This is a genomic window from Streptomyces goshikiensis, from assembly GCF_014650555.1.
Classification (GTDB): domain Bacteria; phylum Actinomycetota; class Actinomycetes; order Streptomycetales; family Streptomycetaceae; genus Streptomyces; species Streptomyces goshikiensis.
In genome coordinates, this window is the sequence record NZ_BMVE01000012.1 from 230687 (window position 1) to 271675 (window position 40989).

The 40989-nt window shown below is 71.6% G+C and carries 38 protein-coding genes and 1 riboswitch (1 of these 39 running past the window's edge); of the genes, 11 read left to right on the forward strand and 27 right to left on the reverse strand.

Features of this window, described 5'->3' with window-relative positions:
* The 3 genes from IE248_RS28875 to IE248_RS28885 form a co-directional block, all read right to left on the reverse strand.
* On the reverse strand, positions 1-539 hold the 5' end (the start) of the coding sequence (locus IE248_RS28875) for an aminotransferase class V-fold PLP-dependent enzyme (protein ID WP_229895591.1). 592 nt of this gene lie to the left of the window's left edge; the window shows 539 of its 1131 coding nt (coding positions 1-539); its start codon is at positions 537-539; its stop codon lies off the left edge, out of view.
* A 171-nt stretch (positions 540-710) separates the two neighbouring features.
* Positions 711-2405: a glycoside hydrolase family 71 protein gene (locus IE248_RS28880; protein ID WP_229895592.1), complete on the reverse strand. Its 1695-nt coding sequence runs from the start codon at positions 2403-2405 to the stop codon at positions 711-713.
* A 120-nt stretch (positions 2406-2525) separates the two neighbouring features.
* Positions 2526-3461 carry a cation diffusion facilitator family transporter gene (locus tag IE248_RS28885; RefSeq protein WP_190032117.1) on the reverse strand — a complete coding sequence of 312 codons (936 nt, stop codon included), beginning with the start codon at positions 3459-3461 and terminating at the stop codon, positions 2526-2528.
* 157 nt (positions 3462-3618) lie between these two features.
* Between IE248_RS28885 and IE248_RS28890 the strand changes: the two genes are divergently transcribed.
* The gene (locus IE248_RS28890; RefSeq protein WP_190032118.1) at positions 3619-4077 is read left to right on the forward strand and encodes a hypothetical protein; all 459 of its coding nucleotides are present in this window, start codon (positions 3619-3621) and stop codon (positions 4075-4077) included.
* Between the two features lie 85 nt (positions 4078-4162).
* On the opposite strand, the gene IE248_RS28895 is transcribed toward IE248_RS28890, so the two are convergent.
* The 3 genes from IE248_RS28895 to IE248_RS28905 all read right to left on the reverse strand — a co-directional run bounded on the left by IE248_RS28895 (position 4163) and on the right by IE248_RS28905 (position 8154).
* Positions 4163-6382, reverse strand: coding sequence for an NADP-dependent isocitrate dehydrogenase (locus tag IE248_RS28895; protein WP_008742879.1), 2220 nt, complete (start codon positions 6380-6382; stop codon positions 4163-4165).
* Positions 6383-6613: 231 nt separating this feature from the next.
* Complete coding sequence (locus IE248_RS28900; RefSeq protein ID WP_073780221.1) at positions 6614-6967, reverse strand: DUF805 domain-containing protein; 354 nt, start codon at positions 6965-6967, stop codon at positions 6614-6616.
* Between the two features lie 338 nt (positions 6968-7305).
* Positions 7306-8154: a chitosanase gene (locus IE248_RS28905; RefSeq protein WP_190032150.1), complete on the reverse strand. Its 849-nt coding sequence runs from the start codon at positions 8152-8154 to the stop codon at positions 7306-7308.
* Between the two features lie 418 nt (positions 8155-8572).
* On the opposite strand from IE248_RS28905, the gene IE248_RS28910 reads away from it, so the two are divergent.
* Positions 8573-9649, forward strand: coding sequence for a class I SAM-dependent methyltransferase (locus IE248_RS28910; RefSeq protein WP_073796281.1), 1077 nt, complete (start codon positions 8573-8575; stop codon positions 9647-9649).
* Here IE248_RS28910 and corA read toward each other — a convergent pair.
* From corA to IE248_RS28930, 4 genes are all read right to left on the reverse strand, one after another.
* On the reverse strand, positions 9612-10694 hold the full coding sequence (gene corA, locus IE248_RS28915) for a magnesium/cobalt transporter CorA (RefSeq protein WP_073796282.1): 1083 nt from the start codon (positions 10692-10694) through the stop codon (positions 9612-9614). The two genes, IE248_RS28910 and corA, sit on opposite strands and share 38 nt — an antisense overlap.
* Before the next feature lie 82 nt (positions 10695-10776).
* A complete protein-coding gene (locus IE248_RS28920; RefSeq protein WP_008742873.1) occupies positions 10777-11319 on the reverse strand; it encodes a DM13 domain-containing protein in 543 nt (180 codons plus the stop codon).
* Positions 11320-11436: 117 nt separating this feature from the next.
* Positions 11437-11832, reverse strand: a complete 396-nt coding sequence (locus IE248_RS28925) for a TOBE domain-containing protein (RefSeq protein ID WP_008742872.1) — start codon at positions 11830-11832, stop codon at positions 11437-11439.
* A gap of 40 nt (positions 11833-11872) precedes the next feature.
* Positions 11873-12772, reverse strand: coding sequence for a LysR family transcriptional regulator (locus tag IE248_RS28930; RefSeq protein ID WP_008742871.1), 900 nt, complete (start codon positions 12770-12772; stop codon positions 11873-11875).
* Positions 12773-12846: 74 nt separating this feature from the next.
* Between IE248_RS28930 and IE248_RS28935 the strand changes: the two genes are divergently transcribed.
* Entirely contained in the window at positions 12847-13830 is a 984-nt protein-coding gene (locus IE248_RS28935; RefSeq protein ID WP_190032119.1) for a DMT family transporter, read from the forward strand.
* 76 nt (positions 13831-13906) lie between these two features.
* On the opposite strand, the gene IE248_RS28940 is transcribed toward IE248_RS28935, so the two are convergent.
* Complete coding sequence (locus IE248_RS28940) at positions 13907-15238, reverse strand: aminotransferase class I/II-fold pyridoxal phosphate-dependent enzyme (RefSeq protein ID WP_190032120.1); 1332 nt, start codon at positions 15236-15238, stop codon at positions 13907-13909.
* 35 nt (positions 15239-15273) lie between these two features.
* On the opposite strand from IE248_RS28940, the gene IE248_RS28945 reads away from it, so the two are divergent.
* Positions 15274-15978: a pyridoxamine 5'-phosphate oxidase family protein gene (locus IE248_RS28945; protein ID WP_190032121.1), complete on the forward strand. Its 705-nt coding sequence runs from the start codon at positions 15274-15276 to the stop codon at positions 15976-15978.
* Here IE248_RS28945 and IE248_RS28950 read toward each other — a convergent pair.
* Together IE248_RS28950 and IE248_RS28955 are read right to left on the reverse strand one after the other, a co-directional pair.
* Positions 15960-16919: a DMT family transporter gene (locus IE248_RS28950; protein ID WP_190032122.1), complete on the reverse strand. Its 960-nt coding sequence runs from the start codon at positions 16917-16919 to the stop codon at positions 15960-15962. The genes IE248_RS28945 and IE248_RS28950 overlap by 19 nt on opposite strands.
* Positions 16920-17280: 361 nt before the next feature.
* Positions 17281-18288 (reverse strand): EamA family transporter, encoded by a 1008-nt coding sequence (locus tag IE248_RS28955; RefSeq protein ID WP_190032123.1) that lies wholly within the window; start codon positions 18286-18288, stop codon positions 17281-17283.
* 181 nt (positions 18289-18469) lie between these two features.
* On the opposite strand from IE248_RS28955, the gene IE248_RS28960 reads away from it, so the two are divergent.
* A complete protein-coding gene (locus tag IE248_RS28960; RefSeq protein ID WP_123076775.1) occupies positions 18470-18898 on the forward strand; it encodes a type II toxin-antitoxin system Rv0910 family toxin in 429 nt (142 codons plus the stop codon).
* A 68-nt stretch (positions 18899-18966) separates the two neighbouring features.
* Here the strand turns inward: IE248_RS28960 and IE248_RS28965 are convergent, their stop codons facing one another.
* Positions 18967-19566, reverse strand: a complete 600-nt coding sequence (locus IE248_RS28965; RefSeq protein ID WP_073780209.1) for a PadR family transcriptional regulator — start codon at positions 19564-19566, stop codon at positions 18967-18969.
* Between the two features lie 263 nt (positions 19567-19829).
* Between IE248_RS28965 and IE248_RS28970 the strand changes: the two genes are divergently transcribed.
* The 3 genes from IE248_RS28970 to IE248_RS28980 all read left to right on the forward strand — a co-directional run bounded on the left by IE248_RS28970 (position 19830) and on the right by IE248_RS28980 (position 22657).
* Complete coding sequence (locus IE248_RS28970; RefSeq protein WP_190032124.1) at positions 19830-20504, forward strand: formylglycine-generating enzyme family protein; 675 nt, start codon at positions 19830-19832, stop codon at positions 20502-20504.
* A gap of 202 nt (positions 20505-20706) precedes the next feature.
* Positions 20707-21507 (forward strand): phosphotransferase, encoded by an 801-nt coding sequence (locus IE248_RS28975; protein ID WP_190032125.1) that lies wholly within the window; start codon positions 20707-20709, stop codon positions 21505-21507.
* 331 nt (positions 21508-21838) lie between these two features.
* Positions 21839-22657, forward strand: coding sequence for a PhzF family phenazine biosynthesis protein (locus tag IE248_RS28980; RefSeq protein WP_190032126.1), 819 nt, complete (start codon positions 21839-21841; stop codon positions 22655-22657).
* Here the strand turns inward: IE248_RS28980 and IE248_RS28985 are convergent, their stop codons facing one another.
* Together IE248_RS28985 and IE248_RS28990 are read right to left on the reverse strand one after the other, a co-directional pair.
* Entirely contained in the window at positions 22658-23461 is an 804-nt protein-coding gene (locus tag IE248_RS28985; RefSeq protein ID WP_047960498.1) for a CPBP family intramembrane glutamic endopeptidase, read from the reverse strand.
* Positions 23462-23655: 194 nt separating this feature from the next.
* Complete coding sequence (locus IE248_RS28990) at positions 23656-25197, reverse strand: glutamate-cysteine ligase family protein (protein ID WP_190032127.1); 1542 nt, start codon at positions 25195-25197, stop codon at positions 23656-23658.
* 494 nt (positions 25198-25691) lie between these two features.
* On the opposite strand from IE248_RS28990, the gene IE248_RS28995 reads away from it, so the two are divergent.
* Both IE248_RS28995 and IE248_RS29000 read left to right on the forward strand, forming a co-directional pair.
* Positions 25692-26303, forward strand: a complete 612-nt coding sequence (locus IE248_RS28995; protein WP_008742861.1) for a hypothetical protein — start codon at positions 25692-25694, stop codon at positions 26301-26303.
* Between the two features lie 268 nt (positions 26304-26571).
* Positions 26572-26778 (forward strand): DUF5999 family protein, encoded by a 207-nt coding sequence (locus tag IE248_RS29000; RefSeq protein ID WP_008742860.1) that lies wholly within the window; start codon positions 26572-26574, stop codon positions 26776-26778.
* A 112-nt stretch (positions 26779-26890) separates the two neighbouring features.
* On the opposite strand, the gene gcvP is transcribed toward IE248_RS29000, so the two are convergent.
* A complete protein-coding gene (gene gcvP, locus IE248_RS29005; protein WP_073796292.1) occupies positions 26891-29776 on the reverse strand; it encodes an aminomethyl-transferring glycine dehydrogenase in 2886 nt (961 codons plus the stop codon).
* 198 nt (positions 29777-29974) lie between these two features.
* Positions 29975-30073, reverse strand: a riboswitch (glycine riboswitch).
* A 146-nt stretch (positions 30074-30219) separates the two neighbouring features.
* Here gcvP and IE248_RS29010 point away from each other — a divergent pair.
* Complete coding sequence (locus tag IE248_RS29010; protein WP_037794486.1) at positions 30220-30615, forward strand: PRC-barrel domain-containing protein; 396 nt, start codon at positions 30220-30222, stop codon at positions 30613-30615.
* 1 nt (position 30616) lies between these two features.
* On the opposite strand, the gene IE248_RS29015 is transcribed toward IE248_RS29010, so the two are convergent.
* The 10 genes from IE248_RS29015 to clsA all read right to left on the reverse strand — a co-directional run bounded on the left by IE248_RS29015 (position 30617) and on the right by clsA (position 40805).
* On the reverse strand, positions 30617-32194 hold the full coding sequence (locus tag IE248_RS29015; protein WP_190032129.1) for a DNA polymerase IV: 1578 nt from the start codon (positions 32192-32194) through the stop codon (positions 30617-30619).
* A 56-nt stretch (positions 32195-32250) separates the two neighbouring features.
* On the reverse strand, positions 32251-32886 hold the full coding sequence (locus IE248_RS29020) for a MerR family transcriptional regulator (protein WP_073796295.1): 636 nt from the start codon (positions 32884-32886) through the stop codon (positions 32251-32253).
* Positions 32887-33077: 191 nt separating this feature from the next.
* Complete coding sequence (locus IE248_RS29025) at positions 33078-33551, reverse strand: bifunctional nuclease family protein (protein WP_007262890.1); 474 nt, start codon at positions 33549-33551, stop codon at positions 33078-33080.
* A 74-nt stretch (positions 33552-33625) separates the two neighbouring features.
* Positions 33626-34399: a transcriptional regulator FtsR gene (ftsR, locus tag IE248_RS29030; protein WP_190032130.1), complete on the reverse strand. Its 774-nt coding sequence runs from the start codon at positions 34397-34399 to the stop codon at positions 33626-33628.
* Positions 34400-34446: 47 nt separating this feature from the next.
* The gene (locus IE248_RS38435; protein ID WP_271243909.1) at positions 34447-34989 is read right to left on the reverse strand and encodes an FHA domain-containing protein; all 543 of its coding nucleotides are present in this window, start codon (positions 34987-34989) and stop codon (positions 34447-34449) included.
* Between the two features lie 480 nt (positions 34990-35469).
* Positions 35470-36279 carry a DUF881 domain-containing protein gene (locus IE248_RS29040; RefSeq protein WP_037794484.1) on the reverse strand — a complete coding sequence of 270 codons (810 nt, stop codon included), beginning with the start codon at positions 36277-36279 and terminating at the stop codon, positions 35470-35472.
* A 5-nt stretch (positions 36280-36284) separates the two neighbouring features.
* Complete coding sequence (locus IE248_RS29045; RefSeq protein WP_008742851.1) at positions 36285-36617, reverse strand: small basic family protein; 333 nt, start codon at positions 36615-36617, stop codon at positions 36285-36287.
* Entirely contained in the window at positions 36614-37522 is a 909-nt protein-coding gene (locus IE248_RS29050) for a DUF881 domain-containing protein (RefSeq protein ID WP_008742850.1), read from the reverse strand. The genes IE248_RS29045 and IE248_RS29050 overlap by 4 nt, the downstream gene beginning before the upstream one ends.
* A 98-nt stretch (positions 37523-37620) precedes the next feature.
* Positions 37621-40116 carry a mannose-1-phosphate guanyltransferase gene (locus tag IE248_RS29055; RefSeq protein WP_073796298.1) on the reverse strand — a complete coding sequence of 832 codons (2496 nt, stop codon included), beginning with the start codon at positions 40114-40116 and terminating at the stop codon, positions 37621-37623.
* A 98-nt stretch (positions 40117-40214) separates the two neighbouring features.
* Complete coding sequence (gene clsA, locus IE248_RS29060; protein WP_008742848.1) at positions 40215-40805, reverse strand: cardiolipin synthase ClsA; 591 nt, start codon at positions 40803-40805, stop codon at positions 40215-40217.
* Positions 40806-40989 lie beyond the last annotated feature (184 nt).

Below are 40989 nucleotides of genomic sequence, written 5' to 3' on the forward strand. Positions count from 1 at the left end.
ACGCCGCGGGCCGCGAGCTCGGCGAGCAGCCGGGGCGTGGCGATGACGCGGGCGGTGGGCGAGCTGATGTGGTCGAGGACCGCGACCTTGGTGCGCGGGGTGACGCCGGCCAGTACCGCCTCGCGCACCGCGTCCTCGTCGGGCAGGCCCGGATCCAGCGGCACGGTGGTGACGGGGGCCCGGCGGGCGGCGGCCGCGACGACGGTGCCGTAGCCGTGGTCGGTGACCAGGATCTCGTCCCCCTCTGCCAGCGGGACGGCGTCGAGGGCCAGGTTGGCGCCCTCGGTGGCGTTGGCGATGAAGGCGATGCCGTCCGGGTCGGCGCCGAGGTGCGCGGCGACGCGGGCGCGGGCGGCCGCGATCCGGTCCGCGACGCCGACGAAGAAGGTGTCGGGGTCCTCGTGGGCCTCGGCCCGCAGCGCCGCCTGGGCCTCCTGGACGGGGACGGGGACCGCGCCGAAGGAGCCGTGGTTCAGGTGGGCGATGCCGGGGTCGAGGCGGAACAGGTCCGGCCCGCCGGGGAACGGGGTGGGGCTCACGGGCACGGGGGCTCCTTCCGCGTGCGCGGGCCTTCGGGGCGGCCCGCCGCGGAGCCTCTCTCCCCGCCGCGCCCCTTCCCGAAACCGAACCCGAGACCGAATCCGGGACCGAATCCGGGAGCGAACCCGGGACCGAATCCGTACCAGCCCCGCACGCGCGGGCGCGGCCGGCTACTCGCGGCCGCTGGTCGCCGCGTAGTACTGGAGGTCCTGGACGGACACCGTGTGGTCCACCGGGTACGGCAGCTCCACGTCCGCCCGGGCCTTCCCGTCCCGTACCAGTACGGCCGAGGCGCTGCCCGCCCGCAGCGGCAGCAGTTCGCTGTGGATCCCGGCCGCGGCCTCGTGGGAGCCCGTGGCGGTGCCGACCGCGGTACGGACGGTCCCCGGCTCCGTGAGGAAGCTGAGCACCTCCACCGTGTCGCGGGGCGCGGCGCTGCCCTTGCGCGGGGCCATCACCAGCGACTGGGTGCCCGTCGGGGCGGCGGACGCGAACTGGGTGCGGGCGGTGAGGTAGAGGGTGTCGCGGACGACCTTCGGCCAGGCGCCGGTCTTGAACCGGGTCAGGTAGTAGGAGGTGAGGTCCAGGTACGCGTACCCGTTGTGCAGGGAGGGCGCGAACTGGCTGCCCTCGGAGTAGTCGTTCCAGGTGGTCAGCTGTACCCAGTCGGCCCCGTCGTCGATGGCGTGCTGCCAGGTGGAGCGCAGGGTGGCGGTGTTGCCGGCCTCGTCGTAGATGCCCTGGTTGGGGCGGGCGTCCTGGACCGATACGGGCTGCATCCAGAGCTTGCCCATGCCGTGCGCCCGCTCGGCGTCGCGCGTGGAGCTCTCCTGGCCCACGTAACTGCGGCTGCCCCATTCGGAGAAGCCGTGGCTGATGGGGGCGAACTCCCCGCTGTGCGCTCCGAAGTCGAGGAAGAGGGGGACGAAGGCGGTGCCGATGCCGTGCTTCGACCTGAGGGCGGCGATGACCTGCGTCCACCACTGCGCGCTCTTCGCCTCCGCCTTGAACGGGGAGACGACGAGCCGTCCGTCGCCGAGGCGGTGCGCCGCGGGGGCCTTGCCGAGGGCGGCGAGGGCGTCGGCGAGGACGCCGGGGTCGTCGGTCTTCAGCGAGGTCATGTCCGGCATCAGCATGATCTTGAAGGCGGGGTCCACCGAACGGGCCGCCTCCATCAGGAGGTTGGACCGCTCCCAGTTCTTGCCGGAGAGGGAGAGCATGTCGAGGGTGAACCCGTCGATGCCGGCGGCCCGGGCGGTGCGGACCTCCTGCTGGAGGTTGGCGTACTCCCAGTCGCCGCCCTTGGGCGGGACGGGCAGCGGGCGGTCGCGCAGCAGCCCGCCGTAGCGCTCGTGCTTGCCGCTCTCGCCGGCGGGTTCGAGGTAGTTGCGGGTGTAGTAGTCCCCGTCGGCGGGGGCGTTGTCGAGGGAGAGCGGGTACGGGGTGAAGTAGTGGGCGAACACCAGCTTCCTGCCCGCCGCACCGGAGCGCAGCGCCGCCGGCTGGGGCATGTCGAAGGGCAGGGCTCCGGCGGGGCGCGGGGCGCCGGAGCCGGCCGGGGCGCCGGTGGCGCGCTTGTCGGGGGTCTTGGGGGCCGGCTCGGGCGCCGCCGTCCCGGAAGGGGCGCCGGTGGTGGGGCCCGCGCCGGGCTCCGTGGGCCCGGGCGTTCCGGGGGCGGGCGCGGAGGCGTTCTGGCCCGCGCCGTCCGCGAAGGGGTCCCAGGCGGCGCCGGTGGCGGCGAAGGCGCCGGCCAGCAGGAAGCCGGATATCAGGAGGGCGAGCAGGGGACCCCGCCCCCGGAAGCCCGGGCGGCGCCAGTGCGACGGGGGGCGCGCCTGCCGTTCGGTCCGCCGCTCTGCTGCCATGGTGAGCCCTCTCCCGTACGTCCGCCCCGTGTTGGGGTCGCACAGCAGTAGAGCCGATTACCGGCCGCCCGACAACCGTCCCCGGCGCGGCCCGCGTACGCCTGGACGCGGCGGCGGCGTTCAGGCGTGCAGGGCGCTCCCGTCTTCCGGGTGCCCTTCCGGTTCGAGCTGGAGGGTGGAGTGGGCGACGTCGAAGTGCCCGCCCACGCAGGCCTGCAACCGGGCCAGCAGCAGCCCGTGGTCCTCCCCGCGCAGGGTCTGCTCGGCGACGACGATGTGCGCGGTGAGCACCGGCATGCCGGAGGTGACGGTCCAGGCGTGCAGATCGTGCACGTCGAGCACGCCGGGCTCTTCGAGGAGGTGGCGGCGCACGTCGGCGAGGTCCATGTCCTGCGGGGTGGCCTCCAGCAGGACGTGGGCCGCGTCGCGCAGCAGTCCGTAGGCGCGCGGGATGATCAGCAGGCCGATGACGATCGAGGCGATCGGGTCGGCTGCCTCCCAGCCGGTGAGGAGGATGACGAGGGCGCCGATGATGACGGCGACGGAGCCGAGGGCGTCGCCGAGCACCTCCAGGTAGGCGCCGCGCAGGTTGAGGCTGTGGTCCTTGGCGTCGCGCAGCAGCCACAGGCCGGCCCCGTTGGCGGCGAGGCCGAGGACGGCGATGCCGAGCATCAGCCCGCCCTTGACCTCGACGGGTTCGCTGAACCGGCCGATCGCCGTGTAGAGGACCCAGCCGAAGATGGCGAGGAGGAGCAGGGCGTTCAGGACGGCGGAGAAGATCTCGACCCGGTAGAAGCCGAAGGTGCGGCGCGGGGTGGGAGCGCGCTGGGCGAGGGTGATCGCGCCGAGGGCGAGGGAGACCCCGATGGCGTCGGTGAGGCTGTGGGCGGCGTCCGCGAGCAGCGCGAGGCTGCCGGACAGCACCGAGCCGAGCACCTGGAGGAGCGTGATCGAGGCGCTGATGCAGATGGTCCACAGCAGCCGTTTGCGGTACGTCCCGCTGAGGGTTCCGGCGGCCGCCGGGGGTGCACCGTGGTCATGGCCCATGATCACCATCCGACCACAGGTACCGGCCCGTGGCCCGGCGGCACGGCGTTTTCCCCGGAGTCCGCCATTCCCCTGGCCTTACGGGGGAACTGACGCATAATCATCGACACGCGGCCCGAATCAACCCTCCGCCGCGGAACTGGTCACGCATGCAATGGGGGGCATCGTGCCGATGAGGGAACCCGGCGGCGCCGGAACACTGCCGACCACGTCCGACGAGCTGTCCCGGCTGCTCACCGCCGTACGGCGGGGCCGGGTCCTGACCGTGACCGGGGGCTTCCGCGCACCCCGGAGCCTGCTGGTCCGGGAGGTCGCGCACCGGATCTCGTCCAACTTCTGCGACGGTACGGCGCTCCTCGCCCTGGAGCGGGACACCGGCGTACGGGAACTCGTGGCCGCGCTGGGTTCCCTGCCCGGGATGCCCTTCCTGCCGTACGGGACGGCGAACGCCGCGTCGTGGCTCGCGGAGCGGGACATGCTGCTCGTCCTCGACGACAGCGGATGGCTGGACGCGGAGGCGCTCGCCTGGCTGCGCTCGCTGCTCACGATCGCGCCCGGGCTGCGGATCCTGGCGGCCGGCCGGCACCCGCTGGCCGTCGGCCAGGGCCGGGTCCACCGGCTCTGACCCCGGGCGGGAGTACGCCGCCGCCCCCGCCGGTGCATACCGGCGGGGGCGGCGGCGTACCGCAGGATCCGTGGGATCCCTGGGATCAGGCCAGGCTCGCGATCGCCTGGTTGAACGTGGCGGACGGGCGCATGATCGCCGCGGCCTTGGCCGCGTCGGGCTGGTAGTAGCCGCCGATCTCGGCCGGGGAGCCCTGGACCGCGATCAGCTCGGCGACGATCTTGTCCTCGGACTCGGCCAGCGTCTTGGCGAGCGGGTCGAAGGCGGCCGCCAGCTTCGGGGCGTCGGTCTGGCGGGCCAGCTCCTGCGCCCAGTACAGGGCGAGGTAGAAGTGGCTGCCGCGGTTGTCGATGCCGCCCAGCTTGCGGCTCGGCGACTTGTCCTCGTTGAGGAAGGTGCCGGTCGCGCGGTCCAGGGTGTCGGCCAGCACCTGGGCGCGGGCGTTGCCGGTGGTGGTCGCGAGGTGCTCGAAGGAGACGGCCAGCGCGAGGAACTCACCGAGGGAGTCCCAGCGCAGGTAGTTCTCCTTGACGAGCTGCTGGACGTGCTTCGGGGCGGAGCCGCCGGCGCCCGTCTCGAAGAGGCCGCCGCCGTTCATCAGCGGGACGACCGACAGCATCTTGGCGCTGGTGCCCAGCTCCAGGATGGGGAAGAGGTCGGTCAGGTAGTCGCGCAGCACGTTGCCGGTCACCGAGATGGTGTCCTCGCCGCGGCGGATCCGCTCCAGCGAGTAGGCGGTGGCCTTGACCGGCGAGAGGATCTCGATGGTCAGACCCTCGGTGTCGTGGTCGGCGAGGTACGTCTTGACCTTGGCGATCAGCTGCGCGTCGTGCGCGCGGCCCTCGTCGAGCCAGAAGACGGCCGGGACGCCGGTGGCGCGGGCGCGGGTGACGGCGAGCTTGACCCAGTCCTGGATCGGCGCGTCCTTGGTCTGGCAGGCGCGGAAGATGTCGCCGGCGGCGACCTCCTGCTCCAGGACCGTGTTGCCCTCGGCGTCGACGAGGCGGACGGTGCCCGCGGCGGCGATCTCGAAGGTCTTGTCGTGGCTGCCGTACTCCTCGGCCTTCTGGGCCATCAGGCCGACGTTCGGAACCGAGCCCATGGTGGCCGGGTCGAACGCGCCGTGCGCGCGGCAGTCGTCGATGACGGCCTGGTAGACGCCCGCGTAGCTGCTGTCCGGGAGGACCGCGAGGGTGTCGGCCTCGTTGCCGTCCGGGCCCCACATGTGGCCGGAGGTGCGGATCATGGCCGGCATCGAGGCGTCGACGATGACGTCGGACGGGACGTGCAGGTTGGTGATGCCCTTGTCGGAGTCCACCATCGCGAGGGCCGGGCCCTCGGCGATCTCGGCGTCGAAGGAGGCCTTGATCGCGTCGGCGTCGGGCAGCGCGCCCAGGCCGTTCAGGATGGTGCCGAGGCCGTCGTTCGGGGACAGGCCGGCGGCGGCCAGGGTCTCGCCGTAGCGGGCGAAGGTCTTCGGGAAGAAGGCGCGGACCACGTGGCCGAAGACGATCGGGTCGGAGACCTTCATCATCGTGGCCTTGAGGTGCACGGAGAACAGGACGTCCTCGGCCTTGGCGCGCTCGATCTGGGCGTTCAGGAAGGTGCGCAGCGCGTCGACGTGCAGGACGGACGCGTCCACGACCTCACCGGCGAGGACCGGTACGGAGTCGCGCAGCACCGTGGTGGCGCCGTCGGCGGCGACGTGCTCGATGCGGAGCGTGCCGGCCTCGGAGATCACGGCGGACTTCTCGGTCGAGCGGAAGTCGTTCTCGCCCATGGTGGCGACGTTCGTCTTCGACTCGGGGGTCCAGGCGCCCATGCGGTGCGGGTGCGCCTTGGCGTAGTTCTTCACCGAGGCCGGGGCGCGGCGGTCGGAGTTGCCCTCGCGCAGGACCGGGTTGACGGCGCTGCCCTTGACCTTGTCGTAGCGGGCGCGGGTCTCGCGCTCCTCGTCGGTCTTCGGGTCGTCCGGGTAGTTCGGGAGGGCGTAGCCCTGGCCCTGGAGCTCGGCGATCGCGGCCTTCAGCTGCGGGATCGAAGCCGAGATGTTCGGAAGCTTGATGATGTTGGCTTCCGGCGTCTTCGCCAGCTCACCGAGCTCGGCGAGGGCGTCCGCGATGCGCTGGCCCTCTTCCAGGTGCTCCGGGAAGCTGGCGATGATCCGACCGGCCAGGGAGATGTCACGGGTCTCGACATTCACACCGGCCGTCGACGCGTACGCCTGGATCACAGGCAGGAACGAATACGTCGCGAGGGCCGGGGCCTCGTCAGTGTGCGTGTAGATGATGGTCGAGTCAGTCACCGGATGCTCCGCTCCACAGTCTGCGTCTCTCGTCTGCAACATTGCTCGACATCAAGATATCTCGTGATCGGGCCGGTCTGGACAGCCCCCTGCCCGAGTCTCGGGGAGACGCGCGTCACCCGGTGCCCCGCGCGGCCCCCCGGAACGGGGCGAGCGCCGCCACCGGCTGTTTCCAGCCAGTGGCGGCGCTCAGGTACTCGGGCGCTCGCGCACCCGGGCGTACGGACCCGATCAGGCGTGGACGGCCTTCGGGCTCGGGCCGTACTCGTTCGGCTGGGCGTGACCCTCGCTCGCCATGAGGACCAGGAGCCAGATGCCACCGATCAGCGGGATGAGGGAGATCAGCAGCCACCAGCCGGACTTGCCGGTGTCGTGCAGGCGACGGACGCCGACGGCCAGACCCGGGAGGAAGACGGCCAGCGCGTAGATCGCGTACAGGAGCGGGTACGTGCCGATCACGCTGTCGATGATGGCGACGATGATCAGCGCGATCAGGTTGAACAGCGTGAACATCCAGTACTCCTGCCGGCGGGCGCGGCCGGAGAAGACGGTGTACTTCTTCAGAACGTCGGTGTAGTAGTGCATGAGTCCCCCCAGAGGACGGTTCGTGGGCCCGTCCTGCTGGAGCAAGCCGGGGCAGAACTTATGCCCCGCTTACGCGGCGGTCAAGCCAGTTCGCAAGCCGCCAGAAGAGCCACTTTCCTTGAGATCATCAACCAAACCCATGGGTACCGGGCGCCACTTGGAACCCACTGATCGCGCCATGTCACACGGGGTGAGGACACAAGGGTGACAACGGGCATTTCCCCCGGCCCAAGTGACGCACAGGCCCCTCGAATAAGGCTCGAACACCCTCTTGCCAACACCGCCGCGGGCCTCTCCGCGCCCACATCGTTACGGCTCCGCGACCTACCCCGGCCGATTCAGCCGATGTGGAAGGAGTCCCCGTAAACCTTCCAGTCGAGCGGGGCATTGAGGTTCAGGTTGCCCTTCTTCAGGAAGACCCGCTGGGCGGTGTCGACCCGGCTGGTGTCGCTGTGCGCCTCCTCCTGCTTCATCGCCCAGACGCGGGCGTCGAGGAAGGCGTTCAGCCAGGTGGTCTCGTTCCCGCCCTGGGCCGGGGGCTTGGCCTTGGACAGCGCCCGCTTGCGGATGTTGCGGAAGCTGGTGGAGTCGGTGCCGTCGCCGTGCATGACGATCGCGTCGTAGTACATGAACTGGCCGAGCGTGCCGACCCCGTCGGACTTGCCCTGCTTGACCGAGGGGTTGAAGTAGACGCGGTCGCGCTCGTGGTCCTGGGCCTTCTTGAACTCGCCGTCCTGCGCGGCCTTCGCCCAGTCCTTGGTGAAGCTGGGGTCGAGACCGGCGTGTGAGTCGCTGCCGTTCACCTTGCGCAGCGCCGGAAGGTACTTGGCGAGCACGTTGCCCGGCTTGACCTGGGTGTAGTACTCGACGAGGTCGAGCATGTCGCCGGTGCCGGAACAGAAGCCGATGATGCCGGCGGTGTAGCCGCGCTCGTCGCCTATGTCCTCGATGTACTTGTACTGCGCCTTCCAGTCCAGCGAGGAGTTCTCGGCGCTGGAGACGATCTGCATGGCGATCTCCTTCTTCGCCGGGTCGTCGAGGCCGGTGGCGGCGGCCGCCTCCGGGGCCGCCGGGGCCGCGTGTGCGGCGGCGGGGACCGTCGCGGGGATCGTCGCGGGGGCGGCCCCCGCGTGAGCGGCGACCGGGGCGGCGAGGAGCGCCGTCCCGAGGAGCGCTCCGAACGCCATCGTCTTGCGCTGGGGAGTGAACACAAGGCCTCCGTAGGGGGGTTGAGGCTTTCCGATTCCGTTAGGAAACTTTCCTACCAGACATGGGGAGCGGGGAACACCCCTCCGGCCGGGGCGGCGGCTTGGGATCATCGACCAGGCCGGGAGTGCGCGACCGGGCGCTTTTCCGTGTCCGGAACCAGTCGCCCCGGCGGTGAGCCGGTTGCTTGACTGGCGACACGCCCCGAAGGCGGTCCGGCACGGCGTTTGCGGCTCTCTCGCCCTGCCGACGGCCCCCGGAGCCGAGGGAGGTGTCCCCGCGCGCCGACAGCGGTGTACGGCGCGCGGGGCCCTGGCATATGCGGTGCCAGATCCGGCATCCTTGCGCATATGCGGCCGCTGGCGGCCGTCTGAGCCCGCAAGCAAGGGTGGAGGCCCGATGGCCGTAGTCGTGATCGGTGAGCCCGCGGCGCAGCCGGGCGCCGCGCTCCCCCCGGCGGTGACCGCCGCCTTCGAGGCCGTCGGGCTGCGGACGCACCTGTGCCGCCCCGGCGACGGCGATCCCCTTCCGGCCACGCTCACCGGCGCCGACGCGCTCGTCCTCGCCTGCGCCGGGCCCGAGGCGTTGCCTCTGCTGCGCGCGGCCCTGGCCGCCGAGGTCCCGGTGCTGGCGCTGGGCGGCGGGGCGCCGTTGCTGGACCGGGCCGCGGCGCAGCCCCCGCCCCTGCCCCCGGCGGCAGGCGCCGATCCGCTGCGCGGGGCCGGGGAGGGCGCGTACGGCCACGGCTTCCGGCGGCTCGGCGGGAGCGCCTGGGCACTGCCGGGCCCGCTCGGGGACCCGGCCGGCGCCGCCCCGCTCCACCGGTTCGCCGCGCTCGCGGCCGCCCGGGCCGAACACACCGCCACCCGCGCCTTCTTCACCCCGCGCGCCGACGCCTGGGAGGAGCGGTTCGCCTACCAGGCCCCGGCCTACGAGGCCGCCGTGGCCCGGATGCGGCTGCGGCCCGGGCAGACGGTCCTGGACCTCGGCTGCGGCAGCGGCCGCGCCCTGCCCGCGCTGCGCGCGGGGGTCGGAGCCGGCGGCACGGTGCTCGGCGTGGACCTGACCCCAGCGATGCTCACGGCCGCCGCCCGCGCGGGCCGGCGGGGCCCGGCCGGTCTGCTCGTGGCGGACTGCGGCCGGCTCCCGCTGCCGGCCGGCGCGGTGCACGGGATCTTCGCCGCCGGGCTGCTCGACCACCTGCCGCAGCCTCGTACCGCGTTGACCGAGTGGGCCCGGGTCTGCGCCCCCGGCGCGGAACTGCTGCTGTTCCACCCCTCGGGCCGTGCCGAGCGCGCCGCCCGGCACGGCCGCCCCGTCAGCCCCGACGACCCGCTCGCCGAGCCGAACCTGCGCCCGGCGCTGGACGCGACGGGCTGGCGGCTGGCCGAGTACGAGGACGCGGTCACCCACTTCGTGGCCCGCGCCCGCCGGAGGGTCAGAGCCAGCCGTTGCGGCGGAAGCCCCGGTGGATGACGTAGCAGATGACGGCCATGACGACGAGGACGGCCGGGTACCCGTAGGTCCAGTGGAGCTCCGGCATGTGGTCGAAGTTCATGCCGTAGACGCCGCAGACCATCGTCGGCACGGCGACGATCGCGGCCCATGCCGTGATCTTGCGCATGTCCTCGTTCTGGGCGACGGTCACCTGCGCGAGGTGCGCCTGAAGGATCGAGTCGAGCAGCGCGTCGTACGCGCCGATCTGCTCCGTGGCACGGGTCAGGTGGTCCGCGACGTCGCGGAAGTACGTACGGATCTCCGGCGGGATGACCGGTATCGGCTGCGTGGCCAGCTGCTGGAGCGGCCGGGCCAGCGGGGCCACCGCCCGGCGCAGTTCCAGGAGTTCGCGCTTGAGCTGGTAGATCCGGCCGGCGTCACCGCGGCCGCCGTACTCGCTGAACACGGCGGTCTCGACGGCGTCTATGTCGTTCTGCACGGCGTCCGTGACGGCCATGTAGTCGTCCACGACGTGGTCGGCCATCGCGTGCAGCACGGCGGCCGGTCCCTTGGTGAGCTGCTCCGGCGAGGCTTCGAGTTCCTCACGGACCGGGCCGAGGGTGCCGCGGCCGCCGTGCCGGATCGTGATGACGAAGTCCTCGCCGATGAAGGCCATCAGCTCGCCGGTCTCCACCACCTCGCTGGTCGCCGTCAGCTCCTCGTGCTCGACGTAGCGGACGGTCTTGAAGACGGAGAACAGGGTGTCGTCGTAGCGCTCCACCTTCGGCCGCTGGTGCGCGTTGACCGCGTCCTCGACGGCGAGCGGGTGCAGCCCGAACAGCGCGGCGAGCCCGGCGATCTCCTCCTGCGAGGGCTCGTGCAGGCCGATCCAGACGAACCCCTCGCCCGTCTTGCGGACCCTGCGCAGCGCTTCCTCGACCTCGGCGCAGCCCTCCTGCCGTACGCCCTCGTGGTAGACCACGCAGTTGACCACCGCACTGCCGAGCGGGGAACGGGCCGGGTGGCTGAGGTCGACGGCCCGCCGGTAGCCGCGGCTCACGGCCCGGCGGAGATTGCTGAACATGGACAACGCGGTATTCCCTTCGGCGGATCACCGGCCAGTCTGCCACCGCCGCCGATCCGCCCCCGCCAGGCGGGCCGGTCCGCTACGCGGGCCTCGCGAGCGGCGCCGCACCGAAGGACACGTCGAAGCGGTCGCACCAGATGGCGACGCTGGTGTACTCGGACACGTCCAGCCCGGCCGGGATCTCGTAGTTCTGGTCGCCCTTGTTGCCCTTGAGCTTGCCCAGGCTGACGTGCTTGCCGTCGTCGAAGACGCGCCAGCCGGCCACGCCCTCCTTGACCGGGGCGTCGGTCAGCCACACCCGCAGGTCGGGGCCGTTGCTGGTGTCGAGGCCCTCCAGGCGCAGGGTGTACGAGCCGTCGCCGAGGCGGATCACCTTCGCGGTGCCGGAGGTGGCGTGCTCATGGCTGATCAGCGATCCCTCGGCCACGGTACGGGGCGCCTCGCCCGCCGGCCCGGCGGCCGCGGGCGCCGAGGCGCCCGGCAGGGCCTCCGTCACGGTCGCGTCCTGCCACAGCTTCCACGGCTGGAACCAGTACGTCCCGACTCCCAGCACGATCACGGCCGTACCCAGCAGCGCCCACCGCCACTTGCCCCGCACCCACACCACGACGACCATCCCCATTTCACACGTGCTCGCACCGGCCGCGCCGGCGTCACCCCATCCAACCCCCTGCGGCCGCCCTCCCCCACCCCCGAACCGATGACGAAACCCTTACGTCGCTCCGGGGGGCGCCGCGCGTCAGGGGCGGTCGACGAACACGCTGGTCGACTTCACCCGCGCCGTGGCCCGCGCGCCCACGGCCAGACCGAGTTCCTCGACCGCCTCCCGCGTCAGCAGCGACACGATGCGGTGCGGCCCCGCCTGGATCTCCACCTGGGCGTCGACCGTGCCGAGCTTCACGGCGGTGACGATCCCGGGGAAGGCGTTGCGCGCCGAGGTGTACGGGGCTTCGTCCTCGCCCTCCGCGCCCTCCTGCGCGGCCTGGACGCAGAACGCCGCGAGGTCGGGCCCGTCGACCATCCGCCGGGTGCCTTCCCGTCGGGTCGGGAACCGCTCCGCGTCGGCCCAGCGCCGGGCCGTGTCAACGCTGACGCCGAGCAGCCGCGCCGCCTGGCCGATCGTGTAGGACTCCATGGCGGAAAGCCTAGCTCCGCACCGGTCCGCGGCAGGCGGCCTACACGTTGAGCGCGGCCACCTGGAGCGCCTCGACGGCCGCCCGGATCGAGGGCCGGCGGTCCGCGTCCGCGCGCCAGACGACGTACACGTGGCGGCGCACCGCGTCGCACACCGGCAGCAGCCGGACCCCCGCCGGGACCGGGCCGCGCCCGAGCCGGGGCGTCACGCACACCCCGAGCCCGGCCTCGACGAAGGCCAGCTGGGTGTGGTGCTCCTCGGCGATGTGCGCGATGCGCGGCTCGATGCCGGTGCCGCGCAGGGTGGAGACGAGCCACTCGTGGCAGAACTGGCCCTCGTTCCAGGAGATCCAGTCGTCCTCGGCGAATTCGGCGAGGCTGATCCGGTCGCGGTCGGCCAGCCGGTGGCCGGCCGGCACCGCGATGTCGCAGGAGTCTTCGAGCAGGTGCGCCCGCGTCAGCTCCGCCGGCACCGGCATCCGCTTGTTGTGCCAGTCGATGGCGAGGGCCAGGTCGAGGTCCCCGCGGACGACGGCCGCCATGCTCTCCCCCGGCTCCTGCTCCCTTGCGAGGGACCGCAGTTCGGGGTGCGCGGCGCGCAGCGCGGTCAGCGCCCCCGGCAGCAGCCCGCGCATGGCGGTCGGGAAGGCCGCGATCCTCAACTCACCTACGGCACAACCCCGTTGGGCCTCCACATCGGCCTGGGCCAGCTCCACCTGGGAGAGGATCCGGGCCGCGTGATCGGCGAGCAGGCGCCCGGCGTCGGTGAGCCGGACGCCGCGCCCGTTCTTGGCGAGCAGCGGCTGGCCGATCTCCCTCTCCAGCTTGGCCATCTGCTGGGACACGGCGGAGGTGGTGACGTGGAGGCCCTCCGCCGCACCGCTGACCGAGCCGTGGCGGGCGAGGGCGTCGAGGGTGCGCAGCCGCTCCAGGTTCAACATGTAAGCGATGCTACGCCGTCCCCACCATGAAGTCTCGCTTGTTCTACGAGGTTGAAGGTCGCAAAGTTAGCTCCATGAGCGCACCCGCCACCCCACGCCCCACCCTCTCCACGCCGGCCCCCGCCGCCCCTGCCGCCCCTGCCGCCACCGCCATCTCCGCCCGGCCCACCGGCCTGGACTGGCGGCTGCGCTTCGCGCTCCTCTCGATCATCTGGGGCTTCAGCTTTCTCCTGATCAAGGTCGGCACCGAGGCGTACGCACCGTTCCAAGTCGCCCTCGGCCGGGTCTTCTTCGGCGCGCTCGCCCTGCTGACCGTGCTCCTGGTCCGCCGCGAGGGCCTCCCGCGCGGCCGCCGCACCTGGGCGCACCTCACGGTGGCGGCGCTGCTCCTGAACACCGCCCCGTTCTCGCTGTTCGCGTACGCGGAGCTCAGCATCCCGTCGAGCCTGGCGGGCATCTGCAACGCGACCTCGCCGCTGTGGGGGATGGCGCTCTCGCTGGTCGCGCTCTCCGAGGACCGGCCGACGCGGCGCCGCTTCGCCGGCCTGGGCCTGGGCTTCATCGGCGTGCTGACGGTGCTCGGCGCCTGGCAGGGCTTCTCCGGCGTGGACGCCAAGGGCACCGCGCTGGCCCTGCTGGCCTCGCTCTGCTACCCGATCGGCTGGATCTACGTCCGCCGCACGCTGGCGTCGACGCCGGGCTCGCCGGTGGCGCTGACCGGCGCCCAGCTGCTGGTCTCGACGCTCCAACTGCTCCTGGTCAGCTCCCTCTTCACCTCGGCCCCGACCTCGTTCCCGCTGTGGCCCACCCTGTCGGTCATCGCCCTGGGCGCACTGGGCACGGGCATGGCCCTGCAGATGCAGTACGGCCTGGTCACCGAGGTCGGCCCGACGACCGCCCAGATGGTCACGTACTTCATCCCGGTGATCGCCACCACGGCGGGCGTCGCGCTCCTCGGCGAACAGCTCCACTGGAACACCCCGGTCGGCGCGGCCATCGTCCTCATCGGCGCCGCCCTCACCCAGGCCCGCCGCGCATCCGGCCCCGCCGACGCCTGAGGCGCGGGGGCGCGGGGCGCGGGGGCCTGGCCCCCGACGACGACGCCGCACCGCCCCCGCACCCACCGCCGCACCCTCAGCCCACCCGCCCCCCGCCCACCGGCCCCACGGCGGAGCCCACCGCCTCCGCGAGCTCCTCGATCTCCCCCGCCCCGACCCCGGACACCGTGATCCGGATCCCGGGCCCGGAGTCCACCCGGAACCTCGCCCCGGCCGCCACCGCCCATCCGGCGGCCAGCAGCCGCGTCACCGCCCCCGTCTCGTCCCCCACCGGCACCCACACGTTCATCCCGCTCCGCCCATACGCCGCGACCCCCCGCCGCGCCAGCGCCGCGACCAGCCCGTCCCGCCGCTCCCCGTACGAGCGCGCCACCGCCGCCCGGTCCACGGCCCCCGACTCCCACAGCTCCACCACCACGTCCTGGAGGAGCCGGCTCACCCAACCCGGGCCCAGCCGCTGCCGCCCCCGTACCCGGTCCATCGTCACGGCATCGCCCGTCAGCACCGCGACCCGCAGGTCCGGCCCGTACGCCTTGGCCACGGAGCGGACCAGCGCCCAGTGCCGGGTCACTCCGCCCAGGGAGCACAGGGGCAGGTCGACGATGCCGTGCCCGTGGTCGTCGTCGACCACCAGCGTCTGCGGGTACCGCTCCAGCAGCGCCCGCAGCTCCCCGGCCCGGCCCGCGCCGACCGCCGCGCCGGTCGGGTTCTGGGCCCGCGCCGTCACCACCAGGGCCCGCGCCCCCTCGGCCAGCGCCCGCGCCACCGCCTCGACGACCGGCCCGTCGTCGTCCACGGCGACCGGCAGCACCCGTAGCCCCAGCGCCGCCGCCAGGTCCAGCACGCTCCCCCAGCCCGGGTCCTCGACCGCCACCGCGTCCCCCGGCCTCAGGTGCGCGACCAGCACCCGCTCGATCCCGTCGAGAGCGCCCGAGGTCACGCCCACCGGCCCGGCCGGCACCCCGTCCGCGTCGAAGTCGGCCCGGGCCCGGCGCGCCAGCTCCGGGGCCACCGGGTCGGCCCCGTACAGCACAGGCTCCCGCGCGCAGCGCCGCGCGGCCGCGGCCATGGCCCCGTCCAGCGAGGGCAGCAGCGACACGTCGGGATTGCCCGCCGCGAGGTCCCGTACGCCCTCCGGCACCGGCATGCGCAGCGCGTCGCGCGGAGCGCTGGCCGGCCGCGCCCGGACCCGGCTGCCGCGCCGCCCGTCCGTCTCGATGACCCCGCGCTCCCGCAGGGTCCGGTACGCGGCGGCGACGGTGTTCGGGTTCACCCCGAGCTCCACGGCCAGCTCCCGCATGGGCGGCAGCAGCGCTCCGGGCGCGAGCGCGCCCGATCCCACGCCCGCTTCGACACTGGCCGCGATATCCGATGCGCGGCGCCCAACGATCCGATAGTCTCCTAGCACAAAGACAAGTATGCACTAGTACAACGGAGTCCGCCATGGCCGCGACGACCGAGACGACGACGAACGCGCGACGGGCGACAACCCCCGGCGCCGCCTACGAGCCCACCGACCGCACCGTCCCCAGCCGCTCCCGCGAGCGGGCGCGCTACGACCGCGAGACGGTGCACTCGATACTCGACCAGGCCTACCTCTGCCACCTCGGTTTCATCCGCGACGGCGCGCCCGTGGTCCTCCCGACCCTCTTCGGCCGGGTCGGCGAGCGCCTCTACCTCCACGGCTCCACCGGCTCCCGCCCCCTCCTCGCCACCGCCAAGGCCGATCCGGGCCTGCCCGTGTGCGTGACGGTGACGCACGTCGACGGCCTGGTGCTGGCCCGCTCGGCCTTCCACCACTCGCTCAACTACCGCTCGGTCGTCGTGCACGGCACCGCCCACCAGGTCACGGACGAGGCCGAGCGCCGGCTGGCCCTGAACGCCCTGGTCGACCAGGTCGTGCCGGGCCGCTCGGCCGACTCCCGGCCCGCCGACGCCAAGGAGCTCGCGGCCACCGCCGTGATCCGGCTGGACCTCACCGAGGTGTCCGCGAAGATCCGTACCGGCGGGCCGAACGACGACCCCGAGGACCTGGACCTGCCGTTCTGGTCGGGCGTGGTCCCGGTCGCCCCGGCGTACGGAACCCCGGTCCCGGCCGCCGACCTGGCCCCCGGCATCGCCGCCCCGGACTACCTCGCGGCGCTCTGAACCGCCCGGGCGGGCCGCACCCGCGGCCCGTCCGCCGGGCGCCGCGCCTCGGCGGCGATCAGCGCGCCCACCGCGGTCAGCAGCAGTACGGTGCCCAGCACCACGGCACCGGTCAGCCGCTCCCCCAGCAGCAGAACGGCGATCACGGCCGCGCTCACCGGCTCGATCAGCATGATCACGGACACCGTGGCGGCCCGCACCGAGGCGGCTCCGGTGAAGTAGAGCGCGTACGCGAGGGCCGTCGGCACAGTGGCGACGTACACCAGCAGCCAGACCACCCGCCCGAGCTCGGCGGTGTGCGGCAGCAGCCCCTCCACCACCGCGAACGGCAGCAGGCACACCGCGCCCACCGCGGTCGACCACACGGTGGTCACCAGCGGATCCCCGCCCGCCCCGCGCTGCCCGAGCCAGCGCGCCCGCAGGGTCATCCCCGCGTATCCGGCGGCCGACAGCAACGCCCACCCCACGCCGAGGGGCCGCACCTCGCCGCCCCCGCTGCCCAGCACCAGCACGGCCAGCCCGGCGAGGGCCCCGCCGACGGCGACGGCCCCGCCCGCACCGAGCCGCTCACCCATCCAGCGCCGCGCCCCGAGCGCGATCAGCACCGGCCCGGCGCCCAGGGTCACCACTGTCCCGACCGCGAGGCCGGTCTCCTGCACGGCGGCGAAATAGGCGGCCTGGAACAGGGTGAACATCAACCCCGTGGTGACCAGCGAACCCACCGAAGGCCGCACCGCCCGCCGCGGCCGACGGCGCACGGCGAGCACCCCGAGCAGCACCACCAGCCCGCCGGCGCAGCGCCAGAAGGTGAGGGAGAGCGGCCCGAGGTCACTGGCCAGGAAGAGCAGGGAAGCCGCCGCTCCGGCGGTGCCCCAGGCGGTACCGGCGATGACGAGGTACAGCAGACTGCGCCCGGAAGAAGCGGGCGATTGGTTCAACACGTGTGTCTCCGCGCATGCGTGAAGGAAAGAGGAGTCATCGCATCGCGGGCAGCGCGAACCCGCCCGGGAACACCCGGGCCCGGGTCTCGTACGAGGGGGCCTGCCGCCCGCGCTAGGCGGCGGGAGGCGGAAGCACGGTCAAACGCATGTCCGCCACCCTACGGCCTCCCCGCCACCCAAACCACCCCAAGCCCCACCGACCCCTCCCCGCAGGTCAGCCGGTACGCCAGCCCCCACCAACCCGCCGCCCGGCAACGGACCGACGCCCCACCGGGCCCCTCCCCGCAGGTCACGCTTGTACGCCAACCCCCACACACCCGACACGAGCCAACGGACCGGACGCCCCCCCCGACCCCCAGGCCTAAGCCCTCACCCGATCCGCCTCCGCCGACTCACCCGGCTCCACCACACCCACCACATCCACCACACCCACCAGCTCCACCGGACCCCCCGGTCCCCCCGCACCACCGGACCGCGAGGACTGGGCGATGAACGCCCCGCCCAGCACCAGCCCACCGCCCACGATCTGCCAGGTCGAGAGGTGCTCGCCCAGCAGCACCCACGCCAGCACCGTCGCGATGACCGCCTCAAGGCAGGCCACCACCCCGGCCACCTGCGGCGAAAGCCTGCGCACCGAGACCACCCCGGTCAGGTACGCGAAGACGGTGGCGATCAGCACCACCCAGGCCAGCAGCACCCCCGCGGGCACCGAAAGGCCACCCATCGCGGCCTGCCCGCCCAGCACCTGCCAGTCGATCTCCCAGGGCCGGGCGATCACGGTCATCACCAGCGTGCCGACGATCATTCCGTACGCGATCACGCCGAGCGGGTCGGGGACGTCGTCCCCGTCGGTGCCCTGGTCGGCGAAGACGAAGTAGCAGGCCTGGCAGCAGGCGGCGGCGAGGCCGAGCAGCACGCCGAGCGGGTCCAGGCTCAGCCCGGCCCAGATCTCCACCACGCACGCCAGACCCACGACGGCCACCGCCGCCCCGGCCGCGGCCGCCCGCGTGACGGGCTTGCGCTGGACGAACCGGATGTAGCCGAGCAGCAGGGCCGGGCCCAGGTACTCCAGCAGCAGGGCCACGCCCACGGGGATCCGGGACAGGGAGGCGAAGTAGAAGGCCTGCACACCGGCTACGGCGACGAGCCCGAAGCCGGCCAGCAGCAGCGGTTTGCGGCGGACCAGATCGCGGTGGCGCCAGGCCAGCGGGGACAGCACGAGAGCCGCCCCGGCCACCCTGAGCCACACCATGTGCAGCGGGTCCAGCCCCGCCTCGATCAGCGGCTTCGCCGCGACTCCCGAACCACCGAACGCACACGCCGAGACGAGGGCGAGGCCCAGTCCGGCGTTCTTCCCTGACGCTTGCATCCGGCCATCATGACAGGGCCGGTCAGTACCGTCACGGGTGTGACACCTGTTGAGACGGACTCGATACCGCCCTGACCGGCGCACACGGACCCCGCGCACTTCTGACAGGTCGTCAGTATTGAATGTTCCGGCCCCCGGGGCTACGTTCCGCCGCACGTACCCGACGAGAAGGGGTGGCCGCATGGCCGAAGTCACCGCGGAATCACGCATCGAGGCGCCCGCCGCGAAGCTCTGGGCCCAGCTGACGGACTGGTCGGCGTACGGCCAGTGGAGCATGACCCACACCAATTTCCCCAAGGGCGGCCCCGAGACCCTCGCGGTGGGAGCCACCTTCGAGGAGAACATGAAGATGATGGGCTTCCCGGCCGAGGTCGCCTGGACCGTCTCGGAGCTGGAGAGCGAGCGCCGCTTCGCCATCACGGGCAAGGGCCCGATGGGCGTCGCCATCCTCACCCGGTACACCCTGATCCCCGACGGCGAGGCCACGACGGTCCGCATCGACGGGGAGTTCAACGGGGCCGCCGTCTCCCTGATGGCGGGCAAGCTCAAGGACTCGGCCACCGCGGCACTCAACGAATCACTCCGCAAACTAGCCGGCCTGGTCACCTAACGCGCGCACACCAACGCGCCCCGCGAGGGTCCTCGCGGGGCGCGCCGCCCGTGCCACCGACGACAGTCTCAGTGCTCGTCGGCCAGGATCAGATAGAGCTTCTTACGGGCGTCGTTGATGACGGCGACGGCCTTGTCGCGCTGCTCGGGCGAGCCGGTCTTCCAGACCTGCCCGAAGGCCTCCATCAGGCCGATGCCGGCCGTCCGGATCTCGCTCATCGCCTCGCGGTCGAAGCCGCGGCCGGCGTCGTCCCAGGGCGCGGCCGAGCCCGACTCGGCCTCGGTGCGGCCGGCGTCGGTGAGCGTGAACAGCTTCTTGCCGCCCTCGCTCTCGCTGGTGATCAGCCCCTCGTCCTCCAGCAGCTGGAGGGTCGGATAGACCGAGCCCGGGCTGGGCTTCCAGGCCCCGCCGCTGCGCTCGCCGATCTCCTGGATCATCTCGTAGCCGTGCATCGGCCGGTCGGCGAGCAGCGCCAGGATCGAGGCGCGCACGTCACCGCGCCGCGCCCGGCCCCGCGGTCCGCCGCGGCCACCGCGACCACCCCAGGGCCCGCCACCGAATCCGGGCCCGAACGGCCCGAAGGCTGCGCGCCGCCCCTGGAACTCCTCCCGACGGTCCGGCCCGCAGTGGCCGTGACCCCGTCCATGTTCATGTCCGTGTGAACGCATGGCTGCGCTCCTCTCGTCATTCGTCTCGCTCATCGCGTGTTTCAAGACTTCCGCCGGCGTTCCCTCACCCCGACATCTCCACTATCACTGACCGATCGCGATGCGTCAACGATATATCGAAAACTCTTCACCGATAGAGCCGCCAGCGCAGAGCAACATGCGCATGTCTGTCCTGTGCCAGTGGATGTTGATCGATTGCCGCTGAGAGATGATCGATGGCTCTGCCGTCTCGCACCCACAGGTCTCGTTACGATCTCCTGATCATGGACGTGATGACGGGGAACGAGATGATCGCCATCCCGCCGGGGCAGGTGACGCTGTCGGACCGGCGGACACAGCGCAGTTGGTCGGTCGAGCTTGCGCCCTACCAGCTCGCGGCGACCCCGGTCACCCAGGCGTTGTACGCACAGATCACGGGCCGGCGGCCGAGTACCACCCCTGGGGACCAGTTGCCTGTCGAGTGCGTCTCCTGGTGGGACGCGGCGCGGTTCTGCAATGCCCTGTCCCAGTACGCCGGCCTCACGCCCACATACCACTTCCATGCCGAGGCCGAAGACATCGAGTGGGACGCGTCCGCCGACGGGTATCGACTGCCGACCGAAGCCGAGTGGGAGCACGCCTGCCGCGCCGGGACGACCGGGCCGCGCTACGGGGATCTCGACGAGATCGGCTGGTACCGCGGTAACTCGCACGAGCACATCCACGAGGTAGGCGGCAAACGCCCCAACTCGTGGGGGCTTTACGACATGCTCGGCAACGTCTGGGACTGGTGCTGGGACGTCTACGACGCCGAGGTCTACGGCGCCTACCGGGTGCTCCGCGGCGGTGGCTGGTTCGATGAGCACTGGAGTTGCCGGGCCTCCGCGCGGCGCCGCAGCCACCCGACTTTCCAGGTCGACGACGTGGGATTCCGCGTCGCGCGTTCCATCGTGCGCTGATCCACGTCGTGTGCGAGGGCCCTCTGCCGGCGACCCGGATCATTTGAGTGTTTTCGACCGGGGACCGCTCGGGTGTCCCCGAGCCGTGTCCCTGACAGGCATGGCTTGGGCGTCCCGGTCTTGCGCGTCAGCCTCGATCGCTTGTTGTACCGAGTTCGCGGTCCGGCCCGCGCGGGGTCGATCCGGCGATAGCGTGATCTTCATGACGGCTGAAGAAGAGGCGCTGGTCGGCGGGATGGTGAACGCGGGGGCGGTCTTCCGCCGGGGGGAGTTGCTGGAGCGACCGGCACCGCGCAACGCGCGCGCCCTGCATGTCCATCTCCTTGCGCTGAAGGAGCATGGCTTCGACGCGGCGCCGGCCCCTGTCGGTCTCACCGCGGATGGCCGTGAGCAGCTGACCTTCATCCCTGGCGACGTGGCTCTGCCGCCGTTCCCGGACTGGACGATGACGAGTTCTGCCCTCGAATCGGTGGGGAATTTGCTGCGGCGTCTGCATGAGGCCAGCGCGGCCGTCGCGGTCGACACCCGTGCCGAGTGGCCCCCGGACCTCGCCGACCCGGAGGGGGGAACGATGCTGTGCCACAACGATGTGTGCCCGGAAAACGTCGTCTTCCGTGACGGTCGTGCCGCGGCCGTGATCGATTTCGACTTGGCGGCCCCAGGCCGTGCCCTCTGGGACGTCGCCATGACTGCCCGCTACTGGGTGCCCATGCTCGATCCCGGGTCTGCGGCCGCTCTCTGTCCCCCCGGGCTGGATGCGGCTGCACGGCTGCGGATTCTTGCCGACGGCTATGGCCTCTCGGCTGGAGACCGCGCGGAGTTGCCCGGCGTCATCGAGCAGGCCACGGCGGTCTGCCGGGCCTTCGTCGCCCGCCGCGTGGCCGGCGGAGACCCTGTCTATCTCCAGGCGTTGGCCGAGCGTGGTGGATGGGAACGCTGGGACGGCGTGCAGACCTGGCTGGTGGACCACCGCAAGACGTTCACGGCTGCCCTGCTGAACTGACCGGCCCGGACGCCCGACAGACACCACGTCCCCCTGCCCTACACCGACTGATCAACCTTCGGTGGCCCAAGAAGACGTTGATCAGCCTCTGGTGGCAATCGGTCAACGTTCACCGGCACAGGTCAGCGTCCGCCCCCTCGGCGCCTCAGCCGTCCGGTCGCCGCAGGTCATTCCCTCGAAACCGACCAGATCTCAGCTGAGGTCGGGCGTGTGGAGGTGCGCCACGCCGTTCGGCCAGGCGAAGTCGAGCAGCCCGTCCCGCCCGGGCGCAGGGTCGCCGCGGGACCACTGGCCTTTGTCGAGGAGCGGGCAATCGCCCTACCGTCGGGGGATGCGCCTTCGAATCGTCGATGCCTTCACCGACCGCCCGTTCGCCGGGAACCCCGCCGGGGTTCTGCTCCTCGACGACGGGTTTCCCCCGGACCCCTGGATGCGGCGGGTCGCCGCCGAGGTGAACCTCTCCGAGACGGCCTTCGCGCACCCGCTGCCACCCGGCGGCGACGCCGACTGGGCGCTGCGCTGGTTCACCCCCACCGCCGAGGTGGACATGTGCGGCCACGCCACCCTCGCCACCGCCCACGTACTGGCCTCGGCCGGCCTCGCGACCGGCCCGGTCCGCTTCGGGGCACGCTGCGGGATCCTCACGGCGGACGCCGCCGAGGACGGCGCGATCACCCTGGACTTCCCGACGTCCGCCCTCACGCAGGTCGAGCCGGCTCCGGAGGTGAGCGGCGCGCTCGGCGCGGCGATCCGCTCGGTCCACGACACGTCCGAGCACGTCGGCGACCTGGTGGTCGAGCTGGCGGACGAGCGGACCGTACGGGAGCTCGCCCCGGACCTGCACGCCCTGCGCGGCTACGCCCGGCGCGGGATCATCGTCACCGCGCCCGCCGAGGACCGCTCGCGCGGGTACGACTTCGTCTCGCGCGGCTTCTTCCCGGCCGTCGGCATCGACGAGGACCCCGTCACCGGCAGCGCCCACACCGCCCTGGCACCGTTCTGGGCCGCGCGCCTGGGCCGTACGGAGCTCGTCGGCCTCCAGGGCGGCATCCGTCAGGGCCTCGTCACCGTCCGCCTCCGCGGCGACCGCACCCTGCTGACGGGCCACGCGGTCACCGTCATCGACGGCGAACTCCTCGCCCGCCCCTGATCAGGGCGTCGGCAGCCAGCCCACCTTGCCCGCGAGCAGGGCGTACCCGCCAAAGGCGACGATGTCGAGCAGCGCGTGCGCGACGACCAGCGGCGCCACCCGGCCCCAGCGGCGGTAGGCGAGGACGAAGACCACGCCCATCACCATGTTGCCGATGAAGCCGCCGATGCCCTGGTACAGGTGGTACGAGCCGCGCAGCGCCGAGCTGGCCAGCAGCGCGGCCATCGGGGACCAGCCCAGCTGCCCCAGCCTGCGCAGCAGGTAGGCCAGCACGATGACCTCCTCCACCACGGCGTTCTGCAGCGCGGAGAGGATCAGCACCGGGAACTTCCACCACACGTCCGGCAGCGCCTCCGGCACCACCGTCAGGTTGAACCCGCCGGCCCGCGCCGCCAGGTAGAACGCCAGGCCCGCGCTTCCGATCCCGGCGGCGACCAGCGCACCCCGGCCCAGGTCCCACAGCGGCCGGGTCCGGTCGAAGCCCAGCACCCGCAGTCCGGGGGCGCCCTCGCGGGTCAGCAGATGGGCCACCAGCAGCACCGGCACCAGCGCGCTCGCGATGCCGAACAGCTGCCAGGCGAGGTCCAGCCAGGGCCGGCCGGGGGCGTACGAGCCGTTGAGCGTGGCGGCCTGGTCCTTGAGGCCGCCCGGCTTGGTGAGCGAACCGATGAAGCTGATCAGCGCCGAGACGCCGCTCGCGCCCAGCGACAGCGCCAGCACGAGCAGCGTCTCGTTCCGCAGGAGCCGGCGGTCCTGCCCGCCCAGTTCCCCGGCCACCGGCTCCGACTCCGACTCCGTCCGCACGCCCGACTCCCGTCCCGCCAACCCGCGGCGCTGACCGCCCCGACCACCCCATACTGCCTCGTCGGCCGGAGAACGGGATCACCGGACGACCGGGGAAGGCCACGCCACACGCCACGGCACGCGCCACGCCACACGCCACGCCACACGTCACGGCACACGTCACGGCACGCGCCAGGCACCCGACCCGCGCGGGCTCAGCGCCCCGGCACACGGCCCGCGGCGCTCACCTCCTCCTCCTCCGCGATCCCGACGGGCCAGGTGTGCACGGGGTCGCCCTTGTGCATCAGCTCGCTGTAGCGCCGGGTGGTGGCGGCCAGCGCCGCGTCCCGCTCCAGTCCGGCCGCGAGCGCCCGGTGGTACGTGCCCACCTGCCAGGTCGCCCCGTTCGCCCGCCGCCGGCACCGCTCCTCGATGATGCCGAGGTAGTGGTCCCGGTCGGCCGGCTCGATGCCCCAGGCGTCCAGCCCGGCCGCCGCCATCGGCAGCAGCTCGTCCAGTACGAGCCGGACCGCGGGCACGCTCGCCAGGCCCCCGCCCCGGCCCCGCCGCGGCCAGCGCAGCCGCGCGTCTATCCCGTACCGGCAGGCCGCGTCGAAGTTGGCCTCCGCCTCCGCGAACGGCAGCCGGGTCCACACCGGGCGCTGCTCGTCGGCCAGGGTCCGTACCAGCCCGTAGTAGAAGGCGGCGTTGGCCACCACGTCGACCACGGTGGGCCCGGCCGGCAGCACCCGGTTCTCCACCCGCAGGTGCGGCACCCCGCCGGCGACCCCGTACACGGGCCGGTTCCACCGGTAGATCGTGCCGTTGTGCAGCACCAGCTCCTGCAGGCTCGGCACGCCGCCCTCGCCGAGCACCCGCAGCGGCTCCTCCTCGTCACAGATGGGCAGCAGGGAGGGGAAGTAGCGGACGTTCTCCGCGAAGAGCTCGTACGCGGAGTCCACCCACCGCTCCCCGAACCAGGTCCGCGGCCGTACCCCCTGCGCCTGGAGCTCGGGCGGCCGGGTGTCGGTGGCCTGGGTGAACAACGGCGGCCGCGATTCCCGCCACAGCTCGCGCCCGAACAGGAACGGCGAGTTGGCGCCGACGGCTATCTGTACGGCGCTCACCGCCTGCGCCGCGTTCCACACGTCCGAGAACCGCGCCGGCGTCACCTGGAGGTGCAGTTGTACGGAGGTACAGGCGGCTTCCGGGACGATCGACCCGGAGCTCCAGATGAGCCGCTCGACGCCGTCGATGTCGAGGGTGAAATCCTCCCCCCGCATCATCAGGATCTGCTCGTTCAGCAGCGAATAGCGGTCCACGGCCGAAAGATTCGCGGTGACCAGGTCGGCGCGCGAGATCGTCGGCAGAATACCGATCATCACGACGCCGGCGTCGATCTCCGACGCCTGCCGGTGCGCATATGCCAAACCGGCGCTCAGTTCTTCGGCGAGCTGGTCGAATACCCGGCCGCCCAGCCGGTGCGGCAGGACGTTCACCTCCAGGTTGAACATTCCGAGTTCGGTCTGGAAATCAGGGCTCGCAATCCGCTCCAGAACCTGGGCATTCACCATGCGCGGCAAACCGTCGGCACCCGCGAGATTCAGCTCGATCTCCAGCCCCATCATGTTCTTCGGGCGATCGAACCTCTTCTCAGCCAGAAGCCGCTCCAGTCCCTCAAGGCACTCGTGAAGCTTCCTCCGATACCGTTGCCGATCGGACAGGTCGAATCCGCCTGCCACGACCTTCTCCCCCATCGAAGTGTCCCTCCTCGACTGGCCCTGGCCCTGGGCACCCAGGCGCGCGTTACGGTCGATGATGCCCCGGCGGGGTGATCGATAACTCCCGGGGGGCCTGCGTGGCGGGGAGCGCGCGCCGGTTTGGCCGACGGGCGCTACGGCACATTCACCTGGCAACTCCCTTCGCGCAAATTCCGCGTAGACATTGCCGATTCCGGATAACCGGCGCTTTCCAGCCGAGCCCCCGTCCGGTAACCTCCGAGGTCAGCGCGGGATGTTCACGCGCAACCGGCATGAAACCCCTGGCAGCGGGACCGGTAAACGCCTTGTCGGCAATAGCCGGGACAGCTAGCCGAAACATCACGTGAACACATGTCGTATAAACTCCGCAAACGAGGCAGAGAGTTGGCGCGCGGCCATTGCACCTCAGCCCCCCTCTGGCCCCAGAATGCGACAGCGCCGTCAGAACATTCCCCCGCACCACAGGTCTCCCAAGTGAGAGGCGACCCACCATGCCGCTGCACGTCCCTCCGGCTCCCGCGCCCGCCCTGCGCAGCGTCCTCTCGGCACTCGGTTCCCCCGCGGCCGTCAACGACGCGCACACCCCGGCCCTGCGTGCCCATCAGGGGCCCATGACCGTCGAACTCCCGCTGCCGGTGCACGTCCTCGACCGGCTGCACACCTCCCACCTGGCCGCGGGCGGCCGGCCTCCCCGCACCCGGCTCACCGGGTGGCGGTTCCTGATCCGCGGCGGCGACCGCTTCATCGCCGCCGCCGACACCCGGCTGACCCCGGAGGGCTGGGTCTTCTCGCACTTCTTCGAGGGCCCCTACGTCGCCGCCACCGAACGCGCCCTGCGCCAGGCGGAATCCCTCGGCAGCAACTTCCAGCCGAGACTTCTCTCCGTACCGGAGCTGTACATGCTGACCCTCTGGCTGCACGGGGCAGTGGGCGCCGATGCCTCCGCCGGGCTGCCCGCCGCAGCGGACCTGCTGGTTCCGCTGGCTCCCGCCCCGCCCGGGATCGCCGCGTACCGGCCGCACCCGGTGTCCGAACTCCTGCCGGTGCTCACGCACCGGCTGACCCCTCCGCTGCCCCCGGAACTGGCCGCCCCCGCCGCCTGACCACCCCTTCCACCCGGACGGCCCATTCGGCCTAGCCCACTCGGGCCCCCGGCGAACCACCCGAAATGACAGGGGAGTTGACTTGAACCGCCCGCACGGGTGATGCGTCATCACTGTATGAGGACAGCTACCGGGAAATCCCTCCGGACGCAGTGCCGTAGGGCAACACTGGGACCCTGACCGAACCGAGACAGTGATACGGGGGGCGGCCATGAACAAGGCTTCGAGCCGCAGCAGCCAGACCACACCGCAGCGAAAGAACGCATCCATGTGCAAGCACCAGCCAGCGTGCCCGTCAGCCGACTCCGCCGACCGGGAGGCCGCGCACCCCGTGGCCAATCACCCGGAACAGGGCTGGAGCCTGCTGTGCAATGGTGTCCTGCTCTTCGAGGACACCGGTGAGCTGCTGCCGGACGGCCAGATCATCGCCCCGCACCGCCCGCTCGCGGCGGCGCAGGTGGCGAAGGCGGCCTAGCCGACGACAGCCCACCGCGTTCGTGTACGGCGAAGGGGCCGGCCCCGGAGCTGAGCTCCAGGACCGGCCCCTTCGTCACGCCTCGGACTCACCCGCTCGGCGAGCCCTCGGCTCAGTTGTCGTACTCGTCCAGCGGCGGGCAGGAGCAGACCAGGTTCCGGTCACCGAAGGCACCGTCGATGCGGCGCACCGGCGGCCAGTACTTCTCGGTGGCCGTGACACCACCCGGGAAGACGGCCTCGTCGCGGCTGTACGGGTGGTTCCACTCGCCGCCCAGCGCCGCCGCCGTGTGCGGGGCGTTGGCCAGCGGGTTGTCCTCCAGCGGCCACTCGCCGCCCGCGACCCGCTCGATCTCGGCGCGAATGGCGATCATCGCGTCGCAGAAACGGTCGATCTCGGCGAGGTCCTCGGACTCCGTCGGCTCGATCATCAGCGTGCCGGCGACCGGGAAGGACATGGTCGGCGCGTGGAAGCCGTAGTCGATCAGACGCTTGGCGATGTCGTCCACGCTCACGCCCGTGGACTTCGACAGCGGGCGCAGGTCGATGATGCACTCGTGCGCGACCAGGTTGCCCGGGCCCGTGTACAGCACCGGGTAATGCGGCTCCAGGCGCTTGGCGATGTAGTTCGCGCCGAGCACCGCCACCTGGGTGGCGCGCTTGAGGCCCTCGCCACCCATCAGGCGGACGTACGACCAGGAGATCGGCAGGATGCCGGCCGAACCCCACGGGGCGGCCGAGATCGGGCCGACGCCCGTCTCCGGACCCGCGGTGGGCTGGAGCGGGTGGTTCGGCAGGTACGGGGCCAGGTGGGCCCGGACACCGACCGGGCCGACGCCCGGACCGCCGCCGCCGTGCGGGATGCAGAAGGTCTTGTGCAGGTTCAGGTGCGAGACGTCGCCGCCGAAGTGACCCGGCTTGGCCAGGCCCACCAGGGCGTTGAGGTTGGCGCCGTCCACGTAGACCTGACCGCCGGCCTCGTGCACCTGCGCGCAGATGTCGGCGACGTGCTCCTCGAACACACCGTGCGTCGAGGGGTAGGTGATCATCAGCACGGCGAGCTCGTCGCGGTGCAGCTCGATCTTGGCGCGCAGGTCGGCCGCGTCCACCTCGCCGTCATCGGCGGTCTTGACGACGACGACCTTCATGCCGGCCATCACGGCGCTCGCGGCGTTGGTGCCGTGCGCGGACGACGGGATCAGGCAGACGGTGCGCTGCTCGTCGCCGTTCGCGCGGTGGTAGGCGCGCACGGCCAGCAGGCCGGCGAGCTCACCCTGGGAGCCGGCGTTCGGCTGGATCGAGACCTTGTCGTATCCGGTGACCTCGCAGAGACGTTCCTCCAGCTCGGTGATGAGCGTGAGGTAGCCCTCCGCCTGCTCCACCGGGGCGAACGGGTGCAGCTGGCCGAACTCGGGCCAGGTCACCGGCTCCATCTCGGTGGTCGCGTTGAGCTTCATGGTGCAGGAGCCCAGCGGGATCATGCCGCGGTCCAGCGCGTAGTCCTTGTCCGAGAGCTTGCGCAGGTAGCGCAGCATCGCGGTCTCGGAGCGGTGCTGGTGGAACACGGGGTGCGTCAGGTACGCGTCCGAGCGCAGCAGGCTCTCGGGCAGCGTCTCGGCGGTGGTCTCGTCGAGCGCCTCGATGTCCGCGGTGACGCCGAAGGCGGCCCAGACGGCCTCGACGTCGGCGCGCAGCGTGGTCTCGTCACAGGCGAGGGAGACCAGGTCGGCGTCGACCTGGTACAGGTTGACCCCGCCCTCGCGGGCGGCGGCGACGACCTCGGCCGCACGGCCCGGAACCCGGGCGGTGACCGTGTCGAAGTACGAGCCGTGGACGATCTCGACCCCGCCGGCCGTCAGACCGGCGGCGATCAGCGTCGCGTAGCGGTGGGTGCGGCGGGCGATCGTCCGCAGGCCGTCGGGGCCGTGGTAGACGGCGTACATGCCGGCCATGACGGCGAGCAGCACCTGCGCGGTACAGATGTTGCTGGTGGCCTTCTCGCGGCGGATGTGCTGCTCGCGGGTCTGGAGCGCCAGGCGGTACGCCTTGTTGCCGTCCGCGTCCACGGAGACGCCGACGAGGCGGCCGGGCAGCGAGCGGGCGTGCTTGTCCTGGACGGCCATGTAGCCGGCGTGCGGTCCGCCGAAGCCCATCGGGACGCCGAAGCGCTGCGTGGTGCCGACGGCGATGTCCGCGCCGAGCGCGCCCGGGGAGGTCAGCAGGGTCAGGGCGAGCAGGTCGGCGGAGACCGCGACGATCGCGCCGAGCCCGTGCGCCTGGTCGATGACCGGCTTGATGTCCCGTACGGCACCGGAGGCGCCCGGGTACTGGACGAGGACGCCGTAGACGCCGCGCTCGGCGATCTCGGCCGGGATGCCGTCGGACAGGTCGGCGACGACGACCTCGATGCCGATCGGCTCGGCGCGGGTCTCGATGACGGCGATGGTCTGCGGCAGCGCGTCGGCGTCGACGAGGAAGACGTTGCCCTTGGCCTTGCCCACCCGGCGGGCCAGGGTCATGGCCTCGGCGGCGGCGGTGCCCTCGTCGAGCAGCGAGGCGCCGGAGGTCGGCAGGCCCGTCAGCTCGGCCACGACGGTCTGGAAGTTCAGCAGCGCTTCGAGGCGGCCCTGCGAGATCTCGGGCTGGTACGGCGTGTACGCCGTGTACCAGGCCGGGTTCTCCATGACGTTGCGCAGGATCACCGGCGGCGTGAAGGTGCCGTAGTAGCCGAGGCCGATCATCGACGACAGCACCTGGTTGCGGTCCGCGAGCTGGCGGAGCTCGGCGAGCACCTCGGCCTCGGTCCGCGCCTCGGGCAGGTTCAGCGCCTCGGCGGTCTTGATCACATCCGGTACCGCGGCGGCGGTCAGCTCGTCCAGGGAGCCGTAGCCCACCTGGGCGAGCATCTTCGCCTGCGCCTCGGCATCCGGGCCGATGTGGCGCTGCTCGAAGGGGATGCCTCGCTCCAGCTGAGAGAGCGGAATGCGGTTGGCGGTCATGTACGGAGGCCTCCTGGTCGTACGACCTGCGAGGGGCACCACGGCGCGGGCACCCGGACGGCCTCCCCCTCTGTCATCTGCACCTGAGAGCTTCGCCGGTCCTGTCGGGGGTCGCCCTTGAGGTCCGACTTTCACCGTCGGTGAGGAGCGGCACCGGCATCGTGCGCCCGGTACCCGCCCCTGCTTTCCAGAGTGGCCTCACCACGTGCGGTACGTATGCCTGAGAGATTCCGGGGAGGATTTGCTCCTTCGGCGCCTCCGTCGAACTCACTCGGAGGACTCTCCCGCACAGGGTCGACAGCCGCCACCCAGCCTACCAGCGAGGGTCTGGGGGCTCCCTCAAGTGGCTCTCTTCTCCGATATGCACTTTTGTAGTCGGTACGGATGAGTTGCGACGAGTGCGACGAGTGCGCCCGAGTGCGACCAGAAGGAGGGACGGGACCGTGCAGACCGACATCGATCCGCGCAGCCTGATCGGCCGCAAGGCGTTCGACCGTAACGGCACCAAGATCGGCACCATCGACGAGGTGTACCTCGACGACGCCACGGGCGTCCCCGAGTGGGCCGCCGTCCGGACGGGCCTGTTCAGCCGGGACGCGTTCGTGCCCCTGGAGCCGAGCGAGATGGTCGGGGACACCCTGCGGGTGCCCTTCGAGCGCTCCCTCATCAGGGACGCCCCCGATTTCGGGGTCGGCCGCCACCTCTCTCCCGAGCAGGAGCTTCAGCTCTACCACCACTACGGCCTGGACGTGGCCCTGCCGAGCGACTTCCGCCGGTCTCTGCCGCCGGCCCCCGGCTCCGACCGCGACTTCGGCCGCCTGGCGGGCGACGACGGCTGACTCACCCGGCTGCCGCCGCCGGCCCGTCCCCCACCAGCGGCAGCGGATCGGAAGGCGCCAGCTCCGGGTCGTCCACCCGGAACGTACGCACCCGTCCCGGGCCGGACCCGGGCCGCTCGAACCGCACGGTCACCCGCCCCACCCCGCTCCCCTGCACCCAGCCCGCCCCGTACACGGCATGCCGCACATCGCTCCCCGCCCCCCACCGCCTCCCCACCCCGACCCCCTCACCGGGGGCCCCGTCTGCCCCCTGCACCTCGGCAGCCGCAGCGGATCCGTCAGCGCCGGCACTCACCTGTGCCCCACCCACGCCCCCGACGGGGTCCAGACCGGCCCCAGACGCCCCGAGAGCCCCGGGCGCCCCAACAACCCCGGCAGGCCCGTCCAAGCCCCCCTCCACGGCCCCGTCAGCACCGGCGGGGTCCGTGGTGGTGTCCGGGCCGGCCGCGTCCGGGCCGGCGGGCTCCAGACCGGCGGGGTCCGAACCCGCCTCCTCCCCCTCGGCGGCCAGCGCGAAGGCGAAGAGGTCCTCCTGCGTGTAGTCCGCGAGCCCCGACACCCCCACGCCCAGCAGCCGCACCCCGCCCGTGGTGTCCACCGACTCCAGCAGCCGCGCCGCCGCCTCCCGCACCACCGCGACGTCGTCGGTCGGCCCCCGCAGCGTCTCGGACCGGGTCAGCGTCGAGAAGTCGTACCGCCGCACCTTGAGCACGATCGTGCGCCCCGAGTGCCCGGAGTCCCGCAGCCGCCCCACGCACCGGTCCGCGAGCCGCTGCACCTCGTACCGGATCCGGACCCGGTCGTGCAGGTCCACGTCGAAGGTGTCCTCCACGGACACCGACTTCGTGTCCCGCTCCGCGACGACCGGCCGGTCGTCCAGCCCCAGCGCCATCCGGTGCAGGCCCACCCCGTGCGACCGACCCAGCATCCGGACCAGCTCGTCCTCGCCGGCCTCGGCCAGCTCCCCCACCGTGGTGATCCCGGCCCGCCGCAGGTGCTGCCCGGTCACCGGCCCCACCCCGGGCAGGGTCCGGACGGACATCGGCGCGAGCAGCTCCCGCTCGGTGCCCGGCTCGATCAGCAGCAGCCCGGCCGGCTTGGCCTCCTCGGAGGCCACCTTGGCCAGCATCTTGGACCCCGCGAGCCCCACGGACCCGCTGAGCCCCGTCGCGGCCCGGATGTCGGCCCGCAGCCGCTCCCCCGCGGCCCGGGCCGCCGCCGAGTCGAAGGCGACCCCGCCGGCCTCCAAGTCCACGAACGCCTCGTCCAGGCTGAGGGGCTCCACCAGCGGGGACAGCTCGCGCAGCAGCCCCATGACGATCTCGCTGACCGCCTGGTACAGCCGGAAGCGGGGAATGAGGTAGGCGCCGTTCGGGCAGAGCCGCCGCGCCTGGGCCATCGGCATCGCCGAATGCACCCCGAACCGCCTGGCCTCGTACGAGGCGGTGGCGACGACCCCGCGCGGACCGAGCCCGCCGACGATCACGGCCTTGCCGCGCAGGCTCGGCTTCGACGCCTGCTCCACGGAGGCGTAGAAGGCGTCCATGTCCAGATGCAGGATGGTCGGCGCGGCTCTCACCCCACCGATGCTGCCCTACGCCTCTGACAACGGCGGGAGCAGCACGGCAGGGCTGCCTAGACGGCCCGGTTGCGCCGGGCGGCGAGCTCGTCGGCCGGGTTGTGCCCGACCACCGTCTCCCCGGTGTCGACGCGCTCCCCGTGCAGCTGGGACAGCGCCTTCTCGACGTCGCGCCAGACCACGCCGACGGCGATCCCGAAGATGCCCTGGCCTCCCTGGAGCAGGCTGACCACCTGGTCGGAAGAGGTGCACTCGTACACGGTGGCGCCGTCGCTCATCAGCGTCATGCGCTCAAGGTCGGCGAAGTCGCGGTCGTGCAGGTGCTGCACGGCGGTGCGGATGTTCTGCAGCGCCACCCCGGTGTCCAGGAAGCGCTTGACGATCTTCAGGACGACGACGTCCCGGAAGCTGTACAGCCGCTGCGTGCCCGAGCCGTACGCCGGGCGCACGCTCGGCTCCACCAGCCCGGTCCGCGCCCAGTAGTCGAGCTGCCGGTAGGTGATACCGGCCGCGGCGCACGCCGTGGGTCCCCGGTAGCCGACCTGCTCGGGTGCCGGTTCGCCGCCCGCCGCAGCCACTGGCGTCGACTCCGGCTGACGGCGCGCCGCGCCCGCACCGCCGCGCAGCGGGTACGGCCCAGCCTCACTCCGTACGGGGATGCCCCCGGTCGTACCGTCGCCCGTGATCCTCACGCCGACCCTCCGTCCTTGACCTGCCACCTTGAAGGTAGGCAGTCACCAGGGGTGCGTCAACGATCGCCACACTCGGCACGCCGAGTGATAATCACCCTGAGAGTGGTTTCACGTGCCCCTTATCGGGGAAAGGCTACTCGAATGGGCTTGTTGTCCACGGGTGGACAGCGCGGTCGGCGCGGCCGCCGCGCTCACTGCGGCCCGGTGCCGAAGTCCTCGGGCGAGATCTGGTCGAGGAACTCGCGGAACTTCTCCACCTCGTCCTCCTGCTCGTCCGGAATGGCGATGCCGGCGTCATCCAGCACGCCGTCACTGCCGTAGATCGGCGTCCCCGTGCGCAGGGCCAGCGCTATGGCATCGGAAGGCCGCGCGCTCACCTCGACCCCGCTGGCGAAGACAAGCTCCGCGTAGAAGACGCCCTCCCGCAGATCCGTGATGCGGACCTCGGTGAGCTCCTCGCCGACCGCCTCCAGCACGTCCTTGAACAGGTCGTGCGTCAGCGGCCGGGCAGGGGCCATGCCCTGCTGCGCGAAGGCAATGGCGGTCGCCTCCCCTGGTCCGATCCAGATGGGGAGGTACCGGTCGCCTCCCACTTCACGCAGGAGCACGATCGGTTGGTTGGAGGGCATTTCCACCCGGACACCCACAACGTCGAGCTCGTTCACACAGCAACCCTAGGACCTGCCCGGCCGGTTTGGGTAGTCGGGCCCGCATCGGACCCTTCCCGGACGCCCCGAGATCAGGACAGCCGGACCCCGAGAGCCGTCTGCACCAAGGCCTCGTGGAGCCGTACGGACAGTCCCGCGAGTTCTTTCAGGGTGGCCTCGGCATGCGCCCTGGTCTGCGGGTTGCGGTGGCGGCGCAGGGGTGCAACGACCTGCTCCACCAGGCCCGCCTCGCGGTCCGCGGCGGCCTTCATCGCCCGCAGGTGGCGCGGCTCCAGCCCGAAACGGCCCAGATCCGCGATCAGCCGGGCCACGGTGACCGCCTCCGCGTCGAATCCGCCGCCGGGTGCCTCGCCCAGCAGCCCGTACGACTCCCACTCCACCAGCTGGGTCTCGTCCACGTCGGCGGCGGCGAGCAGCTCTCCGCGCCCCACCCGGGCCGCTGCGGGCCGCTCCCGGCCCACCTCCCCGTACACGGCGGAAGGGCTGCCCGGGTCCACGGTGTCCGCGTGCGCGGTGGGCGCGGGGATACGGACCTGCTCGCCCCGGGCCAGCGCGTCGAGCTGCTCCCGGATGACCTTCAGCGGCAGGTAGTGGTCGCGCTGCAACCTCAGGATGCGGGCCAGCCGCTCCACGTCGTCCGTGCTGAACTTGCGGTATCCGGAAGGTGTGCGCCGGGGCTCGACGAGCCCCTCCGCCTCCAGGAAACGGATCTTGGAGATCGTGACTTCGGGGAACTCGTCGCGCAGCGTGGCCAGCACCGTGCCGATGCTCACCAGCCGCCCGGCCGAGCCGGAGGTACCGGCGGTGCCACTCGTCGGGGCACCGCCGGGCGGGGTACGCAGCATGGGACCTTCCCTCTGGGGGTAACCCCCGGACGGAGTCCGGGGGTGGGTCAGATGCCCCGCAGGCTCGCGTAGAAGACCAGCCGGTACTTGCCGATCTGAACCTCGTCACCGTTGTGCAGGGCGACGGAGTCGATCGGCTCACGGTTCACGTACGTGCCGTTGAGGCTGCCCACGTCGGAGACGGTGAAGCCACCGTCCTGGCTCCTGCGGAACTCGACATGCCGCCGGGAGACGGTGACGTCGTCCAGGAAGATGTCGCTCTGCGGGTGCCGGCCCGCCGTGGTCAGCTCGCCGTCCAGCAGGAAGCGGCTGCCGGAGTTGGGACCGCGCCGCACGATGAGCAGGGCGGAACCCGGAGGCAGAGCTTCCACCGCGGCCTGGGCCTCGGGTGACAGCGAGGACGAACCGTGCGGTTGTCCCGACACCTCGGCCTCGTAGGCCTCCAGGCCCGAGATCGAGATGGTGGACGTGGTCTCCGAGGCACGCTCCGGCGTCAGACCCGGCCGCAGCGGCGCCCCGCAGTTGGAGCAGAACCGGCTGGCCGCATCGCTGCGGTGGCCACACCTGCTACAAACCTGCTCGGCCGACATGGACGGCTCCTCGCGCCGCGGCTGCCCCGCGGAGGCATTGGTGGCATACGGGTCGGAGGCAAACCCTCCACCCGAACTTGAGGTTGATGGTTCCCCGAAACCTATGCGGCCGGTACCGGCAGGGTCAACAGCCGACGCGCCCTGCGCGCCCGAAACATCACCGCGGCCGGCGACCTCGTCGCGGAAGAGCGGCCGGTCGCCCTGCCCTTCCACGTCTCCATGACCGGCGCGGTGCCTGGATCCACCGCTTTCCTCGCGGTTCTTCTTGCCGAACAACTTCTCAAACAACTTCACGGGCGATTCCCCTTGACCGAAACAGACCCGCCCGTGGGGCAGGACGAACTCCGAATGCAACACCTGCCGACCCGGACATACTCACAACGTCCGTAACCACCAGACAGTTTCCACCACGCACCGCGACTTCGGTGCGCCGACCCCCCGCAGGCCTCGACCCGCGTGAGCTCCATCTTCCGCCCCGCCTCACGGCGATGACGACCGAGCGTAGTCAGGCTGCTCCGCAGCCCGCAAGGCATCCACAACGATCTTCGCCGACCGTGTGACGGCCACGCCCGCCTGCTCCTTCTCCAGCGTCTGCACGACGCCGCCGGGAATGTTGAGCGCCGGCTCCAGATCCTGCGGCTTCCCGATCACCTTGAATTCGTAGGGTTGTGAGATCTTCTTACCGTCGATCCCGATCCCTCCGCCCTCATCCGAGAAGTACGAGCCCGCCACGACGCGCACGCCGTTGATCTGGATGGCCTCCGCACCGGCGGCCCGCAGCTCCTGGAGGGTGTCCAGCAACTGGTCCGACCGCACCTGACCCTTCGGATCCGTGATCTTCAGGGTGATACCGGGCCCCTGAGCTGCCACGGTACCGGCCAGAATGCCCAGTTGCCGCTCCTTCTCCACGGTCTGCCGCCGCGCCTCCTCGGCCTGGTTGGAGCTGCTCTCCAGCTCCTTGCGCTGGTCCTCCAGCTTCTGCTTCTCGTCCTCCAGACGCTTGGTCCGCCCGTCGAGCTCGTCGAGGATCCGCACCAGGTCCTCCTGGCGGGCTCCGCGCAGCGCGCTGGAGTCGCTGTTCGACCGCACCTGGATCGCCAGGCCCAGTCCCAGCAGGAACAGCAGCGCCGCGACGATCAGTTGGGCCCGGCTGATCCGCGGCGGCCACAGACCCGCCGCCAGCCGCTGCCGGCCCGTCTGCTCCGGCTCCGTGATCTTCGCCGGCTCCTCTTTAAGAGGCCGCTCGGGAACGTTCGGTTCCGAGGGAGGGGTGTCGTCGTTCGGGTTCATCGGCCTCACGCCCGGAAAACGTGCCGGCGGATGGCCGCGGCGTTGGAGAAGATGCGGATGCCCAGGACCACGACCACGCCCGTGGACAGCTGCGCGCCCACCCCGAGCTGGTCACCGAGGAAGACGATCAGCGCGGCGACCACCACGTTCGACAGGAACGACACCACGAAGACCTTGTCCACGAAGATGCCGTCCAGCATCGCGCGCAGACCGCCGAACACCGCGTCCAGCGCCGCCACCACGGCGATCGGCAGATAAGGCTCCACCACGGCCGGCACCTCGGGCCGGACCAGAAGTCCGGCCACCACTCCGGCCACGAGGCCCAGTACCGCGATCACGATGCACCCTTCTTCGGCTCTTCTGCTGTAGCTGTCCGTACGGTCAGGCTCGACGCGGCCGGCAGCCGTACGTCGTTCTCGGCGGTCAGGCCGTAACGGATCCCGTAGCTCTCCTGCAGCACGTGCAGGTACTGACCGTCGGCGGAGTTCTGGAACGTCGGGCCGAGCCGCTTCTTGTCACCGATCGCCAGCACTTCGTACGGCGGCACCAGCGGCTTGTTGTCGACCAGTATCGCGTCACCCGCGGCCCTGATCGCCGACAGCGCCGTCAACCGCTGCCCGTTGATGGAGACCGCCTCCGCCCCGGACTGCCACAGTCCGTTGACGATGCGCTGCATGTCCCGGTCACGCACCCGGCCGGTGTCCGAGAACCCCGCGCTCTCCCGCGGTCCGCCGCCCCCGCCCGACGAGGAACCCTTGGCGTCGTCCACGACCAGCTTCACACCGGGCCCGCGGACCTCCGTGGCACCCGACAGCAGCCCCACGAGCTGCCCCTCGTCCCCGCCGCCCTGCTGCTTGAGGGCCGCGCGCTGGCGGTCCGCGACGGTGCCGCGCAGCCGCTCGATGTCCCGCTCCACCCCGTCCGCGTGCTCGTCCGCGCGCTTGACCCGGTCGATCAGCTCTTGGCGCTCCTTGGCCAGCACCGGCGCCGACACGCGCGCCTGGGCGGCGCCCAGCGTGACCACCATCGCCGCGATCACCAGTCCCGCGGCGAGCCCCAGCTTGGCCTTCAGCGTCCGCGGCAGTCCCGCCGTGCCGTCGGCCCGGCGCTGGGCCGTGGCCTGTGCGTAGCCCTCGTCGAGACCGTGGTCCATCACGTGGGTCAGCAGCGACATGGAAGCGTCCGGGCGCGCGGGCGGCGTGGCCGAACTCCGGTTGTTGGGCGGCTGCGACATGCCGCACATCGTCGCATGTCGGCCCCGTACACACCGAATGCGGCCGTCCGGTGGGACGGAGCGGGCGAACAGCCGCTCAGCCCCACCGGACGCCGGTCATCCGCCGCTCAGTGCCCGGCGCCGTCCACCACGGCCGCCCATTCGTCCAGCAGCGCCTGCGCGGACGCCGCGTCGGGGCCCTCGGCCCACAGGTGCGTCACCGCCTCCGCCGGGTCCGGCAGCACCAGCGCCCACCGCCCGTCGGTCTCGACCACCCGCACGCCTTCGGTGGTGTCCACCTGCCGGTCCCCGGCGGCCTCCACCACGCTCCGCATGACGAGCCCCTTCACGGCCCACGGGGTGGGCACGTCACGCTTGAGCACGTGCGCCCGCGGGATCCGCGCGTCGATCTGGCTCAGCGTGAGCTGCGTCCGCGCCACCAGCCCGATGAGCTGCACGAACGCGGCGGAACCGTCGAAGACGCTGCTGAACTCCGGAACGATGAACCCGCCCCGGCCGTCCCCGCCGAAGATGGTGTCCTCCGCACGCCCCACCCGGGTCAGGTCGTCGGGCGAGGTCGTCGTCCACTCCACCTGCGTCCCGTGGTACGCGGCGACCTGCTCGGCGATACGGGTCGTGGTCACCGGGAGCGCCACCTTGCCGCTGCGCTTCTCGGCCGCGACCAGATCGAGCAGCACCAGCAGCGCCCGGTCGTCCTCGATGATCCGCCCGCGCTCGTCCACCAGCGAGATCCGCTCGCCCACCGGGTCGAAGCGCACCCCGAAGGCCGCCCGGGACGAGGCCACGATCTCCCCGAGCCGGACCAGCCCGGCCCGCCTCGTCTCGGCGGTCTCGGTCGGCCGGGACTCGTCCAGTCCCGGGTTGACGGTGAGGGCGTCGACCCCGAGCCGGCCCAGCAGGCTGGGCAGCACGAGCCCGGCGCTGCCGTTGGAGGCGTCGACGACCACCTTGAGCCCGGAATCCGCGACCCCGGTGATGTCGACCCGGCGCAGCAGGGAGCCGGTGTAGGCGTCGAAGACACTGCCCGGGAACTGCAGGTCGCCGATCTCGCCGGGGAAGGCGCGCCGGTACTCCTGGCGCGCGTACACGCGGTCCAGCTTGCGCTGCTGCTGGAGCGAGAGGTCCGCTCCCCGCTCGTCCAGGAACATGATGTCCACGGAGTCGGGCACTCCGGGCGAGGTCCGCAGCACGATCCCGCCGGCGCTGCCCCGCGCGGTCTGCTGCCGCGCCAGGGGCAGCGGTACGTTCTCCAGGTCGCGCACGTTGATCGCGCTGGCCTGGAGCGCCGAGATCACGGCCCGCTTGAGCGCGCGGGCGCCTCGGGAGTGGTCACGGGCCGTGGTGACGGTGGCGCCCTTCTTCAGGGTCGTCGCGTACGCACCGGCGAGCCGGACCACCAGTTCGGGGGTGATCTCCACGTTCAGGATGCCGGAGACTCCGCGCGCGCCGAACAGATGTGCCTGCCCGCGCGACTCCCAGATCACCGACGTGTTGACGAAGGCGCCCGCCTCGATCGTCTTGAAGGGGTAGACGCGCACGTTCCCCTGGATGATCGATTCCTCGCCGACGAGGCACTCGTCACCGATGACGGCGCCGTCCTCGATCCGGGCGGCCCGCATGATGTCGGTGTTCTTCCCGATGACGCAGCCGCGCAGATTGCTGTGGGCCCCGATGAACACGTTGTCGTGCACGACGGCCTTGTGCAGGAAGGCCCCGCTCTTGACGACGACGTTCGACCCGATGACGGTGTGCTCGCGGATCTCCACGCCGGCCTCGACCTTGGCGTAGTCCCCGATGTACAGCGGCCCGCGCAGCACCGCGTCCGGGCTCACCTCGGCGCCTTCGGCGATCCACACCCCGGGGGAGATCTCGAAGCCGTCCATCTCGACCTGGACCTTGCCTTCGAGTACGTCGGCCTGCGCCTTGACGTAGCTCTCGTGCGTGCCCACGTCCTCCCAGTAGCCCTCGGCGACGTAGCCGAAAATGGGCTTGCCCTCCTTCATCAGCTGCGGGAAGACATCACCGGACCAGTCCACCGGAACATCCGGGTCCACGTAATTGAAGACCTCGGGCTCCATGACGTAGATGCCGGTGTTGACGGTGTCCGAGAACACCTGCCCCCACGTCGGCTTCTCCAGGAAGCGCTCGACCTTTCCTTCCTCATCCACGATGGTGATGCCGAATTCCAGCGGGTTCGGCACCCGGGTCAGGCACACCGTGACGAGTGCGCCCTTCTCCTTGTGGAATCTGATCAGATCGGTGAGGTCGAAGTCGGTGAGCGCATCGCCGGAAATGACGAGGAACGCGTCGTCCTTCAAGGCCTCCTCGGCGTTCTTCACGCTGCCGGCGGTGCCGAGTGGCTTCTCCTCGTTGGCATACGTGAGCTCCATTCCGAGCTCTTCGCCGTCACCGAAGTAATTCTTGACCAGCGATGCCAGGAACTGCACGGTGACCACGGTCTCGCTGAGCCCGTGACGCTTGAGCAGCCTGAGCACGTGCTCCATGATCGGCCTGTTGGCCACCGGCAGGAGCGGCTTGGGCATGCTTGAGGTCATGGGGCGAAGACGCGTACCTTCGCCACCGGCCATCACGACGGCCTTCATGTCGGAAGAGTCCTCCTTGAGAGACGACGTTCTCGCCGACCTCACCCGTCCGGACGGTGACTCCGCAACTCCTCCGCGTCATCCGGCGCCGAGCGAGCTCAATCGGCCGTGGTGTCCGCCTTCACCAGCCGGCGGACTTGCACCACGTAAAGGATTCCTGCCCACCAATAGAGGGTTGTACCCCATCCGGCGAACGCCCATCCGAAAACTGCGCCCGTCCAGGCCAACCAACCCGTGCCATCACTGAGCAGCAGCAACGGGAACGCGTACATCAGGTTGAAGGTCGCGGCCTTGCCGAGGAAGTTCACCTGGGGCGGCGGATAGCCGTGGCGGCGCAGGATCCAGACCATCACGAGGAGCATCAGCTCACGGGCCACCAGCGCGGCGGTGAGCCACAGCGGCAGAATCTCGCGCCACGTCAGACCGAACAGCGTGGACAGGATGTACAAGCGGTCCGCGGCGGGATCCAGCAGCCTTCCGAGACTGCTGATCTGATTCCACTTGCGCGCGAGCTTCCCGTCCAGGTAGTCACTGACCCCGCTGAGCATGAGGACGGCCAGAGCCCACCCGTCGTACTCCGCCAGAATCAGCCACAGGAACAGGGGTACGCCGGCGAGGCGAGCCATGCTCAGGACGTTCGGAATGGTGAAAATTCGGTCAGTCTGAACCCGAGTCTCCTGGACCTCCACCCGGGGGCCTCCACTGTGACTGTAGAAATGTTGAACCTGCCCCCTGACCCTACAGGAGTGCAGGTGTGGGGCCGGCGGGCCCCAAACGCAGAAAAGCCCCGCACCAGTTACCTGGTGCGGGGCTTCCGCAATGATTGTTCGGCGGCGTCCTACTCTCCCACAGGGTCCCCCCTGCAGTACCATC

Excerpts from the sequence above, each read along its gene's own strand:
- IE248_RS28920 (WP_008742873.1), bottom strand. The coding sequence starts at position 11,319 with ATGGGGATGGTCGTCGTGGTGTGGGTGCGGGGCAAGTGGCGGTGGGCG.
- IE248_RS28925 (WP_008742872.1), bottom strand. The coding sequence starts at position 11,832 with ATGGAGTCCTACACGATCGGCCAGGCGGCGCGGCTGCTCGGCGTCAGC.
- IE248_RS28955 (WP_190032123.1), bottom strand. The coding sequence starts at position 18,288 with ATGCAAGCGTCAGGGAAGAACGCCGGACTGGGCCTCGCCCTCGTCTCG.
- ftsR (WP_190032130.1), bottom strand. The coding sequence starts at position 34,399 with ATGCTGCGTACCCCGCCCGGCGGTGCCCCGACGAGTGGCACCGCCGGT.
- IE248_RS28990 (WP_190032127.1), bottom strand. The coding sequence starts at position 25,197 with ATGGGGGAGAAGGTCGTGGCAGGCGGATTCGACCTGTCCGATCGGCAA.
- IE248_RS28970 (WP_190032124.1), top strand. The coding sequence starts at position 19,830 with ATGGACGTGATGACGGGGAACGAGATGATCGCCATCCCGCCGGGGCAG.
- IE248_RS28885 (WP_190032117.1), bottom strand. The coding sequence starts at position 3,461 with ATGGTGATCATGGGCCATGACCACGGTGCACCCCCGGCGGCCGCCGGA.
- corA (WP_073796282.1), bottom strand. The coding sequence starts at position 10,694 with ATGTTCAGCAATCTCCGCCGGGCCGTGAGCCGCGGCTACCGGCGGGCC.
- IE248_RS29040 (WP_037794484.1), bottom strand. The coding sequence starts at position 36,279 with ATGAACCCGAACGACGACACCCCTCCCTCGGAACCGAACGTTCCCGAG.
- IE248_RS28975 (WP_190032125.1), top strand. The coding sequence starts at position 20,707 with ATGACGGCTGAAGAAGAGGCGCTGGTCGGCGGGATGGTGAACGCGGGG.
- IE248_RS38435 (WP_271243909.1), bottom strand. The coding sequence starts at position 34,989 with ATGTCGGCCGAGCAGGTTTGTAGCAGGTGTGGCCACCGCAGCGATGCG.
- IE248_RS28905 (WP_190032150.1), bottom strand. The coding sequence starts at position 8,154 with ATGGCGTTCGGAGCGCTCCTCGGGACGGCGCTCCTCGCCGCCCCGGTC.
- IE248_RS28945 (WP_190032121.1), top strand. The coding sequence starts at position 15,274 with ATGGCCGCGACGACCGAGACGACGACGAACGCGCGACGGGCGACAACC.
- IE248_RS29055 (WP_073796298.1), bottom strand. The coding sequence starts at position 40,116 with ATGAAGGCCGTCGTGATGGCCGGTGGCGAAGGTACGCGTCTTCGCCCC.
- IE248_RS29000 (WP_008742860.1), top strand. The coding sequence starts at position 26,572 with ATGTGCAAGCACCAGCCAGCGTGCCCGTCAGCCGACTCCGCCGACCGG.
- IE248_RS28995 (WP_008742861.1), top strand. The coding sequence starts at position 25,692 with ATGCCGCTGCACGTCCCTCCGGCTCCCGCGCCCGCCCTGCGCAGCGTC.
- IE248_RS28900 (WP_073780221.1), bottom strand. The coding sequence starts at position 6,967 with ATGCACTACTACACCGACGTTCTGAAGAAGTACACCGTCTTCTCCGGC.
- IE248_RS28930 (WP_008742871.1), bottom strand. The coding sequence starts at position 12,772 with ATGTTGAACCTGGAGCGGCTGCGCACCCTCGACGCCCTCGCCCGCCAC.
- IE248_RS29050 (WP_008742850.1), bottom strand. The coding sequence starts at position 37,522 with ATGTGCGGCATGTCGCAGCCGCCCAACAACCGGAGTTCGGCCACGCCG.
- IE248_RS28910 (WP_073796281.1), top strand. The coding sequence starts at position 8,573 with ATGGCCGTAGTCGTGATCGGTGAGCCCGCGGCGCAGCCGGGCGCCGCG.
- IE248_RS28960 (WP_123076775.1), top strand. The coding sequence starts at position 18,470 with ATGGCCGAAGTCACCGCGGAATCACGCATCGAGGCGCCCGCCGCGAAG.
- IE248_RS28980 (WP_190032126.1), top strand. The coding sequence starts at position 21,839 with ATGCGCCTTCGAATCGTCGATGCCTTCACCGACCGCCCGTTCGCCGGG.
- IE248_RS28965 (WP_073780209.1), bottom strand. The coding sequence starts at position 19,566 with ATGCGTTCACACGGACATGAACATGGACGGGGTCACGGCCACTGCGGG.
- gcvP (WP_073796292.1), bottom strand. The coding sequence starts at position 29,776 with ATGACCGCCAACCGCATTCCGCTCTCTCAGCTGGAGCGAGGCATCCCC.
- IE248_RS28935 (WP_190032119.1), top strand. The coding sequence starts at position 12,847 with ATGAGCGCACCCGCCACCCCACGCCCCACCCTCTCCACGCCGGCCCCC.
- IE248_RS28880 (WP_229895592.1), bottom strand. The coding sequence starts at position 2,405 with ATGGCAGCAGAGCGGCGGACCGAACGGCAGGCGCGCCCCCCGTCGCAC.